Annotated in this window: 51 protein-coding genes and 1 pseudogene; 24 read left to right on the forward strand and 28 right to left on the reverse strand. The window is 69.8% G+C overall.

Annotated elements, in window-relative coordinates:
* From ACIA8L_RS48635 to ACIA8L_RS48650, 4 genes are all read left to right on the forward strand, one after another.
* A partial coding sequence (locus ACIA8L_RS48635; RefSeq protein WP_395915885.1) for a hypothetical protein occupies positions 1-302 on the forward strand: 302 nt, incomplete at its 5' end.
* A 184-nt stretch (positions 303-486) separates the two neighbouring features.
* Positions 487-1,044: a molybdenum cofactor guanylyltransferase gene (locus ACIA8L_RS48640; protein ID WP_395916098.1), complete on the forward strand. Its 558-nt coding sequence runs from the start codon at positions 487-489 to the stop codon at positions 1,042-1,044.
* On the forward strand, positions 1,041-1,277 hold the full coding sequence (locus ACIA8L_RS48645) for a DUF6457 domain-containing protein (protein WP_395915886.1): 237 nt from the start codon (positions 1,041-1,043) through the stop codon (positions 1,275-1,277). The genes ACIA8L_RS48640 and ACIA8L_RS48645 overlap by 4 nt, the downstream gene beginning before the upstream one ends.
* A gap of 52 nt (positions 1,278-1,329) precedes the next feature.
* Positions 1,330-2,427 carry a T3SS (YopN, CesT) and YbjN peptide-binding chaperone 1 gene (locus ACIA8L_RS48650; RefSeq protein ID WP_395915888.1) on the forward strand — a complete coding sequence of 366 codons (1,098 nt, stop codon included), beginning with the start codon at positions 1,330-1,332 and terminating at the stop codon, positions 2,425-2,427.
* A 19-nt stretch (positions 2,428-2,446) separates the two neighbouring features.
* Here ACIA8L_RS48650 and ACIA8L_RS48655 read toward each other — a convergent pair whose 3' ends face one another.
* Together ACIA8L_RS48655 and ACIA8L_RS48660 are read right to left on the reverse strand one after the other, a co-directional pair.
* Complete coding sequence (locus ACIA8L_RS48655; RefSeq protein WP_395915890.1) at positions 2,447-4,213, reverse strand: beta-propeller domain-containing protein; 1,767 nt, start codon at positions 4,211-4,213, stop codon at positions 2,447-2,449.
* Between the two features lie 82 nt (positions 4,214-4,295).
* The gene (locus ACIA8L_RS48660) at positions 4,296-4,784 is read right to left on the reverse strand and encodes an Lrp/AsnC family transcriptional regulator (RefSeq protein ID WP_395915892.1); all 489 of its coding nucleotides are present in this window, start codon (positions 4,782-4,784) and stop codon (positions 4,296-4,298) included.
* A 66-nt stretch (positions 4,785-4,850) separates the two neighbouring features.
* Here ACIA8L_RS48660 and ddaH point away from each other — a divergent pair, with 66 nt between their 5' ends.
* Positions 4,851-5,654: a dimethylargininase gene (gene ddaH, locus ACIA8L_RS48665; RefSeq protein ID WP_395915894.1), complete on the forward strand. Its 804-nt coding sequence runs from the start codon at positions 4,851-4,853 to the stop codon at positions 5,652-5,654.
* On the opposite strand, the gene ACIA8L_RS48670 is transcribed toward ddaH, so the two are convergent.
* From ACIA8L_RS48670 to ACIA8L_RS48695, 6 genes are all read right to left on the reverse strand, one after another.
* Positions 5,643-6,068: a hypothetical protein gene (locus tag ACIA8L_RS48670; protein WP_395915896.1), complete on the reverse strand. Its 426-nt coding sequence runs from the start codon at positions 6,066-6,068 to the stop codon at positions 5,643-5,645. The genes ddaH and ACIA8L_RS48670 overlap by 12 nt on opposite strands.
* A 38-nt stretch (positions 6,069-6,106) precedes the next feature.
* Positions 6,107-6,736 carry a hypothetical protein gene (locus tag ACIA8L_RS48675; protein ID WP_395915898.1) on the reverse strand — a complete coding sequence of 210 codons (630 nt, stop codon included), beginning with the start codon at positions 6,734-6,736 and terminating at the stop codon, positions 6,107-6,109.
* 9 nt (positions 6,737-6,745) lie between these two features.
* On the reverse strand, positions 6,746-8,113 hold the full coding sequence (locus tag ACIA8L_RS48680) for a histidine kinase dimerization/phospho-acceptor domain-containing protein (protein ID WP_395915900.1): 1,368 nt from the start codon (positions 8,111-8,113) through the stop codon (positions 6,746-6,748).
* 2 nt (positions 8,114-8,115) lie between these two features.
* On the reverse strand, positions 8,116-8,733 hold the full coding sequence (locus ACIA8L_RS48685; RefSeq protein ID WP_395916099.1) for a response regulator transcription factor: 618 nt from the start codon (positions 8,731-8,733) through the stop codon (positions 8,116-8,118).
* Between the two features lie 543 nt (positions 8,734-9,276).
* Positions 9,277-9,819, reverse strand: a complete 543-nt coding sequence (locus ACIA8L_RS48690) for a hypothetical protein (RefSeq protein WP_395915902.1) — start codon at positions 9,817-9,819, stop codon at positions 9,277-9,279.
* Between the two features lie 295 nt (positions 9,820-10,114).
* Positions 10,115-10,702: a hypothetical protein gene (locus ACIA8L_RS48695; RefSeq protein ID WP_395915904.1), complete on the reverse strand. Its 588-nt coding sequence runs from the start codon at positions 10,700-10,702 to the stop codon at positions 10,115-10,117.
* A gap of 249 nt (positions 10,703-10,951) precedes the next feature.
* On the opposite strand from ACIA8L_RS48695, the gene ACIA8L_RS48700 reads away from it, so the two are divergent.
* From ACIA8L_RS48700 to ACIA8L_RS48755, 12 genes are all read left to right on the forward strand, one after another.
* Entirely contained in the window at positions 10,952-12,109 is a 1,158-nt protein-coding gene (locus ACIA8L_RS48700) for an efflux RND transporter periplasmic adaptor subunit (protein WP_395915906.1), read from the forward strand.
* Between the two features lie 11 nt (positions 12,110-12,120).
* Positions 12,121-12,852, forward strand: a complete 732-nt coding sequence (locus tag ACIA8L_RS48705) for a response regulator transcription factor (RefSeq protein ID WP_395915908.1) — start codon at positions 12,121-12,123, stop codon at positions 12,850-12,852.
* A complete protein-coding gene (locus ACIA8L_RS48710) occupies positions 12,849-14,393 on the forward strand; it encodes a sensor histidine kinase (protein ID WP_395915910.1) in 1,545 nt (514 codons plus the stop codon). The genes ACIA8L_RS48705 and ACIA8L_RS48710 overlap by 4 nt, the downstream gene beginning before the upstream one ends.
* Positions 14,394-14,429: 36 nt before the next feature.
* A complete protein-coding gene (locus ACIA8L_RS48715) occupies positions 14,430-15,650 on the forward strand; it encodes an efflux RND transporter periplasmic adaptor subunit (protein ID WP_395915911.1) in 1,221 nt (406 codons plus the stop codon).
* Position 15,651: 1 nt separating this feature from the next.
* Positions 15,652-16,362, forward strand: coding sequence for an ABC transporter ATP-binding protein (locus ACIA8L_RS48720; RefSeq protein WP_395915913.1), 711 nt, complete (start codon positions 15,652-15,654; stop codon positions 16,360-16,362).
* The gene (locus ACIA8L_RS48725) at positions 16,359-17,576 is read left to right on the forward strand and encodes an ABC transporter permease (protein ID WP_395915915.1); all 1,218 of its coding nucleotides are present in this window, start codon (positions 16,359-16,361) and stop codon (positions 17,574-17,576) included. The genes ACIA8L_RS48720 and ACIA8L_RS48725 overlap by 4 nt, the downstream gene beginning before the upstream one ends.
* A gap of 230 nt (positions 17,577-17,806) precedes the next feature.
* Complete coding sequence (locus ACIA8L_RS48730; protein ID WP_395915917.1) at positions 17,807-18,343, forward strand: hypothetical protein; 537 nt, start codon at positions 17,807-17,809, stop codon at positions 18,341-18,343.
* A gap of 81 nt (positions 18,344-18,424) precedes the next feature.
* Positions 18,425-19,117, forward strand: coding sequence for an oxygenase MpaB family protein (locus ACIA8L_RS48735; protein WP_395915919.1), 693 nt, complete (start codon positions 18,425-18,427; stop codon positions 19,115-19,117).
* A gap of 318 nt (positions 19,118-19,435) precedes the next feature.
* Positions 19,436-19,867 carry a DUF6232 family protein gene (locus ACIA8L_RS48740; RefSeq protein WP_395915921.1) on the forward strand — a complete coding sequence of 144 codons (432 nt, stop codon included), beginning with the start codon at positions 19,436-19,438 and terminating at the stop codon, positions 19,865-19,867.
* 129 nt (positions 19,868-19,996) lie between these two features.
* Positions 19,997-20,881: a helix-turn-helix domain-containing protein gene (locus tag ACIA8L_RS48745; RefSeq protein WP_395915923.1), complete on the forward strand. Its 885-nt coding sequence runs from the start codon at positions 19,997-19,999 to the stop codon at positions 20,879-20,881.
* A gap of 15 nt (positions 20,882-20,896) precedes the next feature.
* Positions 20,897-21,127: a DUF397 domain-containing protein gene (locus ACIA8L_RS48750; RefSeq protein WP_395915924.1), complete on the forward strand. Its 231-nt coding sequence runs from the start codon at positions 20,897-20,899 to the stop codon at positions 21,125-21,127.
* A 129-nt stretch (positions 21,128-21,256) separates the two neighbouring features.
* Positions 21,257-21,454, forward strand: coding sequence for a DUF397 domain-containing protein (locus tag ACIA8L_RS48755; protein WP_395915927.1), 198 nt, complete (start codon positions 21,257-21,259; stop codon positions 21,452-21,454).
* A 14-nt stretch (positions 21,455-21,468) separates the two neighbouring features.
* Here the strand turns inward: ACIA8L_RS48755 and ccsB are convergent, their stop codons facing one another.
* From ccsB to hemL, 6 genes are read right to left on the reverse strand one after another with little or no spacing between them, the layout of a single operon-like run.
* Complete coding sequence (ccsB, locus tag ACIA8L_RS48760) at positions 21,469-22,578, reverse strand: c-type cytochrome biogenesis protein CcsB (protein ID WP_395915929.1); 1,110 nt, start codon at positions 22,576-22,578, stop codon at positions 21,469-21,471.
* Positions 22,578-24,212: a cytochrome c biogenesis protein ResB gene (locus ACIA8L_RS48765; RefSeq protein ID WP_395916101.1), complete on the reverse strand. Its 1,635-nt coding sequence runs from the start codon at positions 24,210-24,212 to the stop codon at positions 22,578-22,580. Before ACIA8L_RS48765 ends, ccsB begins: the two co-directional genes overlap by 1 nt.
* On the reverse strand, positions 24,149-24,895 hold the full coding sequence (locus tag ACIA8L_RS48770) for a cytochrome c biogenesis CcdA family protein (protein ID WP_395915930.1): 747 nt from the start codon (positions 24,893-24,895) through the stop codon (positions 24,149-24,151). Before ACIA8L_RS48770 ends, ACIA8L_RS48765 begins: the two co-directional genes overlap by 64 nt.
* A gap of 1 nt (position 24,896) precedes the next feature.
* The gene (locus tag ACIA8L_RS48775) at positions 24,897-25,427 is read right to left on the reverse strand and encodes a TlpA family protein disulfide reductase (protein WP_395915932.1); all 531 of its coding nucleotides are present in this window, start codon (positions 25,425-25,427) and stop codon (positions 24,897-24,899) included.
* A gap of 1 nt (position 25,428) precedes the next feature.
* Positions 25,429-26,073 (reverse strand): histidine phosphatase family protein, encoded by a 645-nt coding sequence (locus ACIA8L_RS48780; RefSeq protein ID WP_395915934.1) that lies wholly within the window; start codon positions 26,071-26,073, stop codon positions 25,429-25,431.
* A complete protein-coding gene (gene hemL, locus ACIA8L_RS48785; protein WP_395915937.1) occupies positions 26,070-27,401 on the reverse strand; it encodes a glutamate-1-semialdehyde 2,1-aminomutase in 1,332 nt (443 codons plus the stop codon). The genes ACIA8L_RS48780 and hemL overlap by 4 nt, the downstream gene beginning before the upstream one ends.
* Positions 27,402-27,491: 90 nt before the next feature.
* Here hemL and ACIA8L_RS48790 point away from each other — a divergent pair, with 90 nt between their 5' ends.
* Positions 27,492-27,815: an STAS domain-containing protein gene (locus tag ACIA8L_RS48790; RefSeq protein ID WP_395915940.1), complete on the forward strand. Its 324-nt coding sequence runs from the start codon at positions 27,492-27,494 to the stop codon at positions 27,813-27,815.
* Here the strand turns inward: ACIA8L_RS48790 and ACIA8L_RS48795 are convergent.
* Positions 27,812-28,390: a two-component system response regulator gene (locus tag ACIA8L_RS48795; RefSeq protein ID WP_395915942.1), complete on the reverse strand. Its 579-nt coding sequence runs from the start codon at positions 28,388-28,390 to the stop codon at positions 27,812-27,814. The genes ACIA8L_RS48790 and ACIA8L_RS48795 overlap by 4 nt on opposite strands.
* Positions 28,391-28,421: 31 nt before the next feature.
* Positions 28,422-32,816 carry a HAMP domain-containing protein gene (locus ACIA8L_RS48800; RefSeq protein WP_395915944.1) on the reverse strand — a complete coding sequence of 1,465 codons (4,395 nt, stop codon included), beginning with the start codon at positions 32,814-32,816 and terminating at the stop codon, positions 28,422-28,424.
* 92 nt (positions 32,817-32,908) lie between these two features.
* Between ACIA8L_RS48800 and ACIA8L_RS48805 the strand changes: the two genes are divergently transcribed.
* Positions 32,909-34,906, forward strand: a complete 1,998-nt coding sequence (locus ACIA8L_RS48805) for a SpoIIE family protein phosphatase (protein WP_395915946.1) — start codon at positions 32,909-32,911, stop codon at positions 34,904-34,906.
* A gap of 3 nt (positions 34,907-34,909) precedes the next feature.
* Here ACIA8L_RS48805 and ACIA8L_RS48810 read toward each other — a convergent pair whose 3' ends face one another.
* From ACIA8L_RS48810 to ACIA8L_RS48830, 5 genes are all read right to left on the reverse strand, one after another.
* Positions 34,910-36,121, reverse strand: coding sequence for a mannosyltransferase family protein (locus ACIA8L_RS48810; RefSeq protein WP_395915948.1), 1,212 nt, complete (start codon positions 36,119-36,121; stop codon positions 34,910-34,912).
* A 223-nt stretch (positions 36,122-36,344) separates the two neighbouring features.
* Positions 36,345-36,845 (reverse strand): PH domain-containing protein, encoded by a 501-nt coding sequence (locus ACIA8L_RS48815; RefSeq protein WP_395915950.1) that lies wholly within the window; start codon positions 36,843-36,845, stop codon positions 36,345-36,347.
* 16 nt (positions 36,846-36,861) lie between these two features.
* Complete coding sequence (locus ACIA8L_RS48820) at positions 36,862-37,947, reverse strand: mannosyltransferase family protein (RefSeq protein WP_395915952.1); 1,086 nt, start codon at positions 37,945-37,947, stop codon at positions 36,862-36,864.
* 607 nt (positions 37,948-38,554) lie between these two features.
* Positions 38,555-39,475: a menaquinone biosynthesis prenyltransferase MqnP gene (gene mqnP, locus ACIA8L_RS48825; RefSeq protein ID WP_395915954.1), complete on the reverse strand. Its 921-nt coding sequence runs from the start codon at positions 39,473-39,475 to the stop codon at positions 38,555-38,557.
* Complete coding sequence (locus ACIA8L_RS48830; protein ID WP_395915956.1) at positions 39,472-40,974, reverse strand: menaquinone biosynthesis decarboxylase; 1,503 nt, start codon at positions 40,972-40,974, stop codon at positions 39,472-39,474. The genes mqnP and ACIA8L_RS48830 overlap by 4 nt, the downstream gene beginning before the upstream one ends.
* 233 nt (positions 40,975-41,207) lie before the next feature.
* Between ACIA8L_RS48830 and ACIA8L_RS48835 the strand changes: the two genes are divergently transcribed.
* A complete protein-coding gene (locus tag ACIA8L_RS48835) occupies positions 41,208-41,840 on the forward strand; it encodes a UbiX family flavin prenyltransferase (RefSeq protein WP_395915958.1) in 633 nt (210 codons plus the stop codon).
* Here ACIA8L_RS48835 and ACIA8L_RS48840 read toward each other — a convergent pair.
* Positions 41,803-42,030, reverse strand: a complete 228-nt coding sequence (locus ACIA8L_RS48840) for a BldC family transcriptional regulator (RefSeq protein WP_223100449.1) — start codon at positions 42,028-42,030, stop codon at positions 41,803-41,805. The two genes, ACIA8L_RS48835 and ACIA8L_RS48840, sit on opposite strands and share 38 nt — an antisense overlap.
* A gap of 185 nt (positions 42,031-42,215) precedes the next feature.
* Here ACIA8L_RS48840 and ACIA8L_RS48845 point away from each other — a divergent pair, with 185 nt between their 5' ends.
* Positions 42,216-42,662 (forward strand): Lrp/AsnC family transcriptional regulator, encoded by a 447-nt coding sequence (locus ACIA8L_RS48845; protein ID WP_395915960.1) that lies wholly within the window; start codon positions 42,216-42,218, stop codon positions 42,660-42,662.
* 38 nt (positions 42,663-42,700) lie between these two features.
* On the opposite strand, the gene ACIA8L_RS48850 is transcribed toward ACIA8L_RS48845, so the two are convergent.
* The 4 genes and pseudogenes from ACIA8L_RS48850 to ACIA8L_RS48865 form a co-directional block, all read right to left on the reverse strand.
* On the reverse strand, positions 42,701-43,306 hold the full coding sequence (locus ACIA8L_RS48850) for a putative glycolipid-binding domain-containing protein (RefSeq protein WP_395915962.1): 606 nt from the start codon (positions 43,304-43,306) through the stop codon (positions 42,701-42,703).
* Positions 43,307-43,360: 54 nt separating this feature from the next.
* Positions 43,361-44,587 (reverse strand): annotated as a pseudogene (locus ACIA8L_RS48855) (DEAD/DEAH box helicase); the annotation flags it as partial.
* A gap of 149 nt (positions 44,588-44,736) precedes the next feature.
* Positions 44,737-49,515 (reverse strand): hypothetical protein, encoded by a 4,779-nt coding sequence (locus tag ACIA8L_RS48860; protein WP_395915964.1) that lies wholly within the window; start codon positions 49,513-49,515, stop codon positions 44,737-44,739.
* Positions 49,516-49,684: 169 nt separating this feature from the next.
* Positions 49,685-51,118 carry an NlpC/P60 family protein gene (locus tag ACIA8L_RS48865; protein ID WP_395915966.1) on the reverse strand — a complete coding sequence of 478 codons (1,434 nt, stop codon included), beginning with the start codon at positions 51,116-51,118 and terminating at the stop codon, positions 49,685-49,687.
* A gap of 338 nt (positions 51,119-51,456) precedes the next feature.
* Here ACIA8L_RS48865 and mqnE point away from each other — a divergent pair, with 338 nt between their 5' ends.
* A complete protein-coding gene (gene mqnE / locus ACIA8L_RS48870) occupies positions 51,457-52,626 on the forward strand; it encodes an aminofutalosine synthase MqnE (protein WP_395915968.1) in 1,170 nt (389 codons plus the stop codon).
* Positions 52,627-52,629: 3 nt separating this feature from the next.
* Here mqnE and ACIA8L_RS48875 read toward each other — a convergent pair whose 3' ends face one another.
* The gene (locus tag ACIA8L_RS48875; RefSeq protein ID WP_395915970.1) at positions 52,630-53,586 is read right to left on the reverse strand and encodes an FAD-dependent oxidoreductase; all 957 of its coding nucleotides are present in this window, start codon (positions 53,584-53,586) and stop codon (positions 52,630-52,632) included.
* A 30-nt stretch (positions 53,587-53,616) separates the two neighbouring features.
* On the opposite strand from ACIA8L_RS48875, the gene ACIA8L_RS48880 reads away from it, so the two are divergent.
* The gene (locus ACIA8L_RS48880; protein ID WP_395915972.1) at positions 53,617-54,675 is read left to right on the forward strand and encodes an SCO2521 family protein; all 1,059 of its coding nucleotides are present in this window, start codon (positions 53,617-53,619) and stop codon (positions 54,673-54,675) included.
* The gene (locus ACIA8L_RS48885; RefSeq protein WP_395915974.1) at positions 54,672-55,700 is read left to right on the forward strand and encodes a phosphatidylserine/phosphatidylglycerophosphate/cardiolipin synthase family protein; all 1,029 of its coding nucleotides are present in this window, start codon (positions 54,672-54,674) and stop codon (positions 55,698-55,700) included. Before ACIA8L_RS48880 ends, ACIA8L_RS48885 begins: the two co-directional genes overlap by 4 nt.
* Positions 55,701-55,737: 37 nt before the next feature.
* Here ACIA8L_RS48885 and ACIA8L_RS48890 read toward each other — a convergent pair whose 3' ends face one another.
* Positions 55,738-56,073, reverse strand: a complete 336-nt coding sequence (locus ACIA8L_RS48890; protein WP_395915976.1) for a hypothetical protein — start codon at positions 56,071-56,073, stop codon at positions 55,738-55,740.
* Positions 56,074-56,454: the final 381 nt, after the last annotated feature.

Genomic DNA, 56,454 nt, shown 5'->3' on the forward strand with positions numbered 1-56,454 from the left:
GCCTGCGCTTCGGCGTGTCCCGCTTGCGCCTCGACCTGCCCGGCCTGCGCCTCGACCCGTCCGGCCTGCGCTTCGGCGTGTCCCGCTTGCGCCTCGACCTGCCCGGCCTGCGCCTCGATCCGTCCGGCCTGCGCTTCGGCGTGTCCCGCTTGCGCCTCGATCCGTCCGGCCTGCGCTTCGGCGTGTCCCGCTTGCGCCTCGACCTGCCGGACCTGCGCCCCGACCCGTCCGGCCTGGGCTTCGGCGGGTGCGGTGGGAGTTGGTGGTGGGGGTGGAATGGGCGTTGTTGGGCCTGGGGGTGAGGGGTGGGGGGCTAGGTTTACTCGGATTATCGTGCGGCGTTGGGTTACGCGGCCCATTTGCGCGGCCCTTCTCGCGTGGGGCTGGGTGGCGGGATTTTGGCGGTTCGGAGTCTTTCGTTGACGGTAGGTTCTTCTTGTGGGGGATGGCCACTTCGCAGGCTCAGAGGTGCGGGCTGTTGGTGCGGTGATCTTGGCTGGGGGGCGGGCGGCTCGGCTTGGTGGGGTGGACAAGCCCATGGTGGCTGTTGGTGGGACTCCCATGCTGCTTCGAGTCTTGGCGGCCGTTGACGAAGTGTCCGCGTCGCCTGTCGTTGTTGTTGGGCCTCATCGGGATGCTCTGCCCGCTGGGGTTGTGGTGGTGCGGGAAGAGCCTGCTGGTGGGGGGCCTGTTGCTGCGGCCGCCGCCGGGGTGGGGGGACTTGGAGATCAGCAAGGGCTCGTCTTGCTGCTTGCTTCGGATTTGCCCCATTTGTCGGGGGCGGCGCTGCGGATGCTGATTGATCGGGTTGCTGGGTACGACGGGGCTCTGTTCGTTGATGCAGGGGGGCGGCGGCAGTTGCTCTGCGGGGTTTGGGAAGTTCAGGCGTTGAGGCAGGCGATTCGGGACTTTGGGGAGACTGAGGGCGGGGCGCTTCGGCGGTTGGTTGGGGGGTTGCGGGTTGCCGAGGTTGCTTGGCAGGGGGAGCGGGCGCCCTACTTTGACTGCGATACCCAAGAGGATCTGCGAAAGGTGGGGCCGTGAGCGAGAACGTGCTCGGGGACTGGCTGGTTGAGGCGGCCGCGGCGTTGGGGGTGGAGGCGCCGGGGCGGGAGGTGCAGGTGGCTGTGCTCGATCTGGCTCGGGATGTTGCTCACAACGTTGCCCGGCCCGGGGCGCCGCTCACCGCGTTCCTGCTCGGGATGGCTGTTGGGCGGGGGGCGGATGTGCAGGCCAGCAGTGCTGAGTTGAGTCGTCTGGCCACCCGTGCCGAGTGAGCGATCCCCTCTGGATAGGGTGAGGACGCGGGCATAGGGAGGCGAGGCGATCATGGCTGGTGAGCCTGGCGACGGCGGCGGGGTGTTCGAGTCGGCGCTGTTCGACGACGAGGACCCGGTGGGCGGCAACCTCAAAGAGAAGGTGGCCGAGGCCTGGCGGGACTTCGCGCGGCAACTCGTGGACGGGCTGCGCGACCTCGCGCCCGGGACGACGCTTGATCTGACGCTTGACCCTACGGCGTCCGGGACCGGTGACGCGGTCTACTCGGTGCAAGTCACCGGGGAGGAGGACGACCAGCTCGCGGCCACCGCGGTGAGCAACGCCGACCTGCCGCCCGCCTACCGGCTCGACCGGGCCGTCATCGCGGGGATCGTGGCGCTCGGCTGGTCACCGCCCGGGGTTGTCGCCGGGTCGGGGGAGTCGTTCGGGCTGCGCGTCGGCAAAACGGAGGCGCCGCAGCTGGCCCGGCTCATCACGCGGACCCTGCGGGACATCTACGGCGCGCCGCACCCGGCGTTCGTGACCTACCTGGCGCACGACGCCGAGGGGCGGGTCGCCCCCGTGCCGACGCTCGGGGTGGCGCGGTCGCTGGCCTCGATCCTCGACGCCGACGGCGACGGGATCGTCGACGTGGTGCGGGCCGGGGCGGGTAGCCTCGCCGAGCTCAACCAGCAGACCGATGACCTGCCGCTGTACGACAAGGTGACGACCGTCGTCGCGAAGCTCATGAAGACCACGCCCGAGGAGCTGCCGATCGACCCCGACGGGGACATCGGCATCCGGTCCGGGTCGGCGATGGTGTTCGTGCGGGTGCGGGACAACCCGCCGCTGGTCGACGTGTTCTCGCCGATCCTGACCGAGATCGAGCCGACCGAGCGGCTTTACGTGAAGCTGTCGGAGCTCACCAACCGGATGCCGATCGGGCGGCTGTACTGCACGAACGACACCGTCTGGGCCAGCGTCCCGGTGTTCGGCCGCGACTTCCAGGCCACCCACCTCATGCTCGCCGTCCAGGTGATGACCGGGCTCGCGGACGAGCTCGACGACCGCCTGCACGGCGAGTTCGGCGGGAAGCGCTTCTTCGGCGAGGGCGACAAGCCGAAGCCGGCGATTACCGGCGAGGGCGAGCGAACCGGGATGTACCTGTAGCCAAAGACGATCAAAAAACCTAACCCAACGGAACCCAGGCCTGCTGGCCGAGCGTCGACAAGTCGTTCGCCTGCAGGCCCTGGGCCGACAGCGTCCACAGGGTCCCGCCGATCACCAGGGACCGGGTGATGTACGCGTACTGCCCGGGATGCGTGATCGAGCCGGACTTCGTGACCTGCCCGTCGTGGACCGACAGCACCAGCGCGGCGGAGTCCTCGCGGCTCGTCACCGGCAGCACCAACGCGCCGGTTGAAGGCCAGAACAGGAAGGCGTGCGGGTCGAACTCCGCGGCCGACCCGGTCTTGGGCAACTGGTACTGCGCCAGGCGGGTCGGCGCGGCCAGGTTGTGCACGTCGAACAGCGACACCTGCAGACCCTGCACGCGGCCCTGCTCACTGGCCTCCTGGCCGACGCCGATCAGGCGCCCGTCGCCGGCCGGGTGCAGATACGCGGAGTACCCCGTGATCTTGAGCTCGCCGACGGTGCGCGGGGCGGCCGGGTTCGACAGGTCCAGGGTGTACAGCGGGTCCGTCTGCTTGAACGTGACGACGTAGCCGACCGTGCCGATGAACCGCACCGAGTAGATCCGCTCGCCCTTGCCCAGGCCGCCGACGTGCCCGGCCTCGGTCAGGGCGCCGCCGCGCTGCTCGAGCACGTAGACCGTGGATGCGTCCTCGGCGGTCGTCGCCACCCGGAGCCGCCCGTCCCATTCCGACAGCGAGTACTGGTTGAGCAGCCACCCGGGCACCTCGCCGGCCGCCTGGTAGGAGGGTTTCGCCGCGCCCGCGATCGCGAATTTGAAGAGCTGCGTCCGCGGTGGCGCAACCGTAGATCGTTTCACCATGGGGCCGGTGGACCGCCAGCGCTGGTCGTTGGCGACATACAGGCTCGGGCCGTTGGAGTAGACGACCCCGCCGTCGGCCGCGACCGCGACGGGCTCGCCGGAGCCGAGGCCGGCCGCGTTGAGGTCGAACGTGAGGACGGTGAGCAGCGACGTCCCCGAATACGTTTCCGGCAGTTGTACCGCCCCACAGCCGACATGCCCGGAAGTCTTCGTCCCGGCGCCGTCCACCGCCGTCCACCGGGGCAGCCAGTCCTCGACCGGTGCGGCGTTGACGGCCGCGCGGTTGGCGGCGATCCGCTCGTCGTCGCTCTTGGTGCTGTTGATGCGCGGGAACTCGATGCGGGGCGCGGAGCGGATCACGACCCGGGCGACGCTGCCGACCTGGCGGGCGTCGAGCAGGGCGCCGTCGATGCGGAACGTGCTCACGACCTTCGGCGGGCCGGCCAGGTCGACCAGGGTCAGCAGCGGGCCGCCCCACTGCGGGTCGGAGTAGTCGAAGCCGAGGACCAGCGCGCGGTCGCCGACGAGGAGCAGCCGGTCGGCGCCGATCGCCTGCTTGCCCGCGTCGCCGGCACCGCTGAGCGCCAATGTGCCGCTGATCTGGCGGGAGGCGGCGTCGACGACCACGAGCTTGCCCCGCGCGAGCGTGACGATCCGCTTGCCGTCGGTCTTGACCTCGTCCGGCTCGTCGACGTTCGTCTCGTGATTGTTGGTACCAGAGAAGGCTTCGCTCGCAATAGCGGCGCTGTCGTTGGCCGCTTTGGCCTCGGGGACCGCGCCGCCGCCGTTGTTCAGTGTCCGGATGCCGCCCGGGCCGTTGAAGAAGCCCCAGGGTCCGACCGCCTCGGCGGTGGCCGTGCGCAGGCCGCGGGCCAGGTCGTCGCAGGAGTCGTAGGCGACCAGTTTCAGGGCCGGGGCCGCCGCTCCGGGCGAGGGACTCATTGAGCCCAGCGAAGACGTTGCAGTACACCCGGCCAAGGAAAGGCCGACGGCGCTCAGCATTGCGGCGGCGCGTTTCATGGCTTTAGGACGGTGGCGAGCCCTTCGCGGTTCCCAAGTCTTCGGCGATTCGTGGCGCGAGGGTCTCGACCAGCCGGGACAGCACGATCATGCTGCGGGTCGAGGTGACGAACGGCTCGGCCCGCAGCTTCTCGAGGGCTTCCTCCAGGCCGGACATGTCCATGGCCCGCAGGTGCACGAGAGCGTCGGCCTCGCCGGAGATCGTGTAGGCGCCGACGACCGCCGGATGCCGCAGCGCCGCCGCCTTCAGCTGGGCCGGCGAGGTGCGCCCGGTGCAGAACAGTTCGACGAACGCCTCGGTGGTCCAGCCGACCGCGCCCGGGTCGATCAACGCGGTATAGCCGCGGATCACTCCGCTGGATCGGAGCCGGTCGACGCGTCGCTTCACGGCCGGGGCGGACAGCGCCACCCGCTCGCCGATCTCCGCATACGATGAGCGGGCGTCTTCCTGCAGTAGCGCAATGATTCGCTGATCGATTGGGTCGAGACGCAACGAATCCCTCCTTGAAAGCAACTTTTCCCGCTACTTTGTGAAACATCGCGAATCTACCTTGATCTCGTGACGCGGTCCTACTTGATGTCGCCACCCGAACACTTTGTGGTGGAGTACGCGATCAACCCGTGGATGGACACCAACGCCCCGGTGGACACCGAGCTGGCCGTGAAGCAGTGGGAGGGCCTGCGCGAGACGCTGGTCCGCCTCGGCCACGAGGTCCACGTGCTGCCCCCGGAGATCGGCCTGCCGGACATGGTCTACGCGGCCAACGGCGCCTTCTCCGTCGACGGCGTCGTCTACGGCGCCAAGTTCAAGTACCCGCAACGCACGGCGGAGGCGGCCGCGCACCGGCGGTTCTACGAGACGCTGGGCTGGCGGTACCACCTGGCGTCGGAAACGAACGAGGGCGAGGGCGACTTCACCTATCTGCCCGCCGCGCACGGTGGCCTGGTGCTGGCCGGCCACGGCTTCCGCACCGAGGTGACGGCGCACGCGGAGGCGCAGGAGGTGCTCGGCCGGCCGGTCGTCTCGCTGCGGCTGGTCGACCCGCGCATCTACCACCTGGACGTGGCGCTGCAGCCGCTGGACGACGCCAACATCGCGTACTTCCCGGGCGCGTTCTCCGAGTCGTCGCAGAAGGTCCTGGCCCAGCTCTTCCCGCAGGCCGTGGTCGCGACCGCGGAGGACGCGCTGACGTTCGGCCTCAACCTGGTCTCGGACGGCCGCAACGTCGTGCTCAACAGCGAGGCGACCGGGCTGGCCGCCTCGCTGCGCTCGGCCGGCTACGTCCCGGTGCCGGTCGAGCTGAGTGAGCTCAAGAAGGGCGGCGGCAGCGTCAAGTGCTGCGTCGCCGAGCTACGGGCCTGAAGAGCCGGGAGCGCTTTCGCCGGACCGGACCACGACGTGCTTGGCGGTCCAGGAACTCTCGCCGCTGGCCGTGCCGAAGACGCTGACCTCGGCGCCCGCCCGCAGCGCGCCCTGCTGGCCGTGCACCTTCAGGTCCTGGGGCAGCTTCCAGGTGCGGGTGAAGTCGTCGGTCGAACGCACGGTCAGCGCGGTGTCGGTCACCTTCGTGGCCTCGCCGTTCTGGATGGCCACGCGCACGGGCCCGGTCTTCGTCTTGACGATCCCCTCGCCGTGCAGGACGTCACCCATCCAGTTCTGGTGTGACGACGCCGACGGCGGTGGGGCGGTCGGCTCGGGGGTCGGCTGAGCGGCCGCGGCCGCCGGGGGGAGCGTGCCGACAAGCGTCAGCAACGCCGTGGCAACGAGCAGTTTCATGGGGTACCCCTCCTCGTCCTTCGAGGCGAAGAGGTGAGCTACCTCGGATTCTGAGCGGCAAACCTGAGGTGGGGGGTGCCGAATGAGCGGTACCCGTCGCCGGGGCGCTCGTGGCCGTCCGTGGAGTGCCCGAGCGCGTCGGCCGGGTCTTGGCACATGAGCACGTGCGAGGCCTGCCCACCGAGCGCGGCCAGCGGCCAGAACAGCAGGTGGACGAGGAGCCCGAGGATCTTGATGGCGATCACGTCGCCGACCGCGCGGCCGGTGTACTCCTGGCGGTACCAGCACAGCACCAGCCGCCAGTAGGACTGCCGCTCGACCTCGACGCCGTCACGGTCGCGGACGGGACCGCGCTCGTATCGGACCCCGCGCAGGATCGTGGCGATCGCCTTGAGGTTGAGCAGCCGGCGCACCGGCATCGACAGGACCGTGGCCACGCCGCCGATCCACCAGCCGGGCTGGTCCAGCCGGGTCAGCAGCAGAAACAGGGCCACGTGCAGCACGGCCAGCGGAACGCCGACCCAGCGCAGCGCGACACCCTGCGTGAAGATCCCGACCGGATCGGTGCCGACCCGGCGCAGCCGCAGCCAGAACAGCACCTGGACAAGCAGGATCCCCAGCGCCGCGCCGGCGCCGGCGAGCCCGAGGACCACCCACCAGGTGTGCATAGACGGCCATCATGCCACGGAGCGCAACGGTAAGGTGACCGTGAATTTCGCGCCGCCTTCCGGGGCGTGCCCGGCCTCGATCCGCGCACCGAGCCGCCGAGACAACCGCGCGGCCAGCGCCAGCCCCAGCCCGCTGCCGACTTTGCGCACGCCCTGATACCGCCGCGACAGCGCACCCCGCTCGAACGCGACGGCCAGATCCTCGTCGGTGAAGCCCGGCCCGCCGTCCCGGACCTCGATCGACGCCGACGCCGACGCCGCATTCGGGAAAAGCGCCAAAACCAGAGGGGCCTGCGTTGGTACTACCCTGAGGGCGTTCTCCAGCAAGCCGTCGATGATCTGACGAATCCGCCCCGGGTCCGTCAGCACCGGCACCGCGACCGGCGGCAGCTCGGTGCGCAGGATCAGCCCGGCCTGCGCGACCCGCCCGCCCCACGCCTCGGCCGTCGTCGCCAGCAGCTGCGTGAGATCGACCTCGACCACCTCGATCGGCAGGTCGGCCGCCTCCAGCCGGGCCAGCACGAGCAGGTCGGCGATGAGCCGGTCGAGCCGCTCGGCCTCGTCGAGCACCGTCTGCCCGGCCCGCTGCGCACCCTCCGCGCCGACCACCCCGTCGGCGAGCGCCTCGGCGTAGCCGCGGATCGTCGTCAGCGGCGTGCGCAGCTCGTGCGAGACCGACAGCAGGAAGTCCCGCTCCCGCCCCTCGCTGGTGGCCAGCGCGGCCGCGAGCCCGTTGACGGCCTGCGCCAGCTCGGCGACCTCGGTCGGCCCGTCCGGGGACAGCCGTACCGCCCGGTCGCCCTCGCTCAGCCGCCTGGCCGCCGACGCCACGTTGCGAATCGGCCGCGAGATCCGCCGCGCCAGCAGCGGCCCGGCGATCAGCCCCGCGGCCAGCCCGGCCAGCAGCGCGATCCAGAGCTGACCGGCGAACCGGGCGAGCGCCCCACCGGGCGGCACCTCAGCCAGCACGACCCCGTTGCCGTCCTTGCCGATCGCGCGCCCGGCCACCAGCCGCAGCTCCCCGCCGACCCGGGCCAGGCGCACGTCGACGTTCTGGCCGGCGGCGATCAGCTTCACAACACCTGCGGGGAGTCCGGCTCGATCGGGCTGACCGGCGCGGATGAGGTACACCTCGATGCCCTGGTCGGCCAGACGCTTGGCCACGTTGGCCTCGTCGGCCGGGTTGCGCGGCGTGTTGTTGAACCGCGGGCGCATCAACTCGGCGGTGAGCTTGGTGTCGTCGGCGAGCCGCTGCCGGGCCGCCTTGTTGGCTTGCGTGGCCGTCAGCGGGATACCGACCGCGGCCGTCACGATCACCGAGAGCACCGCGACGATGCAGGTGACCAGCGCCGTTCTCGCGGCCAGGCTCTTAAGCATTGCTACGCATCCGCGGTGTACCCGACCCCGCGGACGGTCCGGATGACGTTCGCGGCCGCGCCGAGCTTGCCGCGGACCTGGGCCACGTGGACGTCGACGGTGCGCGTTCCGCTGTGCGCGGCGTACCCCCAGACCGATCCCAGCAGCTCCTCCCGCGTGAAGACTCGCCCGGGCCGCCCCATGAGATGCGCCAGGAGGGAGAACTCGGTGGAGGTGAGGCTGACGGGGGAACCGTCGACCAGGCACTCCCGCCGCCCGGCGTCGATGCTGATCGGCCCGACCGTCCGGATCGGCTGCGTGTCCGGTGCCCCCTGCGTCCGCCGCAGCACCGCCTTGACCCGCGACACGAGCTCGCGCGGGCTGAACGGCTTCGTGATGTAGTCGTCCCCGCCCAGCTCCAACCCGAGAATCCGATCAACTTCGTCATCCCGGGCGGTCAGGAACAGTACGGGCGTCCAGTCCCCACTTTCCCGCAGCCGCCGGCAGATCTCGGTCCCGTCGAGCCCGGGCAGCGCGATATCGAGCACGCAGGCCACCGGCCGCAACTTCCGGGCCGCCGCCAGCCCAGCCGCCCCGTCATGCTCGACGTGCACGCCGAACCCGTCGCGCGTGAGGTACATCCGCAGCAGGTCCGCGATCGGCCGCTCGTCCTCGACGACAACCACGAGCCCCTTGCCCTGATCCACCGCCTCATTCTGCCGCCCGCACCCCGGTTCGCACGCCGGCCGAATGTTCGGGAGATGTTTGGGAGAGCGCGATCACGGCAATCAGCAAGACGAGATCGGCCCACCCGAAACGGCAGCCAGCGCCCGCAACGGATGGGCCGATCACTGTGTCTGTGCATATTGAAGGCGGGGGAGACTTCGCCTCCACCCACGCCCCCGCACAGCCTGCGCCACCGGTTCAGGCCGTGCGGGGTTGCTCCGCGCTGGACTCCGAGCCGCCTCGATAAGTCGGGCGCTCCGCGCTGGACTCCGAGCCGCCTCGATAAGTCGGGCGCTCCGCGCTGGACTCCGAGCCGCCTCGATAAGTCGGGCGCTCCGCGCCGCGACTTATCGGATTTTTCGCCTGACGGGGTATCCGCACCTTTTGTTCGGAGCTGCCGGGCGATACGAGCTTTCTCGGAGATAGCTCTATCGCGGGGAGAGTCTTCGGGCTGCCGCTTACGCGAGGCGGAGCTCGGGGCGGGCCTTGACGGCGGCGGTGGCGCGGGCCGTGGCCGGGGCCGCGATCGTGGTGCGGGCGCCGGCCGGCTTGGGGGTGCGGGCCGGCTCGATGACGCCGAGCGGGGTGCGGAAGGCCTGCTTGAGGGCCTCGTCCAGGCGCCACATCTCGGCCTTGGAGCCGAGGCGGATCCAGAAGTTCTCGCGTACGCCGTCGATGGCCGTGACGCCGAGCTGGATGCCGACCCGGTCCGGCTCCGGGGTCCAGGTGACGTCGGCGAGCTGGTGGAGGTCGGCGTTGAGGTGGAGGGCGACACGGCGCAGTACCGCTGATTCGCTTGTCACGACGAGGCGGTTGCGGGTCAGCATCAGCACGTTGCGGCGGCCCCGGCTGGTGGTGCACCGCGCGACCACGGCGACCGCATCCCGGTCTCCGGCGCAGCGGCGCAGCACCTGGACGTGGCGGGCGACGGTGCCGTCCGGCAGCTTGGCCAGGGCCGTGGCCGGCAGGAACGTCCGTGAGAAGGTGTCCAGCGCTTCCATACCGTGCGCAACGACCCGCCACCCGCACCGACACGCGTTGTGGGCGCCGATCTCGCGGCCTCGACGTCCGTACACTCCCACGATGTCCGGAATTGTCGAATTGTGGCCGCGAGACCGGCGCACAGCGGGTGCGACGCCGACGCACCCTGGAGGGAAGCTGCTGCGGTTCAGGGCCGACTACCCGGCAATTCGCCCGGAAAACCAGGCTTTGAGGTGACCCGCTCGGTTGGGCGCTGGGCGCAGTGACTCGACCGGCGCGGGGCCGCCGAGTCCAGCGTCCAACCGAGCGGGTGGCTCAGGACGCCCGCGGGCTCGGCTTGAGCGGCGCGCAGGCCGTGATGGCGGCGGCGACCTTCGCGTCGCTGGTGTCGAGCTGGTCGGTCGAGCCGGTGACGGTCACGCCGTGCTCGGTGAGGCAGTTGCGGTAGGCCGCGTCGCGCCCGTTGCCACCCCCGCCGCCGTTGCCATTGCCGTTGAAGCCGCCACCGGGGAACGCGCTCGGACGCAGGGACGCGCACGCCTTCTGCGCCTTCTCCCAGACGTCCTGGGGTACGCCGCTCGGGGCCGCGGTGCCGAAGAAGCCACCACCACCCGGGCCGCCGCCACCGCCGCGGAAGCCGCCGCTGCCCGAGGGGCGCGGTTCGCCGGAGGGCCGGACCTGGCCGGAGGGGCGGCTGTCCGGCATGCCCGAGGGCCGCGCGGTCGGTCGGCCGGACGCGTTGAACTGCGGGAGGTCGACGCCGTTGTTACGCAGGCAGGACGCGTAGTCCGTGCCGCCCGAGGCGCCGGCCGCCGGTGCGTTGTCGTCGGAGGAGCCGCAGGCGGCAGCGAAGAACGCCACCGCGGCGAGCGCCAAGGCGGCGCCGCCGATCCGCTTGTTCATCACCCGAGTGATGGAACGACGTGAAGCTCGATGGGAAGTCGGTCGAACCTCAAAGTTTCCTCACAACCCGAAGCCGCGCAAAACCCGTCGCGGATCATCGAATCGGGCGAATGCCCTGCCGGGCGATAAATACGATAAGTCGGGGTGCGGAGCGCCCGACTTATCGTGCGCGGTGGGCGCCATCGCTCTCAGGGAACTTTGAGGTACGGCCGAGGTAGTCGGGAGGAGGAGCGGCTGAACTTCCATTCCATGAAGGTCTGGTGGCTGGCCGGAGGCGTCGCCGTGCTCGCGGCGGCGGCTGTGACGGCGGTTGTGGTCACGCATAGCGATAAGCCGGCGCCCGTGGCGGTCAGTACCTCCAAGGTGGGGCGTGGGCAGGTCAGTAGCACTGTTTCCGCTTCGGGGACCATCCAGGCGCAGGCCACGCGGACGCTTGGGTTCTCCACGAATGGGACGCTGACGGAGCTCAACGTCAAGGCTGGAGACGTTGTGGCGCAAGGAGCGGTGCTGGCGAAGATCGACGATGCCGATGCCCAGGCGTCCGTTGACCAGGCCTCGGAGAATGTTTCCAGTGCTCAGGACGCGCTCAGCAAGGCTGAGGACGCGCACGACGCCGCGCTGGCTACGCCCACCACCAATCCCACCACGGCTGCGGCCAATCCCTCGAAGTCCGCCGGTGGACAGAATCCGCAAACCGGTCAAACCGGTCAAACCGGCGGACAAGGACAGGGGCAAGGGCAGGGACAAGGGCAAGGTCAGACCACTACCCAGAACACGGCGCAGAACCGGGCCAATCAGATTCAGCAGACCAGTGACAATCTCATGAGCGCCCAGCAGCGGCTCAACAACGCCAAGCTCACCCTCACGCAGGCCAACACCAAGCTGGCCGGGACCGTCATCACGGCGCCGGTCGGCGGGAAGATTCTGGCGGTCAGCGGGTCGGTCGGGAGTCAGGCCGGGTCCAGTGTCGTCACGCTGGCCGGGAACGGGGATGCCGTGGTCAAGGCCCAGTTCACCGAGGCTGAGGTGGCGGCGCTGAAAGTGGGGCAGACGGCGAACATCACGCTGCCGGACAACGCCACTGAGAAGTACGCCGGCAAGGTGCTGCAGATCGATCCGGCCGGGACGCTGACGAACCGGCTGGTGCGATACGCGGCGTTGATCTCCTTCGACAAGGTGCCCGACACGCTGCTGTACGGGCAGAGCGCTACTGTCGCTGTAGTCACCGCGTCCGCGGACGACGTCCTCTTCGTTCCCGGGACGGCCGTGCACGACGGGTACGTCACCGTCCGGGTCAACGGCAAGGACGAGCGGAAACAGGTCGAGACCGGGCTGCGCGGCGACGTCAACACCGAGATCAAGAGCGGACTTGCCCAAGGCGACGAGATCCTGACGGCGGGTCAGTGACGATGGAGCCGATGCCGATCAGTCCGATCCAGGCGCCCGAGCGCCAGCCGAAGGTCCTCGTCGTCGACGACGAGGCGAGCATCCGCGCGCTGCTGTCGGCCACGCTGCGGCTCACCGGGTTCGAGGTCCGGGTCGCCACCGGGGGCAACGAGGCCCTGGCCGCGGCCGCCGAGTATGCCCCGGACCTGGTTGTGCTCGACGTGATGATGCCGGACCTGGACGGGTTCGAGGTCGCGCAGCGGCTGCGCAACTCCGGGCGGCCGGTGCCGGTGCTGTTCCTGACCGCGCGGGATTCCGTCGAGGACCGGATCTCGGGGCTGACCGTTGGCGCCGACGACTACGTGGCCAAGCCGTTCAGCCTGGAGGAGGTCGTGCTGCGGATCCGCGCGATCCTCCGCCGCAGCCTGGGCGAGCAGCAGCAGCTCGTCGACGGCGGGGTGCTGCGCTACGCCGACCTGGAGATGGACGAGGACGCCCACGAGGTGCGCCGCGGCGGCCACCGAGTCGACCTGTCGCCGACCGAGTTCAACCTGCTGCGGTACCTCCTCACGAACGCCGGCCGCGTGGTCAGCAAGGCCCAGATCCTCGACCGGGTCTGGAACTACGACTTCGGCGGCGACGGGCGGATCGTGGAGAGCTACGTCTACTACCTCCGCCGCAAGATCGACAAGTGGGACCCGCCGCTGATCCACACGGTCCGCGGGGTCGGCTACGCGCTGAGACTGCCGAGAACCGAGGGGTGAAACACCTGCGGCCCTGGCGACACTGGACGGTCCGGACCCGGATCGTCGTCTCGGTCGTGTCGATCGCCGCGGTGGCCCTGATCGCGGCCAACTTCATCGCGGTGCTGCTCCTCAAGTGGTACCTCATGCAGCGCATCGACCAGCAGCTCATGAGCTCGCCTCGGGGCGGGCGGCCACCGACGAACGCGCGGAAGCCCGAGGGCTTCTCCCCGGGGCCGGACTTCCAGGTGTTCCACTTCACCAGCGGTGGGCAGCTCGATACGACGAGCGCCGCGGCGGAGACGCCGCCGCTCGTCGACCCGAGGCTGTTCGGGGACATCAAGCAGCGCGCGGCCGAAGGCCAGCCGTTCACGGTGGAGGGGCCCACCGCACAGTGGCGGGTCCGGGTCACGCAGTCGTGGAACGGTGACTACGGTGCCTTCGCGGTCTCACTCAAGGACGTCGCGGCGACTCGCGACCAGATGGTGCAGTACACCTCGGGAGTCAGCCTTTTGCTCCTGATCCTGGTCGGTGTCGCCACCGCCGCGCTCGTGCGGGTGGGCCTGGCCCCCCTGACCCGGATGGAGGAGGCGGCCGCCGAGATCGCCGCGGGCAACCTGTCGCGCCGCATCGACGACGCCGACCCGCACACCGAGTCGGGCCGGCTCGGCGGCGCGCTCAACACCATGATGACCCGCATCGAGGGCGCGGTCGACGAGAGCGCCGCGTCCGAGCGGCGGCTCCGGCAGTTCCTGGCCGACGCCGCGCACGAACTGCGCACACCGCTGACAAGCGTGCAAGGCTTTGCTGAGTTGTACCGTCGCGGCGGCGCTCCGCCCGGCCCCGCGCTGGACGAGGCCATGGAGTGCATCGAGCTCGAGGTCGGCCGGATGCGTCTGCTCGTCAACGACCTGCTCACGCTGGCCCGCCTCGACGAGGAGCGCCCGCTGCAGCAGTCCCCCGTCGACCTGCTCGCGGTCGCGGCCGACACGGTCCGCGACGCGCACGTGCGGGTGCCGACCCGGTTCGTGCAGCTGGCCGCGCTCGACGAGCGCTCGGTGACGTTCGAGCCGGTGACCGTCGAGGGCGACGAGGCGCGGCTGCGGCAGGTGGTGGCCAACCTGGTCAGCAACGCGCTGCAGCACACGCCCGAGGACACCCGGATCGTGGTCAAGGTCGGCCGGGCCGAGCCGCCGAAGATGCTCCCGATCGCCACGATCGGCGGCGCGCTGCCCGAGGGCGTCGCGCTGGGCTGCATCGAGGTCAGCGACACGGGCCCGGGGATGAAGCCGGAGGACGCGAGCAGAGTCTTCGAGCGGCTGTATCGCGCCGAGGGCTCCCGATCCCGCCGGTATGGCGGTGCCGGCCTCGGCCTGTCCATCGTCGCCGCGATCGTGCAGGCCCACGGCGGCCGCGTCGAGCTGTGGACGGCTCCCGGGCAGGGCGCGACATTCAGAGTACTGCTGCCAGCTCTGGACCTTGGTTTTTTTGAAGACGCCGAGCTGGGTGAACCGGTCGAAATACGGTCAGACGGATTCCGAGGCAACTCCGAGGTTCGCTGAGGTTTGCTCCGAGGGGCGGCCACCACGATTCCCCTCATGCGTTTGTCGCTGCCTTCGCTGGGCAAGCCACGGCTCAACTCCGTGACTCTCGTGAACACCGTGCTCGTGCTGGCCGCTGTGGGCGGGGCGTTCTGGGCGTATCAGATCGTCCACGGGCCCGCCGCGGCCGCCAACACCGGCGCCAGCACGTCCCGCACCCGCCTGGTGGCGGTCACGCAGGGCACGGTGTCGCAGACGGTCACCGCGACCGGCTCGGTGGCCAGCGCGGCGACGGCGAACGCGAACTTCACCACCTCCGGGACGGTCACCGAGGTCGACGTGAAGGTCGGCGACGTGGTCACCAAGGGTCAGACCCTGGCCAAGGTCGACGCGACCGCCGCCCAGGCCGCGCTGACCACCGCTAAGGCCAACCTGACCGCGGCCCAGGCGGCGCTGACCCGGGACCGCAACAACTCCGCCGACGACGCCACGATCGCCTCGGCCGAGGCGCAGGTCGCCACCGCCCAGGCCAACGTGACCTCGGCCCAGACGACGGTGAACGGGACGGTGCTGACGGCCCCGATCGCCGGCACGGTCACCGCGGTAAGCGGGGCCGTCGGGTCGTCGTCCGGCTCTTCGTCGCAGGGGTCGTCGTCGCAGGGGTCGTCTTCCTCAACCTCCTCGTCCGCGTCCACCTCGAGCGGCTTCGTCCAGCTGGCGGACCTCACGAAGCTGCAGGTGAACGCCAGCTTCGCGGAGTCCGACGCGACCAAGCTCAAAGCCGGTCAGACCGCCAACATCACCTGGAGTGCCCTGTCCGGCACGCGGGCCACGGGCAAGGTGGCCACTATCTCGCCGACCGCCACGACCAGCAACAACGTCAACTCCTACGCGGTGACGATCGCTCTGGACACGCTTCCTGAGGGGGTACGGCTCGGTCAGAGCACGACCGCGGTGGTGACAATCGCCGAGGCCGCCAACGTGCTGCGGATCCCGAGCACGGCCCTGCGCACCGCCGGCGGGCAGCGCACGGTGCAGGTGTCGGTCAACGGGGCCACCGAGGAGCGGCAGGTCGAGGTCGGCATCACCGGCGGCGGCTTCGTCGAGGTCAAGTCCGGCCTGCAGGCCGGCGAGCAGGTCGTGATCACCACGACGACGACCAACTCCACGACCGGAACCAACAACCAGTTCCCGGGCTTCCAGGGTGGCGGCGGCGGCTTCCAAGGCGGGGGCGGCGGCTTCACCGGCGGCGGCGGTACCGGCCGTGGGGGGAACTGACATGAGCGTCGCCGAACTGGTGGTCACCAAGCCCGTCCTCGACATCCAGAACGTCGCCAAGATCTACGGGCACGGCGAGACCGAGGTGCACGCGCTGCGGGGCGTGACGCTGACGGTCGAGCGCGGCGACTACGTCGCGATCATGGGCTCGTCGGGCTCGGGCAAGTCGACGCTCATGAACATCCTGGGCTGTCTCGACATTCCGACGACCGGGCAGTACCTGCTCGACGGGGTCGACGTCAGCCGGCTCAACGACCGCCAGCTCGCGCTGGTGCGCAACCGCCGGATCGGCTTCGTGTTCCAGTCGTTCAACCTCATCGCCCGGACCTCCGCACTGGCCAACGTCGAGCTGCCGCTCGCCTACGCCGGCGTCAAGGCGGCCGAGCGGCGCCGCCGGGCCCGCGCCGCACTGGCGATGGTCGGCCTGGCCGAGCGTGAGGACCACGAGCCCAACCAGCTCTCCGGCGGCCAGCAGCAGCGCGTCGCCGTCGCCCGGGCCCTGGTCACCGCGCCGGCCCTGGTGCTCGCCGACGAGCCGACCGGCAACCTCGACACCCAGTCCACCAACGACGTGCTCGCCGTGTTCGACCGCCTCAACCGGTCCGGGCGCACCATCGTGCTGATCACTCACGAGCCGGACGTCGCCGAGCACGCGAAGCGGCTGATCCGGCTGGTCGACGGACGCATCGTCCAGGATGAGCGGCTGAAGTGAACATCTTCGAGACGATCCGCTTCGCGCTGCGCGCGATCTCCGCGAACAAACTGCGCTCCAGCCTCACCGTTCTGGGGATTTTGATCGGTGTGGCGGCCGTGATTTTGCTGGTCGCCGTGGGAAATGGGTCGGCTCAGGCCGTACAAAATCAAATTGAGGCCCTTGGAACGAACACCCTCACGGTCACGGCCGGGGCCGGTGGCGGCGCGCGCGGAGCGGCCTCGACCCAGAACACGGCGCTGACGATGGACCTGGTGCCCGCGCTTTCCGACAAGGACGCGGCGCCGCACGTGAAAAGCGTTTCGCCGGTGGTGAGCGGCTCGCAGACGGCGACCTACGAGGGCACGGACCACAGCATCACGCAATTCGTGGGTACCTATCCGGGCTATGTGGGTGCCTCGAACTTCAAGCTCGCCAAGGGTTCCCTCTTCACCGCCGACGACGTGGCGGACTCCCGCAAGGTGGTGGTGATCGGATCGACGGTGGCCGAAGAGCTATTTGGCACCGTCGATCCGCTGGCCAAGCAGATCACCGTCTCGGGCAAGCTTTTCACGGTCATCGGGGTACTGGCTGAAAAGGGCGGCAGCGGCTTCAACGACCCCAATGACGTGGCCATGGCGCCGGTCAGCGCGGTGCAGGAGTCGCTGACCGGATACGGCTCGCTCAACCAGCTCCTGGTCCAGGCGACGGCACCGGACGAGGTCAGCGCGGCCCAGTCCGAGATCACCGCGATCCTCAACGAGAAGCTCAACATCAGCGGGTCGTCGACGACGTCGGCGTACCGCATCCTGAATCAGTCTCAGCTCCTGGAGACCCGGGCCAACACCGCCGAGACCTTCACCCTGCTGCTCGGCGCGGTTGCCGGCATCAGCCTGCTCGTCGGCGGCATCGGCATCACCAACATCATGATGGTGACGGTGACCGAGCGGACGCGGGAGATCGGCATCCGCAAGGCGCTGGGCGCTCCGAAGCGCACGATCCTCACCCAGTTCCTGGTCGAGGCGACGGTGCTGTCGCTGATCGGCGGCCTGCTGGGCGTGGCGGCGGCGGTCATCGGCAGTCAGTTCACGATCGTCAGCATCAAACCGGTGATCGTGCCGAGCTCGATCGCGCTGTCCCTGGGCTTCTCGGTGGTGATCGGCCTGTTCTTCGGCAGCTACCCGGCCTCCAGGGCGGCGGGCCTCCGTCCAATTGAAGCACTTCGATACGAATGACCGATTCTCGTAGTTCGCTTTGGTAGTTCGGTTCTTCGTGCGGGCGGGTCCTGGTTGCGATGTCAAACCCCCCGCGGACATCGCAACCCGGTCCCATCCGCACGGCCCTGTTTCTCGAGGAGTCTTACGTGAGCCACGCCGCTTCGCCCTTTCGCCGTCCGGAGGCCACCCCCTATGAGCGGCCGTTGGGGGACGACCCTTCCGTAGCGGCCTCTTCCGCCGAAACGGAAGTGATTCCGGTCGTTGTCGATCTCGACGAGGAGCCGGACCTGCTCGCCGAGCCCCCGCTGGACGACGACCTCAACGAGCGCATCGCCAAGGCCGCTCCCCGCCGCCTGGCCAACCGGGCCACCTATGCCCTGGCCGGCCTGGCCCTGCTGGTCGTCGGCTTCGTAGGCGGCGCCCAGGTCCAGAAGAGCTACGGCACCGCCCCGACCGCGACCGGCCCCGGCGCCAACCCGGCCGCACTGGCCAGCGCTTTCGCGGGCCGCAACGGCGGCGGCGGACAGTTCCCGGGCGGCGGCGCACAGGGCAACACCGGCACCGGTACCCGCGGTGGCGTGACCGGCACGGTGAAGCTGGTCGACGGCACCACGGTGTACGTCGAGACCGCCGACGGCCAGACGGTCATCGTGAAGACCAGCGACAAGACCGCAGTGTCGCTGCCGGGCGCCCTGAAAGACCTCACCGCCGGCGCCACCGTCACCGTCCAGGGCCAGCAAGCCGACGGGTCCGTGACAGCAACCTCGATCACGAAGACGAAGTAGTTTTAGCTGGGCGGCGTGCCCGCTGATTACGCTTCGGTCGTCCGCCGCCTGATGTTCCACGAGCACCCCTGGGACGTCCGCATGGCCGGCCGCCTCATGATCTGGCACCTCTACGCCTGGCCGCCGACCGCACACGTGGTGGGCTCGACGGACGCCCTCTTCACCCGCGCCGAGATCACGTCGCTGACCTTCGGCGACCTGATAGAACACGGCCTCGACTCCCCGCGCGGCCGCGAAATCCTGCGCTTCGTGAACCGCAGCCACCGCAGCACCCCGGTGACGGTTGAGCACAACCGCTTCGCGCTGGTCGCCTTGGCCGTGACCCTGATCCGCTGGCTGGACCGCTACGGCAAACGCCCGCTCACCCCGCCCGAGCGCGCCGCACTATTACGTTTCTACGCCGAACTGGGCCGCCGCATGGGCGTACGCGACTTCCCCGCCGACCCCTCCGCTTACCTGGCCGACTGCGAGGCTTCGTTCGCCTTCACCGAGGCCGGCCGGCTGTGCAGCGAACGAACCCTGGCGATGACCCGCGCCCGCGTCCACCCGTGGCTCCGCTCCCTGGTCGGCCCGGTGATCTCGGCTCTGCTCCAGCCATCCGTCAGGGACGCGGTAGGCCTGCCGCATCCCTCGGGAGCGATCCAGTACTCAGTTCTTGCGGTGTTGCGAATCCGCCGCCACGTGGTGCGCTGGCTACCAGCCCGAACAACGCCGACCACACCCAGGACGCGCCGCACGAAGTCGCTGTCGGCCGGGCCGCAATCTGCGATATAGCAGATTCAATAAGCGGGCTATGTCCGGATTCACGTGCGGATTCAGCAGAAAGCTTTTCGCTGATCGCCGCTTCCCGTCGGCTTTGACGCCCGCCATGGGGAATCCGAGAGTGCTACACCGCAAAATGAAGTATGGCGATCTCGAAAACCGTGCTCAATACTTGCTGTAGCGACAATAGTCACTACAACGAGAGCAGCGCCCGGCGGCCACCGAGCGCTGCCTTCGGTCATCCCGCTGCGAGGAGGGGAGGACCTGTCGCGTGTCCAATAGTGCTCCCGCCACCCTCCTCCAAGCAATGGCTCGCCGGGAGGGGTTGCGATGCCGATCTTCTTCACGGACCCCCGGGTCCGAATTGATCACCTGCGGTTTCGGGTGCTGGGGGCCGAACCGCACGACTACCTGTTGACCGACCTGACCTCGGTCTGGGTCGTCGAGCCGGCCGGAGTCGGCCCAACGACCATCCTGGCCGTCTCATGCTCGGGCACCGCCGCGGCCGCCGCGGTGGTCGTATTCGCCTGGGCCGACTCGAATCCCGCTTTGGGATGGGTTTGCGTTGCGCTGTCGGCGGTCATAGCGCTGTTGCGGGTCCGGAGCTTGCGGAGGGCCCCGGCCCGGCAACACGAACTCTGGGCTGACTGTCGCCGAGGTCACGCAGTGCTCCTCTACGCAACGACAGATCTCCGCGAGTTCGGCCGCGTCCGCCGAGCCACGGCCAGAGCCCTGGAGTGGCGAGACGTCGTCTCAGGTTGACGAAATTTGGCAACGCACGCGGTCATTTCGGTATTGACAGGCGGTGAGAAAGTACCGATACGGCAACCTGCGGTACAGCAGAGTGCCGACTCGCAATCTGGGGAGAGACCCGGGGAGGAATTAGCGATCATGACGGCGACGGGCTCACCTGCTGGCGCCAGGTTGCGGCTTCGTTTCGCGCTCCGCAAAGCGCGCGACGCCGCCGGCCTGACCCAGCAGCAAGTGGGCGAATCGCTCCACTGGTCTCTCTCCAAGGTTCAACGCATCGAAGCCGGCGAGTCGACGATCTCGCTCACTGACTTGGCCGCTGTGATCCGACTTTTCGATCTACGTGATCCGGCACAGATTGACCAGATGACCGCCGATGCACGCCTGGCCCGTCGGCGGGGGGTGTGGAACCAGTCGGAGTATCGATCGCAGCTGACGTCGGCCCTCCTCCAGATCGGGCAGTTCGAGCATGAAGCGACCGCAGTGCGCGTGTTTCAGCCGGCAGTGTTCCCGGGACTGCTGCAAGAGCGCGGGTACGCCAACGCGGTCATCGGTGCGGTTGTCGATCACATGCCGGCCGACATGCAGAATGCTCGTCTCGACTTTCGGATGCAACGACAGCGAGACTTCTTCTCGCGCCCTGATGGAATGCCGTTGTACTTCGTGATTTTGGACGAAGCCCTGCCGGAGCGTATTCAGGGTGACAAGGCGACGATGGCGCGTCAGCTTGGTCACGTGCTCGATGTCGCGCAGCGGCCGGAGATCCGGATTCGCTTCCTGCCCAAGCATGAGGCCATCTACCTGCTGCTCGGTGCCTTCACGGTCTACGCCCTCGCCGGGGACGAGGATGCGGCCGTTTACAAGGAATACAGCGTCACCGACGACCTGATCCAGGACCCCGATCTGGTAAAGATATATCGCCATCGATTTGAGCAGATGTGGAATCTCTGCCTCAGTGAGCAGGCATCGATGGACTTAATTTCAGCGCGTTACGCAACCATGATTTCCGAGCTGAGTCGTGGATAAGGCCCGCGGCTCGCAATGGTGCGAGCCGCGGTGAAATTATATGGAGGTAGAGTGGCGAAGGAACAGTCGCTGGACTGGCGGAAGAGCAGTCTTTGCGAGGCTGGGAACTGTATTGAGGTGGCTTGGGCCGACACCGAGATTCTGATCCGAGACTCCCAGCGTCCAGAGCAGGTTTTGCAGGTGTCCCGCTCTGATTGGGATGCCTTCGCTTCCGGTGTGGCGAGGGGTGACTTCGCATTTGCTTAGGCTCGGGGCGGCGGATCTGATCTTGAGATCCGCCGCCCCGTCCAGTTGTGCCAGCCTTCTGCCGCTCACTATGGGTGCGGCGGCCGTTCTCGTACGCTTGAACCTTGGTGTCGAGAGTGGAGGCCCTCGATGGCTCACGGTTCAGGCGAAGGTGTATGGAGGTCAGCGCCGAAGTGCGGGGATGGCAACTGCATTGAGGTGTTGGTCAGCGCCGGCCATGTCTTTGTCCGGGACAGTGTCGACCCGGACGGCAATGCGCTCCGATTTGAGGCGGGCGCATGGGCTGGGTTCGTGGATTTGCTGAAAAGGCGGTCGCTCGGCGAATAAACATTCTGCTGAAATCAGACGCCGGCGTAGGAGTGGAGGCCGTTGGCTACCAGGTTGACTCCGAACAGGTTTACCAGCATCGTGGCCCAGCCGATTATGGCGATCCAGCTTGTCACGCGGCGGCTTACGCTCGGGGTTGAGCGGGCGTGCAAGTAGCTGGCGTAGACGACCCAGGCGATGAACGACCAGATTTCCTTCGGGTCCCAGTTCCAGTAGCGGCCCCAGGCGGCTTCGGCCCAGATGGCGCCCGAGATCACGCCGAAGGTCCAGATCGGGAACGCGAACGCGTGGACGCGGAAGGTGACGCGCTCCAGGACGGCGGGGTTTGGGAGGCGTTCGCCCAGGGAGTAGGGGAAGCGGGTCTTGCCGGCGTCGTAGCCCAGGCGGATCACGTGCATCGCGGCGGCGACGAAGCCGACCAGGAAGATGCCCGACGCTGTTGACGCGGCGCCCACGTGGATGACCAGCCAGTATGAGTGCAGGGCGGGGACCAGCGGGCCGACCGGGACATACAGGCTCATGCCGGCGACCGACAGCAGGATCGCGGCGACCAGCGTGACGAACAGGCCGAGGTGGCGCAGGTTGCGCCAGCGGGCGGCGGTGACCAGCCAGGCGGTCATGCCGACCGCGGTGGCCATCATGACGAACTCGTACATGTTGCCCCATGGGGCGCGGTCGGCGGCGATGCCGCGGGTGACCAGCGCTCCCACGTGGGCCAGGTAGCCGAGGACCATCAAGGCGATCGCGGTGATGCCGGCCCGGCGGGCGCCAGCAGACGACCCGGGCGACATTTCGGAAACGTCGGAAATGTCCAGATCACCCGAGGCGCGCGAAACAGCCGAGGCGTCCCAGACGGCCGAGCCGTCCGAGACAGCCGAGCCGTCCGAGCCGCCCGAAACAACCGAGCCCCCCGAGACAGCCAAGACGTCAGAAGAGGCGCCGCTACCGACAGAAGAGGCGCCGCCCCCGACACCGACCAGCGCGGCCTCAGAAGCCGGCGAACGCACCGCCAAACGGGCAACCGCCCCGCGGCCACCGAAGGCGTATTCAATCGCGTACGCCATCATCGACAGCACGTACGAAAAAATCGTGACGACCAGCAGCTGGTTGGACAGCCCGCCCATTACACAACCTCCTCGACGTTCTCAGTCTGCGCCACCTGCTCCGGCACCGAAGCAGCGGGGCCCGCGGCCCGCACCAGCGAAGCGAACTCGTCGGCGAAGCCGGGGTAGTCGCTGCGCGGCAGGCCGCCGGCCGTGATGCCGGTCGGGGCGATGCGGAAGAAGATCCGGCGGCGCTTGCCCCACAGCGAGCCCAGCAGGCCGACCAGCAGGGCGATGGCCCCGCCGAGGACGATCGGCTGGCCCGGGTCGTGGCGGACCGAGATGCTGATCCACTGCTGGGTGCCGACGAACTGGACCTTGGTGCCGTCCGGGAGGGTGGCGGTCTCGCCGGGCTTGAGCATGAGTGGGTCGCCGAACTTGGCCAGGCGGCCGGCGTCGATCTGGCGGGTGTCCAGCGTGTAGACCGACAGGGGGGCGCCGGCGTCGAAGCCGAGGATGCCGCGGTAGGGCTGCAGCATGAGCCGCGGGTCGCGTTCGGCCGGGAACGCCGACGAGTTGAACGACGGATCGGACGGGACTGTCGGCAGGTAGATGCCGGAGAAGCCGATCTGCGACTTGTCGTCGCGGGTGCCGGTCTGCGGGTTGATGTTGACGTCCGGGAACGTGGCCACGCCGGTGCTGGTCAGCAGGCCGTCGCTGGGCAGGAACGGCGAGACGTTGTCCGAAGTCTTCCCGTACTTGTCGGTGTAGCGCAGGATCGGCGCGTACCCGTGGCCGAGTAGTGAAACGTTGGCGCCGTCGAGCCGCAGCGGGTTGTTGACCTGGAGCAGATCCTCGGACGAGCGCCCATTCTGCTGAACATTGACGTTGGCCTTGTAGGTAACCGGCTGGCCGTTGTCCAGATAGGTCGCGTTGAACTTGTCCAGGCGCAGGCAGAAGCGGGGCAGGTCGTTCTCGCCGACCTGGGCGCCGAGCGCGTGCTCGTCGTAGTTGAGCAGCGTGTTGCAGAATGCGAAGTCGTCGCCCTCGACCAGAATGCGGTTGCCGTGCCAGCCGAACCACGAGCCGAACGCGACCCCGAACAGCAGTGACAGCAAGGCGAAGTGGAAGACCAGGTTGCCGGTCTCCTTCAGATAGCCCTTCTCGGCCGAGATCTCCACGACGTCGCCGTCTTCGCGAACGGCGGCCCGGAACCGATGCTTGCGCAGCATTACCCGAATTCGGGCGGCGTCCTCGGCGGTCCCGGATTTGGCCACGGTGGCGTGCTCGGGCAGTCGTTCAAAACGCGAAGGCGCTTTCGGGGGTACTTTCACCAGCGCCACGAAGTGCATCCGGAATCGGGGCACCAGGCAGCCGACGAGCGAGATGAACAGCAGCAGATAGATGGCCGAGAACCAGGGCGAGCCGTAGACGTCGAAGAACGACAGCCGGTCGAGCGTCGGCCCCCATTGCCGGTGGGTGTCGAGATACGTGTCGACCTTCTCGGGTGACACGTTGCGCTGCGGCAGCACCGAGCCCGGGATCGCGGCCACAGCGAGCAGGAACAGCAGCACCAGGGCGGTGCGCATGCTGGTCAGCTGGCGCCAGGCGCGGCGGCTCACGGAGACGGTGGTGTGGAAGAGCCAGCGCATCAGATCGGCACCGTTCCGGCCGGGCCGATGTTGGCCTGCAGGGCGGTCATGAGGGAGCTCCAGACGCCGGTGACCAGGGCCAGTCCGATCAGCACGAGCAGGGCGCCGCCGATGCGGGTGACCCACTGACTGTTGCGGCGGATGAACTTCACGACCCCGATGAGCCGCTGGAAGCCCAGCCCCATGGCGATGAACGGGATGCCGATGCCCAGCGAGTAGGCGACCGCGAGCGTCACCGCGCGGGCCTGCGAGCCGCTGGTCGAGCCGAGCGCGATCATGGCGCCGAGCGTCGGGCCGGTGCATGGGGCCCAGGACAGCGCGAACACGACCCCGAGCACGGGCGCGCCGATGAGGCCCGCGGACGGCAGGCGCTGGATCCGCCACTGCCGCTCCAGGCCCGGGACCAGGCCGATGAAGGCCAGGCCGAGCACGATGACGGCGACGCCGACGATCACCTCGATCAGCCGCCGGTGCACCAGCAGCGTCATCGCGGCCCGGGTGGCCAGGATGATCAGGCCGATGAACACCGCGGAGAACCCGGCGATGAACAGCCCGACCCCCGCGAGGACCCGCCCCCGGCGCTTGCCGGAGTCGAGGTCGGCCCCGGCCAGCCCGGTCACGTAGGACAGGTAGCCCGGCACGAGCGGGAGGATGCACGGCGACAGGAAGCTGACCAGCCCCGCGAGCGCCGCCACGCCGATCGCCAGCAGGAGGGGCCCGCTCGCGGCGACCGTCCCGACGTCCATGTCAGGCCTGCTCGGCCAGCAGGTCGCGGACGATCGGTTCGAGGAGCTTCTGATCGACCGCGGAGCGCAGCACGGCGGCGATCCGGCCGGCCTTGTCGATCACGAGCGTGGCCGGGATCGAGTTGGGCGGCACGTCGAAGTTGAGCGCGAGCGACCCCGACGGGTCGAAAATGCTGCCGTAGGTCGGCTTGATATCGGCCAGGTAGTTCTCGGCCGGGCTCTTCTGATCCCGAATATTGACGCCGATAAACGTGACGCCGTCGGCCTTGGTCGCCGCGAGCACCTTCTCCAGCTCCGGCGCCTCGGTCCGGCAGGGCGGGCAATACGAGGCCCAGAAGTTCACGACAACGACCTGACCCTTGTGCTGCGCGAGCTCGAACCGCCCGCCGCCATTCATCAGGTCACCGCCCATTGCCGGCGCCGCCACCCGCTCGGTCACGGCAATTTTTCGACTGCCCAAAGCGTTTTTGGGGGTACTGCTCGAGCACGCGGCCAGTGCCAGCACGAGCAGCAACACCAGGGCCCGCCGCATCTCAGGCGCCTTTCGCATTGCGGGCCGAGGCGGACAAAGCGATCAGGTGCGCGGCGGGCTCGGAGTATGCGATCCCCACGATCTTCGCATCCTCGAAATGGAAGCTCGTGAGGCTGGCCAGCTGGCATTCCCGTTTGCGCGGGTCGTGCCACAGCCGCTTCTTCTCGACGTGCCGGCGCAGGGTCCAGATCGGCAGCTGATGGGAGACGCACACGGCCTCATGGCCCTCGGCGGCCTCGCGGGCGGCCAGCAGCGCCTGGTACATCCGGGCCGCGATCACGTTGTACGGCTCGCCCCAGGACGGGGTCACCGGGTCCCGCAGCACCCACCAGTTGCGGGGGTCCTTGAGGGAGCCGTCACCGACGCCGACCTGCTTGCCCTCGAAGAAGTTAGCGCTCTCGATCAGCCGGTCGTCGACCGCGATCGGCAGCCCCAGCTGGGCCGCGAACGGCTCCGCGGTCTGCTGGGCGCGCTCGAGCGGGCTGGCCACCAGGTGCGTGATGTCGCGGCCGGCCAGCGACTCGGCGGCCGCCTTGGCCATCTGCACACCGAGCTCGGACAGGCGGTATCCGGGAAGGCGGCCGTAGAGGACCTTCTCCGGGTTGTAGACCTCGCCGTGGCGCAGCACGTGGACGATCGTCTTCATGCCGCTGCCTCCGCTGCGGCGCGGGCCGCGTGGGGCAGGGCCGCCTCGAGGTGTGTCAGGGCTTCGTCGTCGATGGCCGTCGAGACGAACCAGGCCTCATACGCGCTCGGCGGGAGGTAGACGCCCCGGTCGAGCAAGGCGTGGAAGAAGGCCTTGAACGCGCCCACGTCCTGAGTCTGCGCGTCGGCGAACGAGTGCACCGGCGTCTCGGTGAAGAAGATCGAGAACATGTTGCCGGCGGTTGACAGCACATGCCGTACCCCCGCAGCGGTTAGAGCGTCTGAAGCCAGCTTCGAGACCGTCGCCGCGGTGGCGTCCAGGCGGGCGTAGACCTCGGGCGTCGCCAGGCGCAGCGAGGTCAGGCCGGCGGCGCAGGCCAGCGGGTTGCCGGAGAGCGTGCCGGCCTGGTATACCGGGCCGGCCGGAGCCAGCCGGGCCATGATCTCGGCTCGGCCGCCGAACGCCGCGGCCGGCAGACCGCCGCCCATGACCTTGCCGAACGTGTAGAGGTCGGCATCCACCGGCTCGAGGCCGGCCCAGCCGCCGCGGCTGACCCGGAAGCCGGTCATGACCTCGTCGAGGATCAGCAGGGCGCCGTGGTGGTGCGCGAGCTCGGCGAGCTTGGCGTTGAACCCGTCGCGGGGCGCGACCACGCCCATGTTGCCGGCCGCGGCCTCGGTGATGATCGCCGCGATCTGGTCGCCGTGGGCCGCGAAGGCCGCCTCCAGGGCGGGCACGTCGTTGTAGGGCAGCACGAGCGTGTCGACGGCGGAGGCGCCGGTGACGCCGGGGGAGTCGGGCAGGGCCAGCGTGGCCACCCCGGAACCGGCCGCGACCAGCAGCGCGTCGACGTGGCCGTGGTAGCAGCCGGAAAACTTGATCACCTTGGGCCGCCCGGTGAAGCCGCGGGCCAGGCGCAGGGCGCTCATCGTCGCCTCGGTGCCGGAGTTGACCAGCCGGACCTGGTCGACGGCGGTCCGGGCGACGATCTCCGCGGCCAGGTCGACCTCACCCGGGGTCGGGGTGCCGAAGCTGGTGCCGCGGGCGGCGGCCGCGGTGATCGCGGCGATGACCTCGGGGTGGGCGTGGCCGTGGATCAACGGCCCCCACGAGCAGACGAGGTCCAGGTAGCGCCGGCCGTCGGCGTCGGTGAGCCAGCAGCCGGAGCCGCTGACCATGAAGCGCGGGGTGCCCCCGACCGCCCGGAACGCCCGGACAGGTGAATTCACCCCACCCGGCACGATGGCCCGGGCACGGTCGAACAAGGCCTGGGAGGCCGGCGCGGCGCCCGAATACGGGACGGGACCGGCGGTGTCAATATCGGTCACAGCCTGCCCATTCTGACAGCTGTTCCCGAACCGCGGCGCGCGGCCCTCGGCGCCGTGTGCCCGACACCACTACCGGTTAGGCTGTTTCCCGTGGATCGACCTGATCTCTCCGTATCCGTCCGCCGTGCACCCACGGAGACGGTCGTCGCGCTGACCGGAGAGATCGACATGTCGACCGTGCCGCGCCTGGCCGCCGCCGTCGACGAGGTCCTCAACGAGCCGCCGGCCCGCGTCGTGCTCGACATGGCCGGCGTGACGTTCTGCGACTCGCAGGGTCTGGGCACTTTGGTGGTACTGAGCCGCAAGGCGGCGCTCGCCCAGAGTTATCTGGTCCTGGTGAACGTCGGCGCCTTCCTGATCCGCGTGCTGGACATCACCGGGCTCCGCAACGCCCTGATGATCCAGGAAGCCTAGATCTTGGCGCGGGCCTTCGTCAGCGCGGCGATGGCCTTCTCGACCTGCTCGCGGCCCAGCTCGCCGTCGGCGGCCAGGGCGCCCTTGAGCAGGGCGGTCGCCTCGTCGACGGCGACGCCCGCGTGGCGCAGGTCGGCGTCGCGGGACCGGATCAGCTCTGTGGACGCCGCGAGCTGCTGCGTCATCGTCCACAGCTCGACGAAGACCGAAACCTTTGCGCGCAGTACCCATGGATCGAACGGCTTCGTGAGGTAGTCCACGGCCCCGGCCGCGTAGCCGCGCAGCGCGAGGTGCGAGTCCCGGTCGGCGGCCGTCAGGAAGATGATCGGCATGTGCCGGGTCTTCTCCCGGCGCTTGATGTGCCGCGCGGTCTCGAAGCCGTCCATCGTCGGCATCTGGGCGTCGAGCAGGATCAGGGCGAAGTCGTCGACGAGCAGCCGCTTGAGGGCGTCTTCGCCGCTGTCGGCGCTGACCGTCTGCACGGGCAGGCCCTGCAGGCTCGCCTCCAGGGCCAGCAGGTTGTCCCGCCGGTCGTCGACGAGCAGCACCTTCGCGGGCCGATCCGGACCAGTCAACGGTGCCGCCCCTTTCCAAGACTCGAACAACCTACACCGCGCGACCCTCCCCGTTTACCCAGGCCGCCATGACGTCAAGCAGCTCGTCCAGGTCCACCGGCTTGGTGATGTAGTCGCTCGCCCCGGCCTCCAGTGACGACTCCCGGTCGCCGGGCATCGCCTTGGCGGTCAGGAACACCACCGGCAGCTCGGCGAAGCGGCGGTTGCGGCGGATCGCGCGGGTCGTCTCGTTGCCGTCCTGGTCGGGCATCATCGCGTCCATCAGGACGATGTCCACGTCCGGGTGCTCGGAGAGGATCCGCACGCCGTCGGCGCCGTTGTCGGCGTACAGGACCGTCATCCCGTGCAGCTCCAGCGCGCTGGTCAGGGCGAAGACGTTGCGCACGTCGTCGTCGACGATCAGCACGGTCGCGCCGTCGAGCTGGTTGGCGGCGGCGGTCGCCTTGCGGTCGGCGGCCGGCAGCGAGCGCAGCATCGGCGGGGCGGCGGGCAGCGGGCGGGCGGCCACCGGCGGCAGCGAATGCGGCTGAGCCGGCAGCATCTGGTGCAGCTGCTGGTGCAGCGACGGGGTGACCTCGGTGGCGATGACGTCCGGGAGGTACAGCGTGAAGGTCGCACCGTGCCCGACCTCCGACGTCACCCCGATCCCGCCGCCGAGCAGCCGGGCGAGCTCCCGGCTGATCGACAGGCCGAGTCCGGTGCCGCCGTACTTCCGGCTGGTCGTCCCGTCCGCCTGCTGGAATGCCTCGAAGATGAGGGCCACCTTGTCGTCGGAGATCCCGATCCCGGTGTCGGAGACGGCGAACTGGATCACCCGCCGCGCCCCGGCCAGTGTCGGCGCCGAGAACTCCAGGTCGGCCGCGGCCACCCCGATCGCCAGGGTCACCTGGCCGTGGTCGGTGAACTTGACGGCGTTGGAGACCAGGTTGCGCAGGATCTGCTGGAGCCGCTGCGGGTCGGTGACGATGGCCGGCGGCAGCGCGGCGTCGGTCGTCACGACGAACTCCAGGCCCTTGTCCTCGGCCTGGGGTGCGAAGGCCTGCTCGACGTAGGCCCGGATCTCGTCGAACGAGACCTCGCCCGGCTCGACGTCCATCCGGCCCGCCTCGATCTTGGACAGGTCGAGGATGTCGTCGATGAGGGCGAGCAGGTCGGAGCCGGCGTTGTGGATCGTCGCGGCGAACTCGATCTGCCGCGCGGTCAGGTTGGTGTCCGGGTTGTCGGCCAGCAGCCGCGACAGCAGCAGCATCGAGTTGAGCGGGGTCCGCAGCTCGTGGCTCATGTTGGCCAGGAACTCCGACTTGTACTGCGAGGCCTGCGCCAGCTGCTGCGCCTTCTCCTCCAGGCCGAGCCGGGCCATCTCGATCTCGCGGTTCTGCTTCTCGATGTTGCCCTTCTGCTCGGACAGCAGCGTCGCCTTCTCCTCCAGTTCGGCGTTGGTCCGCTGCAGCTCGGCCGACTGGTCCTGCAGCTCCTCGGTGAGCCGCTGGGACTGCGAGAGCAGCTCCTCGGTCCGCCGGTTGGCCAGGATCGTCTTGAGCGCCACACCGATGGTGACGACGAGCCGGTCGAGGAAGGACAGGTGTAGCTCGCTGAACGGCGAGACGCTACCGAACTCGATCACGCCGAGCGGCTCGCCCTCGAAGAGCACCGGCAGCACGACCAGGTCGGCGGGCGCGGTCTCGGTGACGCCGGAGCGCACCCGCAGCCGCGCCTCGGGGTCGGCCTGCACGCGGATCGCCCGGCGGGAGAGCGACGCCTGGCCGATCAGGCCCTCACCGGGGGCGAAGCTGAGGTCGGCGCCAGGGGCCACGTAGCCGTATGACGCCTCGAGCCGCAGCCGCAGCCCGGTCTCGGCGTCCGCGCCGGACAGGAAGAACGCGCCGATCTGGGCGTCGACCAGGGGCGTCACCTCGGCCATGATCATGCGGCAGACCTCGACGAGGTCGCGCTGGCCCTGCAGCAGGCCGCCCACGCGGGCCAGGTTGGAGTCCAGCCAGCCCTGCTCGGCGTTCTTCTTCGTCGTCTCGCGCAGCGTGACGATCATCTGGTTGATGTTGTCCTTGAGCTCGGCCACCTCGCCGAGGGCCTCGACCGCGATCCGCTGGGTCAGGTCGCCGCGGGTCACGGCCGTGGACACCTGCGAAATCGCCCGCAGCTGGGTGGTCAGCGTCGAGGCCAGCTGGTTGACGTTCTCGGTGAGGTCGCGCCAGGTGCCGGAGACGCCCTTCACCTGGGCCTGGCCGCCGAGCTTGCCCTCCGAGCCGACCTCGCGGGCCACGCGGGTGACCTCGTCGGCGAACGAGGAGAGCTGATCGACCATCGTGTTGACGGTCGACTTCAGCTCCAGGATCTCGCCGTGCGCGTCGACGGTGATCTTCTGTGACAGGTCGCCCTTCGCCACGGCCGTGGTGACCTGGGCGATGTTGCGGACCTGGCTGGTCAGGTTGGACGCCATCGAGTTGACGTTGTCGGTGAGGTCGCGCCAGGTGCCCGAGACGCCCTTCACCTGGGCCTGGCCGCCGAGCTTGCCTTCGGTGCCGACCTCGCGGGCGACGCGGGTGACCTCGTCGGCGAACGACGACAGCTGCTCCACCATCGTGTTGACCGTGGACTTCAGAGCCAGGATCTCGCCCTGGGCGTCGACGGTGATCTTCTGCGACAGGTCACCGCGGGCCACGGCCGTCGCGACCTGGGAGATGTTGCGGACCTGGGCCGTGAGGTTGGAGGCCATGAAGTTGACGTTGTCGGTGAGGTCGCGCCAGGTGCCCGCGACCCCGCGGACCTGGGCCTGGCCGCCGAGCTTGCCCTCGGTGCCGACCTCGCGGGCCACGCGGGTGACCTCGTCGGCGAACGACGACAGCTGGTCGACCATCGTGTTGACCGTCGACTTCAGTTCGAGGATCTCGCCGCGGGCGTCGACCGTGATCTTCTGCGACAGGTCACCCCGGGCCACCGCGGTCGCCACCGAGGCGATGTTGCGGACCTGGCTCGTCAGGTTGGAGGCCATGAAGTTGACGTTGTCGGTCAGGTCGCGCCAGGTGCCGGCGACGCCGGTGACCTGGGCCTGCCCGCCGAGCTTGCCTTCGGTGCCGACCTCGCGGGCCACGCGGGTGACCTCGTCGGCGAACGACGAGAGCTGGTCGACCATCGTGTTCACGGTCGACTTCAGCTCGAGGATCTCGCCCCGGGCATCGACGGTGATCTTCTGCGACAGGTCGCCCTTCGCCACCGCCGTCGACACCTGGGCGATGTTGCGGACCTGGCTCGTCAGGTTGGAGGCCATGAAGTTGACGTTGTCGGTGAGGTCGCGCCAGGTGCCGGCGACGCCGGTGACCTGGGCCTGCCCGCCGAGCTTGCCCTCGGTGCCGACCTCGCGGGCCACGCGGGTGACCTCGTCGGCGAACGAGGAGAGCTGGTCGACCATCGTGTTGACGGTGTCCTTGAGCTCGAGGATCTCGCCCTGCGCGGCCACCGTGATCTTCTGCGACAGGTCGCCCCGGGCCACCGCGGTCGCCACCTGGGCGATGTTGCGGACCTGGCTGGTCAGGTTGAACGCCATCGAGTTGACGTTGTCGGTGAGGTCCTTCCAGGTGCCGGCCACGCCCGGCACGTCGGCCTGGCCGCCGAGCTTGCCCTCGGTGCCGACCTCGCGGGCCACCCGGGTCACCTGCTCGGCGAAGATCCGCAGCGTGTCGACCAGCGAGTTGATCGTCTCCGACAGCTCGGCGATCTCGCCCTTCGCGCTCACCGTGATCTTCTGCGACAGGTCGCCGCGGGCCACCGCCGTCGCCGCCGCCGAGATCGACCGGACCTGCCCGGTCAGGTTGGCGGCCATCGAGTTCACCGAGTCGGTGAGGTCGCGCCAGGTGCCGGCGACGCCGGTGACCTGGGCCTGGCCGCCGAGCTTGCCTTCGGTGCCGACCTCGCGGGCCACGCGGGTGACCTCGTCGGCGAACGACGAGAGCTGGTCGACCATCGTGTTCACGGTGCGGCCGATGGTCAGGAACTCGCCCCGCAGCGGCCGCCCGTCGATCTCCAGGGCCAGCTTCTGCGACAGGTCGCCCTCGGCCACGGCCACGATCACGCGGGCGATCTCCGTGGTCGGGCGGCCCAGGTCGTCGATGAGCGAGTTGACCGAGTGGACGCGGTCGAGCCAGGTCCCCTCGAAGCCCTCCTCGTCGAGCCGCTCCGTCATCCGCCCCTCACGGCCGACGACGCGGCTGATCCGCAGCAGCTCCCGGGTGTGGTGCAGGTTGATCTCGGCGAGCCGGTTGAACCGCTCGACCACTTCGCCCGGCAGCCCGTCGCGGCGGCTCAACCTGATCTTCAGGTCGCCGGCGAGCAGGCTGTCCAGCGCCCCGGAGAGCTCCTCCAGCAGCACCGTTTCGGGACTCTTCTGGGTGACTTCTTCGACTGTGGTCATGGCGTCTCCACCGGTCTCGGGGGCAGGCGGTGTCCACCCATCGTCGTCCTTCAGGTTGGATTGTTACCACCGTTCAGTGGAGACTGCGATATGTGACAACCCAGACCGTCCGGAGGATCAGGCTCCCGGCCGACCATAGCTCTCCCGGTCTGGCCCGTGATGCGATCCGGACGATCGCGCACGAACGGGGCCTCGGCTCGGTCCTGGACGAAGCACTGCTCCTCGTCACCGAGCTCACCACCAACAGTGTCGTGCACGCCGGCACCGAGGTCGACCTCGAGATCACGGCGAGCGACGCATCGCTCACCGTCGCCGTGCTCGACTTCCGCCCAGGCGCCATCGCGCCCGTCTTCCCCGAGCCCTCCGGCGAACTGCCCGAGCGCGGCCGCGGCCTGCTCCTCGTCGAGCAGCTTGCCACGGCCTGGGGAACTCTGCACTTCAGCGGCGGGAAGGGGGTGTGGTTCCGGCTCGACGCCGCGCCGGCCTCGGCGTTCGGCAAATCCGACATTCCCGCCTTCGATCTCCCGGCCGCGGTGGACTCGCTGGTCTGGTCCGGCCAGGGCACCTCGCTCGAGGAGCTGGCCGAAGAGCTGCTGCAACAGCTGTGCCGGGCCATCGGCGCGCAGGGCGTGGCGCTCACCGTCGACGAGGGCGAGGGCCCGCACACCGTCACCGCCTTCGGCCGCCTCGGTGGAAGCCTCGACTATCAGGCGACACAGGCCTCGTCGGCGGAGGCCCAGTCGGCCGGCGGCGGCTTCAGCCGCCGGGTCATGCTGCGGGTCGCCCGTCCGTGGCGCGCGGAACTGCTCATCGCCGGCGGTGACGGCCGCCCCGACGCCCGCTCGCTGACCGCCCTGGCCGCCGACCGGCTCACGCTGCTGGTCGAGAACCACCGCCTGCGCCGGGCCGACGCCGAGCGGCGGACCTGGCTGACGTTCCTCGCCGACGTCTCCGAGCTGCTGGCCCAGTCCCTCGACGTCGAGCTCACGCTGGCCCTCATCCCGCGCCTGGTCGTGCCGCGGCTCGGCCAGTGGTGCGCGATCCACGCCGCCGACGCCGGGGGCGAGCTGCGCCTCGCCGCCACCGCGCACGCCGACGAGTCGAAGGTCGGCGACCTCCTCGACGCGCTCGCCCAGGCCACACCCCAGCTGAAAGAGGCGATGCGAACCGATGCGGTGGTGCCGCTCGGACCTCCGCTGGAGGGGTACATCGTCGCGCTCATCGCCCGCAACCAGCACCTCGGCACCCTGACCGTCGGCGGCAACCGCGACACGTGGCAGCGCTCCGAGGAGGTCGCGGTTGTCGAGGACGTGGCCCGCCGGGCCGCCCTCGCCATCGACAACGCCAACATCCACGCCGAGCGCCGCCGCGTCGCCCAGACCCTCCAGCGCTCCCTCCTGCCGCCCCAGCTGCCGCGGGCCGACGGGGTCGAGTTCGGCGCCGAATACGTCCCCACCGGCGAGGGCGTCGAGGTCGGCGGCGACTTCTACGACGTCGTGCCGCTCTCCGGCCGGCGCTGGCTGGTCGTCGTCGGCGACGTCTCCGGCAAGGGCGTCCAGGCCGCCACCGTCACCGGCCTCGTCCGCGACGTCACCCGGGTGCTGGTCCGCGACGGTCGGCCGCTGCCCGAAGTGCTCCTGCGCCTCAACGAGACACTGCTGGAGCGGGGCGGCGGCCGGTTCTGCACGCTGTGCCTGGCCCAGGTCCTCCGCCGCCAGGACGGCCGGCTCGACGTCACCCTCCACCTGGCCGGCCACGACCAGCCGGTGCTGCTCCGGGCCGACGGTTCAACAGAACTGGTTGGCGCCTGTGGTACTGCCCTGGGCCTGCTCGACACCATCAACACCCCGCGCACCCAGGTATCTCTCGACCCCGGCGACACGCTGATCTTCTTCACCGACGGGGTCACGGAGCGGCGCCGCGGCATCGACCTGTTTGGCGTGGACCGCCTCCGCGACGAGGCCGCCAACCTCGCCGGCTTCACGGCCGACGTGGTCGTGGCGCGGCTGCGGGCCCGGACGCTGGCCTTCTCGCCGGAGGCGCCGCGCGACGATATCGCCATTTTCGCCGTACGAAACGACTCGTTTTAGCGTTTATGCCACCCATCCCCGATGGAGGAAATGGGCGGCCAGAATGCCCTGCGTGGTCAGGAAAATCGTGGTGACCGCCCGGTCGACCCAGCGCCGTTCGCCGAGCGCGCCGAGGGCCATGAACGCGGGGAATGCCTCCAGCCCGATGCGTGACGCGGAGTACAGCGGATTCGGGATATCGCTGGTGTACCGGCTGGGAAAGCTCACCGCGAACATCAGCAGGGCCAGTCCGAGCAGCGGATAGAGGGCGGTTCCCGGCTTTCGGAGCCACGGGTTTCCGAGCGACGGTCTTCGGAGCCACGGTGTCAGGAGTGCGGCCAGCCCGATGACGGTGCCCAACTCCAGGACGTTGTGGGTCCAGATCTCGGTGAAGGGCGGTCCGGCTTTGGTCATGGCGTCGACGGGCGCCTGCCAGGGCCACGCGAGGTGACGGCCCCAGTGCTGCGCTTGCGTGTGCGAGAACGCGAGCGGGTCACCGTACGCGATCCAGTCCGTCAGCATTACGCCCCCGAGCCCCGCTGGGATGACCATTAATGCCGATATTTCAGACAATTTCATTTTTCTTTGGGTGTACTCGATCACGAATGCGAAGGCCAGCAGGATGCCCGCGGACCGGGTGGCCGCCGCGAGCCCGCCGAGCAGCCCGGCCGACCACCACAGCTGCCGGCGCAGGCAGTACACGGTGCCGACGGCGAGCGCGATGAACAGGCTCTCGTTGTACGCGGCCCCGAGAAAGAACCCGGTCGGAAACGCCACGAGATAGAAGACGGCCCGCCCAGCCGCGCGCTGCCCGAGCTCAAGATCCGTCAGCCGGTACAACAGGATCAGCGCGGCCGCCAGCGCGAGGTTGGCGACCAGCAGTGCCGCGACCCACGATTTGCCCAGGCAGAGCGGGGTCGCGACGCGAATCAGCAGCGGATACAACGGGAAGAAAGCAGCCGGCGAGTCGTCCGCAGTTCGCTGATACCCGTGCTCGGCGATCGCGATGAACCACGGCGAATCCCACTGGCTCGCCCACAGCCAGGCAACGTGCGTGGGCGACTTGCGCGGTCCCGGGTCGCCGACCCAGGCGAACACCGAGATGGCCACCATCCCGGCCCGACTGACCGCGAACACCCCCAGCCCGACGATGACCGCCCGCCGCCAGGGCCGATCGCCCCCCGCATGCCTCTCGCCCGGCGTGGCGGCCATTTCGCCTGGCGCGGCGACCGCCAACGTGTCCGCCGCATTCGTTGATGCCTCCGCAGTGTGCGTTCCCGAATTGGGCGGCGCCTCACGTGGGCATTCGGTCTCCGCGGGTGTGAGGGCGAGTGCGACGGCGGCTGCGCGGACGGCTGTGGCGGCGGCGTCAGCGGGTGTGGTGGCGGGCGCGGTGGGCGGCGCGGCGGCGTGCGCGCGGGCGGGCGCGGCGGCGGGCGTGGTAGGCGGCGCGGCGGGGTCAGGCGGAGCGGCCACTGAGCGACTGGATTCGGGCCAGGTCGTCGGCGACGTCGGCCGGGCGGGCGTTGAGGTCGTAGGTGCTCAGCAGGTGCAGGGTGTCGCCGGTGTCGATCTCGAGGAGTTCGCTGCGCAGGCCGGCCCGGGTGCGGGACTCGAGCCGGATCCGTTCGATCTCGTCCCAGGCCAGCCGTCGATGCCCGGCGTATCCGGTGACCACCGTCAAGCCCTCCGGGTCGGCGGCGAGGCGGACCGGGGCGAGCACGTCGCGGAGGGCGTAGGCACCGGCGACCACCGCGGCGACCACGATCGCGGTCAGCGCCCGGTGGTCGTCGGCCAGGAACACGGCGGCGAGGATGAGCACCACCGTGACCGCACACTTCATGGCGGCGAACCCGGGCGACACCCGCCACCGGAGCTCGGTCGGCTCCGGCCCGGCGACGTCGCCCTCATGCTGGTCGGCGGCCGGTGAGGGCTCGTCGGAGAAGGCACCGCTGCGCATCTGCACACTCCTACGATTACGCGACCCAGCCGCCCCGGACGAAGAAAGCGGCCAATATCGCCTGCAGCATGAAGAAGAGGGCGACCACGATCCGATCGACCCACGGCCGCGCCCCGATCCGCGCGAGAATCATGAACGCCGGAAAGATCTCGAGCCCGAACCGCGACGCGGAGTACAACGGATACGGCTGGTGCGACGACGGGAAGCTGATCATGAGCAGCGTCAGCCCGATCCCGACCAGCGGCATGACCCACTGATCCCGCCGGACCTTCCACGGCCCGACGAAGTTGAGCACGAGCAGCCCGATGCACAGCAAGGCCGTGGCCAGCTCGAGCAGGTTGTGGACCCAGACGTCACTGAACCCGTAGCGCAGCCCGAACCCGCTGTGCAGCGACTGCACCCCGCGCCAGACCGGCATCCAGGGCCAGTCGAGGTGCCGCCCCCAGTAGCGCTGCGCCTTGAGGAACGCGAACGGCTCCCCGTAGGCGTTCAGTGAGAACACCGCCACGCCGGCCACCCCGACCGGCACGAGCAGCACCGCGAGGGCACTGCTGCGGAGCTTGAACCGGTGCACCCGCACGTACTCCCAGACGAACGCCCCCGCCAGCAACACCCCCGCCGACCGCGTGAACACCGCCAGCCCGCTGAACAGGCCGGCCCACCACCACAGCCGCTGGCGCAGGCAGTAGACGGCCGCGAGCATGAGCCCGATGAACAGGCCTTCGTTGTATCCGGCGGTCAGGAAGAACGCGGTCGGAAACGCCACGAAGTAGAAGACGGTCCGCCCGGCCACGACCCGGTCGAACTCGCGCTCGGCGAGCCGGTAGAGCACCACGAGCGCCGCGAACGAGGCCACGTTGGCGACGAGCAACGCCGCCACCCAAGGCTTCCCAAGACAGAGCGGCGTGAGCACCCGGATGAGCATCGGATACATGGGGAAGAAGGCCGCCGGCGCCTTGTCCGGCTCCGGGTAGTACCCCCGCTGGGCAATGTCGATGAACCACTTGGAGTCCCACTGCGAAGCCCACTGCGCCGCGATGTAGCTCGCCGTGACGTTGGGCCGCTTCTCCCCGATCCACGAGAACGCCGTGACAACAGCCAACGCAATCTTGCTGGCCGCAAAGATCCAGAACCCCGCGACAATCGCCCGCCGCCAGGGCCGATCCCCACCCACCGACACGTCATCGCCGCCCGCCACGACCGGCCCCCTGCCGTCCGCCGCTTGGTCCCCGCCAGTCCCGGCGCTCGCTCCGTCTCCTCCCACCGAGGCGATCCGCACGGAGCCGTCCAGCGCAGTGTCCGCCGGGACCGCCGAAGCGTCCGCCAGGTCAGCCGTCCGCCCATCCACGGTCGCGCCGGCCACAGCCGCTCTGGTCGCCTGGCCGTCCGCCGTCACGCCACGGTGCTCAGCGCCTCCCGCCACGTCGCTCGCAGTCATCGACCCCACCGCCCGTCAAGGCTCGTCGCACCACGAGCCACACCACGACGGAACACAGGACCGGCCGCCCCTGGGGCCCCTGCGGCCGCCGGCGCGGGGACTGGCTGCGGTGCTGCAGCGGATGTGAGGGCCAGAGTGCACGCCGTCGGTGGAGCGAGACTGGGCGCGGCGGCGAGTGGGCCGGCCGCGGCGAGAGCGCTGGGCTGGGTGGGGCCGGTGGGTGCCGGGGGAGGGGCGGGGGCCATGGGCGGCATCGTAGAGGGGGGCATCGCTACGGGCGTAGTCCGCTGCGGATCACCAGGTCGAGCAGGGCGAATACGAACAGGGCTATGCCCACGAAGCCGTTGGCGGTGAAGAAGGCGCGGTTTACGCGAGACAGGTCGGTCGGGCGGACGATCGCGTGCTCGTAGGTGAACGCCACGGCGGTGACGGCCAGGCCGATCCACCACAGCCAGCCCAGGTGGACCAGGTAGCCGAACCAGACGAACAGAGCGAACGTGACGACGTGCGCGATGGTCGAGGCGCGCAGGGCGAAGGGGACGCCGTAGCGGGCCGGGACCGAGTGGACGCCGATCTGACGGTCGACCTCAGTGTCCTGGCAGGCGTAGATCAGGTCGAAGCCGCCGATCCACAGGCCGACCGCGGCGCCGAGGACCCAGGCCGGGCCGGAGCCGCGCAGGTCGCCGGTCACGGCCAGCCAAGCGCCGACCGGGCCGACCAGCTGGGCGATGCCGAGGATGGCGTGGGGCCAGTTGGTGAAGCGCTTGCCGTAGGGGTAGACGACCAGCGGCACGACGGCCAGCGGGGCCAGGGCCAGGCAGAGCGGGTTGAGCAGGGCGGCGGCGCCGAGGAACACGACGATCGCGACCAGCGCGCCGGTCCAGGCGGTGCGGACGCTCACGGCGCCGGTCACCAGCTCGCGCTTCGACGTGCGCGGATTGCGGGCGTCGATCTGGCGGTCGATGATCCGGTTGGCGGCCATGGCGAAGGTGCGGGCGCCGACCATGGCGATCGTCACCAGGAGCAGGTCGAGCCAGCCGACGTGCGGGTGCTCGCCGCCGGTGGTGGTCATCACGGTCAGGGCGGCCAGGTAGGCGAACGGCAGCGCGAACACCGAGTGCTCGATCGCGACCAGCCGCAGGAAGGCCTTGACCCGGCTCGGGGGTGCCGCAGGTGCCTCAGCGAGTGTCATCGTGAAGTCTTCCGTGTCCAACGGTCGCCCAGGGCGTTGTCCTGGAACCCGTACTCTCTCCAGCGCTTGTCCACCCGGGCCACGACCTCGGGCGACATGACCATCTCTTCCGGCCAGCCGCGATGGTAGCCCTCGGCCGGCGTCTTGCGCGTGGCGTCCAGCCCCGCCTTGCCGCCCCAGAACTGCTGATAGGACGAGTGGTCGAGGTGGTCGACGGGGCCCTCGGTCAGCAGCAGGTCGTGCTTGTAGTCCACGTTGCCGAAGGCGCGGAAGGCGACCTCGGCGTAGTCGTGGACGTCACAGTCCTCGTCGACGATGACGATGAGCTTGGCCAGCGACAGCAGGTGGGCGCCCCAGACGGCGCTCATCACCTTCTGCGCGTGCTTGGGGTAGCGCTTGCGGATCGACACGATCACGCAGTTGTGGAACACGCCGGCGGCCGGCAGGTCGTAGTCCACGATGTCCGGGATCAGCAGCTTGAGCAGCGGCAGGAAGATCCGCTCGGTGGCCTTGCCGAGGCCGTGGTCCTCCTGCGGCGGCTTCGACGTGATGATCGAGTGGTAGATCGGCTGCTTCCGGGTCGTCATGCACTGCACGTGCAGCACCGGAAAGTCCTCGACCGGTGTGTAGAAGCCCGTGTGGTCGCCGAACGGGCCCTCGGGCAGCCGCTCGCCGGGCTCGAGGTAGCCCTCCAGCACGATCTGGGCGTTGGCCGGCACCTGCAGCGGCACCGTGAGGCAGTCGACCATCTCGACGCGCTCGCCGCGGAGGAAGCCCGCGAACAGGTATTCGTCGATGTCGCCCGGCAGCGGCGCGCTCGCGGAGTAGCAGACCACGGGGTCGGCGCCGATCGCCACCGCCACCGGCAGCCGCTGGCCGAGCCGCTCCGCGACCGCGTGGTGGGCGGTGGAGTCCTTGTGGATCTGCCAGTGCATGCCGATCGTGTTGTGGCTGTGCTGCTGCAGGCGATAAAGCCCTAGGTTGCGCTTGCCGGTCTCCGGGTGCCTGGTGTGGGTCAGGCCGAAGTTGTGGTAGATCCCGCCGTCGTCGGGCCACACCTGCAGGCCGGGCAGCTTGTTGAGGTCGACCTGGTCGCCCTTGTAGACGACCTCCTGGCAGGGCGCGGTCTTGACGTGCTTCGGCGGGACCGACTTGAGCTGCATGAGCTTGCCGATGCCGTCGCGGATGCCGGCCCAGCCGACCGGAAGCTCGGGCTTGACCAGCTCGCCGATCCGGGCCCCGACCTCGTCGAGGTGCTCGACGCCGAGGGCCATGGCGGTGCGCCGCTCGGTGCCGAACAGGTTGATGGCGACCGGCATGTCGCCGCGGGTCGGCCGGTCGAAGAGCAGCGCGGGACCGCCGGCCCGCACGGTGCGGGTGACGATCTCGCTGATCTCCAGGTGCGGGTCGACCGGGGCGGTGACCCGATGCAGCTCCCCCGCCTTCTGCAGGGCGGCCAGGAACTCGTTGAGGTCTGCATAGGGAAATCCGCGAGCCATACCTGCATCCTGCCAACCGGGTACGACATTTTCTGCAGCACCCTCGCCCGGTGTGACCGCGGCCGTCGCGCCGGCGCAGGGCGTGCTCGCGCATCGCGGCGAGGCCGGCGTCGCGCCGCCGCTCGCCGCGCCGCCGCTCGCCGCGCCGGCCTGGCGCCGCGCCGGCCTGGCGACGCGCCGGCCCGGCGCAACGGTGGCGTGGTGGCGCGCTGTGACCGTGGCAGAGTTGTGGCGTGGATCAGCGCAAGCCGTGGGTCGTCGGAGTGTCCGGTGCGTCAGGCACGCCATATGCGGCGGCCGTCATCCGGGCGTTGTTCGACGCCGGCGAGGCCGTCGACCTCGTCGTCTCCCGCGCGGCCCGGCTGACCATCCTTGACGAGACCGGCGTGTCCTTCCGTGATGCACATTGGAAGGACGATCTCGCCAACTGGATCGGCCGGTCGCTCGACGGTGCCGACATCGCCTACTGGCCGGCCGGCGATCTCGCGGCCGGGCCGAGCAGCGGTTCATACCCCGTGAAGGGCATGCTGGTGGTGCCGGCGAGCACGGCGGCATGCGCCGGCATCGCCATTGGTCTGTCCAAGGACCTCCTTCAGCGCACCGCCGAGGTGAACCTCAAGGAACGCCGCCCGGTCGTGGTCGTGCCACGAGAGACTCCGGTGACACGCAGTCACCTGGAGCACCTCATCGCACTACACGACGCGGGTGCGGTGATCCTGCCCGCGAGCCCCGGCTTCTATGCCGCCGGTGCCGCGGCCACGGCCGCCCAGCTGGTCGATTTCGTCGCCGGCAAAGTTCTCGACGCCGCCGCCGTATCGCACAGCCTGTTCACTCGTTGGTCGGGTGAGCTCGGCCATTCCCACTAGAGGTGTCATCAAGAGCGTCATCCCCTTCGAGCAACGCCCTTACCTCGGATTCCCGGAACCGCCGGTGTCCACCCGGGGTTCGGATGCTGCTGATCCGGCCGGCCGCGGCCCAGCGTGTCACCGTCTTCGGATCGACGCGAAACAAGGCAGCGACTTCACCGGGCGTCAGCAGACGATCTCCCGTCTCCACGGCCCCTCCTTTACCCTGGGTGGCTCGCCGGGCTCGCGCACCCCCATGCTGCGAAGCTGAAAGCGCGAGTCATCCTGGGATGTACGCCCATTACAGCACCGCTCAAGTGCCGTGTCCGGGAAACGAGGAAAACGCACTTCTGGGTAATTAGTTGTGTTAAAACCCGGACCGCTACGCTTGTCACGATGGACGCGATCGACCGCCAGCTCATCGACCTCCTCCGTGACAACGCCCGGCTTCCATATGCGGAGCTCGCCAGGAAGGTCGGCCTGTCCGCCCCGGCCGTGCACGAACGCGTCGGCAAACTTGAATCCTCCGGGGTCATCCGCGGCTATCGGGCCGAGGTCGAGCCCGAGACGCTGGGCCTTCCGCTGACCGCCGTCATCGGCATCGTGCAGGACAGCAGCGGCGACACCGACGCCGTCCTGGCGGCTCTCAAGGAGCGGCCGGAGATCGAGTCGTGCTACTTCATGGCCGGCGAGGAATCGTTTCTGTGCAAGGCCCGGGTGGGCACCATCAGCGACCTGGAACGGCTCATTGTCGACCTGAATCGGGTGCGGGGGGTGGCCCGGACCCGCACCACCATTGCGCTTTCCACGAAATGGGAGGGGCGGATTCAGCCGGCCGGTTAGGCGAATCCGGCGAGGTAGGTTTTGGTCGCGGACGCGATTCACGCGAGGGTCGCCAAGCCGGAGTATTCGGTCACGTAGCCGTCGTCGGTGATGTCGAGCTCGGCGGAGAAGTTCTCAGAGCGGTACCGAATCCGCCGCTTTGCAAGCACTTCATAACTCTGCGCATAGGGCAGCACGGCGAGGCTCGGGAACAGCACCCAGGCGGCCTCGATGTCGACCTTCGTGCCCGGCTCCGCCCGGTGCAGCCCGAGGCGTCGAATGGGCAGCGTGTTGGTGAGGGGCGAGTTGTAGAGGTCGATGTCGAGCACCGCGTGCAGCCGGTCCGGCTCCTCGATGCCCGGCATCGGCGCCGTCGGCAGCATCCGCTCCAGGTCGCCCTGCTCGCTGGTGGTCACCCGCCAGCGCCCGGCGGCCCGTTCCATGCGCAGATTGCGCAGCCAGCCGGCGCCCTCGACGGTCACTTCCAGCCTGGTGCTCGCCCACGACTCATCGGTCTGCAATGCATAGCGGCAGGTGTACAGCGCATTGTCGGACGCGAACGCGACGCCCTTGGCGAGCAGGCCCCGCCGGTCGTCGAGCGTGACGAACTCGCCGCCGACGGTGTCGGTCCGCTGCCAGGCGAACGCCCGGGGTAGCACGGTCATCCCCGGACCGTACTCGAACCCGGGCGCTTGTGTGGGGTACGTTACCCAGCGTTATCGATGCCGGGGCGGCCGCCGGTCGTTGGTGCGCTTCGCATACTGGTCGTTGGGCCGCTTCGCGTTCGGGGCGAACCGGACCGGCACGCCGCTGGGCTGGCGGGCGCCGGTGACCTCGGCCAGCGCCGGGTCGCCCGCGCGGACGCGCAGCTCGTTGGGCGTGACACCGGCCTTGGCCAGCAGCGCCGCCGCCATCCGCCGCTGCCGTGGCAGCACCAGCGAGACGACCGTGCCCGCGGCCCCGGCGCGCGCGGTGCGGCCGGCCCGGTGCAGGTAGTCCTTCTGGTCGCGGGGGAGATCAACGTGGACCACCAGCGAGACATCGTCGATGTGAATCCCGCGGGCCGCCACGTCGGTCGCGACCAGCACGTCGACCGTGCCCTCGCGGAACTCGGCCAGCGTGCGGGTCCGCACCCGCTGCGTCTTGCCGCCGTGCAGCGCGCCGGCCCGCACCCCGACCCGCGCGAACTGCTCGACCAGCTCGTCGACGGCCATCTGCGTCTTCACGAACAGGATCGTGCGGCCCTTGCGCGCGGCGATCGACGCGGCGATGGCGAACTTGTCGTGCGGCGGAACCAGCAGCACGTGGTGATCCATCTCCGCGACCGACGCCGTCGCCGGCTCGATCGAGTGCGTGACCGGATCGACCAGGAACTGCTTGACCAGCGCGTCGACGTCCTTGTCCAGGGTCGCGGAGAACAGCAGCCGCTGCCCCGCCGCGGGCGTCTGGGCCAGCACCTCGGTCACCTCGGGCAGGAAGCCCATGTCGGCCATCTGGTCGGCCTCGTCCAGCACCGTGATCTCGACCGCATCGAGCCGGCAAGCGCCCCGCTTGATCAGGTCACCGAGCCGGCCCGGAGTGGCCACCAGCACATCGACACCACGTTCCAAGGACCAGATCTGGCGGTCGTACGGCACACCGCCGACGGCCGTCTTGGAGTAGAGCCCGAGCGACTTCGCCAGCGGCGTCAACGCGTCGTTGACCTGCATGGCGAGCTCCCGGGTCGGCACCAGGATCAGCGCCTTCGGAGCGTGCGGCTTGGACCGGCCGGAGGCGGCCAGTCGGGCGAGCATCGGCAGGCCGAAGGCCAGCGTCTTCCCTGATCCGGTGCGACCACGACCAAGCACGTCGCGGCCGGCGAGCACGTCGGGGACGGTCGCCGTCTGGATCGGGAACGGTTCGGTGATGCCCTCGGTCGCCAGCGCCCGGACGAGCTTGCCGGGCAGGCCGAGCCCGGCGAAACCAGGCTCTACTTCCGTGGGCGATTCGAAGACTGAGGGATACGTGCTCGGGTCAGCGAGGAGCAAGGGAGCTGGGACCTTCCGATTGGAGAACGGTTAAGAGTATCCGATCCCAATGGGAAGGTCCCAATCCGTTATTTCGAACCGGGGATGTTACCGAAAACACTTTGGATGAAGTTGTGTGCGAGTGTCACGGCGAAGTACCCGCCGACCAGCAGTACCACCACCATCACAGCGATGATGATCATCACCCGTCGGGTGCCGTTCTGGCGGGGCGCCGCGTCGTCGTCTTCGTCATCCGACTCCACCGCGCCCTGACTCAGGATGTGCCCGGTGAGTGACCCGGAGTTCTCGAGCGGACTACCCCCGTCGGTGGCCGGAAGGGGCGTCGGTTGCACGCCGTCCTTCCCGCCGTACACGGTGCCGACGGAGGCCCGCTCGTTCCGGGCCCACTTCCCGTAGCTGCTCTCGGCTTCGGCCTCGTCCCTGTCCACCGGAGTCTCGGCCGGAGACTCCTCGACGGACTCGGGCGGTGCCGCGGCCTCGTCTTCCTCCGCTAATTCGCCCTCCTCAGGCGGCGGGTTGGCCGGGGGCTGCTGGTGCTCCGGCCCGTGGTGCGGAGGGTTTCCGCCGGACGGATAGACGTTGCCCGGCCCTCGATTGGCCGGCGGCGGATACCCGGGTGGCGTTGGCCAATGCTGCGGGGGTACCTCATGTTCGTCGCTCTCCGTTCCAGGAGCGCCCGGCTGCCCCGGCGGCGGCGCCCACGCGGGCGGCTGCCCCCAGCCTTGCTGCGGCTGTTGTTGCTGCGGCGGGGCGGGCGGTGCGGATTGAGGCGGGTTCCAGCCGGGCTGCTGCTGATACCCGGGCTGCTGGGGCGACCCGTACTGCGGCGGCTGCCACGCCGGCGGCTGCGGCGCGGGCGGCCCCGACTGCGGCGGGTTCCACCCGGACTGCTGCGCGGGCGGTGCGGACTGGGGCGCGTTCCACCCGGGCTGCTGCGCGGGCGGTGCGGACTGGGGTGCGTTCCACCCGGGCTGCTGCGCCGGGGGTGCGGACTGGGGCGCGTTCCACCCGGGCTGCTGGGCCGGCGGTGCTGATTGCGGTGCGTTCCAGCCCGGCTGCTGCCAGCCCTGGGGCGGCGGCTGCGGAGGACGCCAGCCCGGCTGGCCCGGCTGCGGGGGCTGGCCCTGGTAGCCCGGCTGCCCGGGCGGCGGCTGCCAGCCCTGGACGGGCGGCGGCGGCTGGGCCTGCGAGTTCCAGCCCGGCTGCGGCGGGTGCTGCGGCGGCTGCCAACCCGGCTGGCCCGGCTGCTGGCCGGGGTGTCCCGGCTGGGCGCCCTGCTGCCACTGCGGAGGCGGCGGCTGGTGCGGCGGCTGCTGCCCGGGGGGCGGGCCCCAGCCCTGCTGACCGGGCGGCGGAGCGACGTAGCCGGGGCGGTTCCAACCCTGCTGCACGTGCGGTGGGGCGGACTGGTCGCCGGACCCGCCGTCGTTGTGGCCCCACGGGTGCTCCGCGGACGGGGTCGTGTATGCGGGGGCCTGGTCGTTGCCGGGCTTGTCCTCGGTGGGGAGCGGCGGGGGCTCCTCGGCGGCCAGGAACGGGGAGCTGGAGGCCGGGGGTGGGGTGCGGCTCTGGTCGTTGCCGCCGAAGGGGGCGGCCGGGTTGTAGTCCGGGACGCCGTACGCGGGCTGGGTGCCCGGGCCCGGGCCGAACGACGAGGCCGGGCTCGAATCGGGGACGCCGTAGGCCGGTGCGCCGCCCGAGGCCGGTGCGCTGGTGCCGCCGAACGACGGGCCCGGCTGAGCGTCGGGCACGCCGTATGACGGAGCGCCTGAGGCCGGGGCGTTGGTGCCGCCGAACGACGGGCCTGGCTGAGCGTCGGGCACGCCGTATGACGGGACGCCCGAGGAGGGCACGCCGGAGGACGGTGCGTTGGTGGCGCCGAAGGGGGCGGCGGGCTGGGAGTCCGGGATGCCGTACGCCGGGGGCTCCGGGAGCGGCGGCGGCGTGTAGACCGGCGGGGCCGGCGGTTCTGGAGGGGTCGGGAGGCCGAGGGCGCTCGGGCTGCCCAAGTCTCCCGGGTAGCCCTGCGCGCCTGGATAGCCCTGAGCGCCTGGATAGCCCTGCGCACCTGGGTAGCCCTGTGCGCCTGGGTAGCCCTGTGCGCCTGGGTAGCCCTGTGCGCCTGGGTAGCCCGGGGCCCCGGGGTAGGCGGGAGGTTCTTGGGCCTGGAACGGGCCGGGCTGGAACGGGGCCGGGCCCGGGAACGGTGGCTGGGGGAAGGGGCCCGGCTGCGGGGTTGGCTCCGGCTGGGGGAAGGGGGCCGGTTCGGGCGCGGGCGGGTATGGCGTCGGGATGGGCTCCGGGGTCGGGGCCGGCGGGAACGGGGTGGGTTCGGGCTGGGGTACCGGCTCCGGGCTCGGGAACGGCGACGGGGTCGGGCCTGGGAGCGGCTCGGCCGGGTCGCCCTCGCCGGGGGCGTCGTTCTGGGGAGTGTCCTCGGTGGCGGCGCCGCCCCGGTAGACGGTTGGGGCGGCGGCTCGGGCGGCCTGCGCGGCCTCTTCGGCGCTCACCGTGTGCAGGCCCGGTACCGATGCGCTGGCCCGGGCGCCTGCGGCTGTGGCACCTGCGGCACCGGCCACTGCGGCACCGCCTGCTGCTGCTCCGGCTGCGGCCGCGCCGGCGAATCCGGCACCGGCGAATGGCGGGTCGGCAAACGGGGCGTCGGCATTGGGCTCGTTGCCGGCGATGCCGTCGCGTTGCGGCTGGTCACCAAACGCGGGCTGGTCACCAAACGCGGGCTGCTTACTGGACGCGGGCTGCGCGCTGAACGCGGGTTGCGCGCCGAAGGCGGGCTGGTCACCAAACGCGGGCTGTTCACTGGACGCGGGTTGCGCGCCGAAGGCGGGCTGGTCACCAAACGCGGGCTGTTCACTGGACGCGGGCTGCGCGCTGAACGCGGGTTGCGCGCCGAAGGCGGGCGGCTCGCCAAACGCGGGCTGCTCACTGGACGCGGGCTGCGCGCCGAAGACGGGGGGTTCGCCGAAGGAAGGGCGATCGCCGAAGCCCGGACGATCATCTAGGCCGGGGCGGTCGTCGAGGCGGGGGCGGTCACCCAAGCCGGGGCGGTCGCCGGTGGGGCTGTCGGTGCTGCTGGCGAAGACGGATCCGCCGCTGACCGGGGCGTCGCTCGTGCCTGGTGCGTCGGCGGATGCGGCGGCCGGCTCCGGCACCGCGGGGGGCTGCGGGGGGCGCTGGGCCGCGAACGGGTGGACGGCGGGGGCGGGCTCGGCGGCCTGGCCGTATGCCGGTGCTTGCGCGGCCGGCTGGGACCACGCGGGTCCGGGCTCGCCGGGCGGCGTGTAGGCGGGCGGGTCGTAGGCCGGGGCTGAGTCGCCGGATTGGCCGTATGCGGGTGCGGGACTCGCGGGCTGGCCGTATGCGGGGGCCGGGTCGGCGGGCTGGTCCGCGGCGGCCGGGGACTGGGGCTCGGGGGCCTTCCACGGCTTGGCGAACGCGTCCCACGACGACTCCATCGGGGCCCGTGGGGTCCGGAGGCGGCTCGGGAGCGGTGGGGGCTCCTCCGCTGGGGGCGATGAGGTCGGGGCGGCGGGTTCGGCGGAGGCGCTCGACGGCTGGTATGCGGGGGGCTCCTCCGACACATCCGGCGTCCGCGGCGCGCCGAAGGTCGGCGGCGTGTATGGCGCGGGGGCGTCCAGCGGCGACGGTGTGTATGGCGCGGGCTCGTCGGAGGCGGCGGGCTGGCCGTACGACGGGGGCGTGTATGGGGCCGGGGCGTCAAGCGGCGACGGCGTATAGGGCGCATACGGCGCGGGCTCGTCGGAGGCGGCGGGCTGGCTGTACGACGGGGGCGTGTATGGAGCTGGGGCGTCCAGTTCGGACGGCTGGTAGGCGGCCGGGGGGAGGTCCAGCGGGGCTGAGTCCGGGTCGGCGGCGGTTGAGGAGTAGGTGCCGGCTCGGTATACGCCCGCCTGGTAGGTGCCGGGCTCGTGGCGAGGCTCACCGCGACCTTGACCGGCGTCCGCTTCCGGAGCGGCTGTGCCGGCTACTGTTGCGCGGCCCATGACCGGGATGATCGGGGACTGTTCGTCCGATACCGGGTCAGATGCCGACGCTTCCGGCGCTTCGGCGATGTCGGCCGAGTCGAACTCGTGGGCGGCGCGGCCGAAGCCCTCCAGCGGTGCCGGGCCGAACGGGGCGGCGAGGCCGTCTGACGGCTCGTCGGCGGCGCTGGGTTCGAGGGCGGCCGGCGGTGGTGGAGTCGGGTCGGTCGGGGGTGGGCCGTAGACGCCGGGGGACGGGTTGAGGTTTGGGAGCTGGAACGCCGGGGAGTCGTGCACCGCGGCCGCGATCACGTCGGAGTCCGGCTCGCGGGACAGCGTCGGCGGGAGCGGGGGTGCGGACGTCGGCGCCGGCGGTGGTGGGGGAGTCGCGGCCGGCGGCGGGGGTGTGGGCGTTTGGGGCGTGTCGGCGGCTCCAGGCTGTACCCCCGCGAAAGGCTCTGCGGTTGGCACAGAGAAAGGCGAAGGAGCGGGCGCGTCCGAGGTATCGGCGAAGGCGGCCATCATCGCGGCCAGCTCCGGGTCGTCGTCTTCGGGCGCGGAGCCGGATTCGAAGGGGTTGCCGCCCGGCCAGAGGGCGCCGTCCACCGGGGTCGGCGGGGGCTCGAAGGCCTGGTCCGGCAGCTCCTCGTCGGACGGCTCCGGCGGGAGCTCCGCGCCGACCGGTGGCGGGGGCGGCAGCGGTGGCAGGTCGGCGCTGTCCTCGGGCGCCGACGTGGGTGCGGCCGGTGCCGGGGCTCCGGTCGGCGAGGGTGGCGGATAGCCGTACGACGGGCCGCCGCCTGGCGCCTCGCCGCGTGTGCCGTCCCGCGTGTCCCGATCGTCCATCGCTGCCTCCATGAACCGGTGCCCTCGACAGGCGTCATTGCGTGCCCGACGGGCTCCCCCGTCCGTCAGTCAACGGGTCCACGGTGCCACATCGAGTCACGCAGTGCTGGATCGGAGTCCGTCGGGTTTTGGATCACATTCCGCGCTCAGCTGATCACAGAAATTGTGCTCAGCCTCCGGCGGCGCTCGATGACGTGGTGGCCTGCGTGCTCGCGCCCGCCTGCACCGACTTGGTCGCGGCCGGCTTGGACGCCAGCTTCGACGGGGTCGGCGCCGGCGACGACGGCGGCTGTGACGACGGCGGCGGCGAGGTGGTCTTCGACGGCGTCGGCGAGGTGCTGGTGGGCGGCGGCGACGTGGTGTTGGACGGGGTCGGCGAGGTGGTCTTCGACGGCGTCGGCGACGTGGTCGTCGGCGGCTTGGTCGTGGTGCCGCCACCGCCGGGGTTGACGACGATCGGCGGGAGCGTCGTCGCGCCGCCTGGGCCCGGGATCGCGTCGAAGATCCGGGTCGCGCCGTAGAGCCGCGACCAGCGGACCTCGGCGATCTTGACCTTCTGGCCGCTCGTCGGGGCGTTGACCATCTTGCCGCCGCCGACGTAGATGCCCATGTGGTAGATCGTGCGCCAGTCGCTCATGTCGGTGGCGAAGTAGACGAGGTCGCCGGGCAGGAGCTGGTCGCCGGGGCTGTTGACGCTCGGGCGGATGGCGTGGGTGCCGTGGTACATGTCGGCGGCGACGCGCGGGACGTGGACGCCGACCTTGCCGTAGGCCCAGTAGGCCAGGCCCGAGCAGTCGAAGGTGTCGGGGCCCTCGTCGCCCCAGACGTACCAGGAGACGTTGACCTTGCTCAGTGCGTAGTTGAGCGCCTGGATGGCCCGGGGGTCGGCCTTCATCCCGTTGATCGTCGGGTTGTCGGCCAGGTTGGGGCTCAGGGACTGCTCGGCCGCGTCCTGCTCGGCCTCGAGCTGCAGGACCAGCGTCTCGTTCTCGGCGCGCAGCTTGACGTAGGCCGCGTTCTGGGTCTGGAACTCGGTGTCGACCGGCGTGTAGACGTCCTGGGCGGACTGCATCGCCTGCTGGGCGGCCTGCAGCTCCTGGCGGGCGGCCGACTCGGCCTGCTGGGCCTTGAGCAGGTCGCGGGCCGCTTCCTCACCGTTGGGCTGGCCACCGGAGCCCGGCGCGATCAGCCCGAGGCCGTGCAGGTCGTTGGCGTATCCGTCCAGCGGCCCCAGGCCGGTCGCGCGCTTGTAAGCCTCGGCCGCGGCGTCGTCGGCCTTCTGCTGCTGCTCCTGGACCCGCTGGGTCGCTTCGGAGAGCTTGAGCTCGGCGTCGGCGAGGGCGTTGCGGGCGGTGTCGACCTCCGTGGAGGCCTTGTTGCGTTTCTCACCGAGCTGGGCGACGGTCAGGCCGAGCGCGGTGAGCTCGGCCGCCTTGGGGCCGCGCTCGGTGGTGGTCGTGGCCGGCGGGGCGGTCGTCGCGCCGGAGCCCGGCAGCGTGAGCTCACCCGAGGCGACCGGGCGGGAGCCGGTGTCGGGGATGTCACTGCCCGGGTCGGCGTAGGCCGGCCGCGTGATGAGCGAGCACAGCAGGGTGCAGACCACGACGGCGGTGCCGAGAGGTCCGCGTCCAGCTCGCCGGTTGATTCGCGGTCGTCGATGGACCGGGGCCGGAGCCGGCTCCGCCTCAGCCACAAACGCCGAGCTCTCGCCCGGGTACGCCGCCCTCAACACCAGGCCGCTCATCGCCACCGTCCCCAGTCGGTTAGCCATGCCAATGGTCGATCGCTGCCGATCGATCAGTCGGTCTGCCGCCCGACCGTGTTTCCTGACACTTTTTCTTACCCCACGAAGGCAACGTGCGTCGAGGGCTGATCAATGTCACGTTCCTCGTCCGCAGGTGAATGCGAAGGGAACGGCCGGGCCGACGTAGGCTGGCGGGCGTGGATGCTGGGTTGAAGCGGGAACTCGAAGCCAAGGTCGCCGCCGGTGAGCGGCTGAGCCGGGAGGACGGGGTCGCCCTCTACGAGTGCGATGACCTCGTGTGGCTCGGTGGCCTGGCGCACCAGGTGCGCACCGAGAAGAACGGCGACCGGGTGATGTTCAACGTCAACCGGCATCTCAACCTGACGAACGTCTGCTCGGCCAGCTGCGCTTACTGTTCATTCCAGCGCAAACCGGGCGAGAAGGACGCATACACCATGCGCATCCACGAAGCCGTCGCGAAGGCCAAGGAGATGGAGGACGAGCAGCTCACAGAGCTGCACATCGTCAACGGCCTGCACCCGACGCTGCCGTGGAAGTACTACCCGAAGGTCCTGCGCGAGCTGAAGAGCGCGCTGCCCAACGTCAAGCTCAAGGCGTTCACGGCGACCGAGATCCAGTGGTTCGAGAAGATCTCCGGCCTGCCCGCCGACGCGATCTTCGACGAGCTGATCGACGCCGGTCTGGAGTCACTGACCGGCGGCGGCGCGGAGATCTTCGACTGGGAGGTCCGCCAGCACATCGTCGACCACGCCACCCACTGGGAGGACTGGTCCCGCATCCACCGCCTGGCGCACAGCAAGGGCCTGCGGACGCCTTCGACGATGCTGTACGGCCACATCGAAGAGCCCCGCCACCGCGTCGACCACGTCATGCGCCTGCGTGAGCTGCAGGACGAGACCGGCGGCTTCACGGTCTTCATCCCGCTGCGCTACCAGCACGACTTCGTCGACTCCGCCGATGGCAAGATCCGCAATCGCCTCCAAGCCCGCACGAAGATGGCCTCGCCGGCCGAGAGCCTCAAGGTCTTCGCCGTGTCCCGGCTAATGTTCGACAACGTGCCCCACGTGAAGTGCTTCTGGGTCATGCACGGCCTGTCGGTCGCCCAGCTCTCCCTCAACTTCGGCGTCGACGACCTGGACGGCTCGGTGGTCGAATACAAGATCACGCACGACGCCGACAGCTACGGCACGCCCAACACCATGCACCGCGAGGACCTGCTGCACCTGATCTGGGACGCGGGCTTCCAGCCGGTAGAGCGCAACACGAAGTACGAGGTCGTGCGCGAGTACGACAAGCCGACCCCGCTCGCCGAGCGCCGCTCGCAGCCCCAGCAGGTCTGGGCCTGACCCTCAGCCGATCTCCCGCACCAACTCCACGACGTCGTCGGCGCACCCCCAGGAAACGGTGACGCCAGCGCCGCCGTGCCCGTAGTTGTGCACTATGTGCACACCGTCGGCGGTCAGTTCCCGCTCGAGCCGAATCCGCGGCCGCGCGGGCCGCAGTCCAACCCGGTGCTCGAGTACCGGCAGCCCGCGCACGCGGCCATCGATCTGGGCACATCGGTCAATGATTCTTTCCGCGGCGACCGGATCCGGCGTGGTGTCGGCTACCCGGGGCCGGATGGTTCCACCGAGGACCAGCAGATCTCCGTGTGGCAGCAGATACGTCGGCTCCGGTGTTTCATCGTGATCCGCAAAAAACTGATCAAGGCCCGGATTTGGTACTACCACAAGCTGGCCGCGCACAGGAAAGAGCGCCGTATCGCCGGTGAGTGGCCCGGCTCCCAATCCGGTGCAGTTGACAACGGGCCGACCCGCCGCAAGATCGGCGTCGAGCGCGGCAACCTCGCGTATCTTGATCGCGATTCCAAGATCGGCCATCTGGGCCTGCAGGAACTTGAGATAGGCCGGCATGTCGACCAGCGGTGCCTGGTACCACCACCCGTTGCTGAATTCTCCGAGTTCTTCTCGCTTCGCGATCCGAAAACCCGGCAGTGGCGGCGCCCATGTTGGCACGGGTGCGGGTTCGCGGGCCGCCTCGAGGCCGAGGGTGAGGCGGACGCCGGTCGGCGAGTGCTCCTGGGCCAGCTCGTCGAGCTTGTGGAAGGTGCGCAGGCTCCAGTGCAGGATGCGCTGGTCATCAGCGAGATAGGGGCCCCAGAGGGCCCCAGCGGCGCACGAGGTGGTCTGATCCGGGTCGTCCCGGGTGACGACCTCGACCGTGAATCCAGACTCCGCTAGACGAATGGCCGAGGTCATTCCGGATACGCCCGCGCCTACGACCAGCACGGATCGATGCGGAGACATGTAAAGACAGTAAGCCAAACGAGTCATCAAGTGAATACGGGCAGTTGCATAGATCGGGATGATGCGATGGAATCAAAATTCGCGCAGCCGCACGCCGCGCGCAGGGGGAGGAAGGATATGTCCGAAGCGCCTCTTCTTGCGATGGGCGAAGTCCATACCGCGCTGCTGCAGAGTTCTCAGGCCGTTCCCCTGAATCTTGCGGCCGGTCTGGTCGGCCAGCCCGGTGGTGAACAAGTTCGCGTTTACCACCGCCCGATCGCGCACGCGGGCTCACCCGACGTATTGACCGGCATCGACTGCCGGTTGCCGACCCGGACCGGAACCAAAAGCCGAGGTGTCGGTACCGTCGCCGCGCGCGTCTCGATCACCGGCGGTCACCTGCTGCAGAGCACGGCCCGGATCCGGATCTCGACCGGTCCCCAGAACCGGCGGCTGGGCTGGTCGCACTACCTCACCCGGCCCGGCCACGTGGAGCTGGTCGGCAAGGGCGACGCCCAGGACCTGGCCGACGGGTTTACCGCCGAGGAGCGCGATCCGCAGACGCTCGACCTGGGGTCGGTCGCGGCGCGACTGCTCAACGCGGTGCAGCGCTCCGATCGGCTCGACCGCCGGGCACCCCTGAAGGCGGCCCGGACAACCCTGCGCTGGGTCGCGCTGCCCGCCGCCGATCCGTCCGAGGTCGGCGGACAGTTCGCCATCGAGCGGGGCGGCCAGCGAACGCTGGTCGTCCGCTGCGACCCCGCCGACCTCGGCGTGGTCGGCGACTTCTGCGACGACGTCGCACTGCACGACTGGCTGCTGGCGACCCTGCTGCACCTGGTCGAGGACGGCCGCAACGCCGCCTCGGACGACTTGGCGCGCATCGCCCGGGTCCGGCCCGCCGTCGAGCATCTGCTGCACCTGTGGATGCCGCGGGCCCGGCTGACCGATGCGGTCTCACAACTGTGGCGCGGCCTGGACGACCGTCCGGGAATGACACGGCAATGGCGCTCTTGTGTCGACCGCATCAGGGATCAGCTCACGCTCGGCACCCTGGCGCAACTCGCCGGACGGGCCGGGCCGGAGCCACAGGGGGAGGGCAGCACATGACCCAGGGGGAGTCGCGGCGCGATTACGAGCCCGCGCAATCGCCGCGGGTGGTCAGAAAACTCGCCGCATCGGTCGCGATCGGCGTCTTCGTCTACCTCGTGACCAACGTCTGGATCACGCATATCGACGAGACCCAGATCTGGGTGATCACACTGTCGCTGCTGATCGGCGCCGTGGTGTTCCTCACTCAGTTCCTTCACGACATGGACAGCCGCATGGGCTCGGTGGAGCGGGCCGAGGCCAAGCACGCCCAAGTCATCGAGAGCCTGGTCGACGACCGGCTGACCCGCATCAGCGACGAGGTCACCCGTGGCTTCACCAAAATCAACGAGGCGACGGAGCTGTTCGGGCTGGTCGAGGCGTCCGCACTGCGCACCGACGCGATGACCCAGCTGGTGCGGCACGCCACCCAGATCCCGTCCGACGCTCCGGCGCTTGTCCACAGCTTCGCGCAGGCCGAGATCGGCCGCACCTCCGAGTTCCTCAAGGAGCTCAGCGAGGGCAGCAACGTGATCTACGAGGGCGAGGACCGCGACTGGATGCTCGCCCTCGCCCGCAACACCCGCCACAGCATCGACGCGACGAGCCTCACGACGGTCGACGCCCGCGGGACCGGCTTCGTCGACGGCGGGCTCTGGAGCAGCGATCTCGGCCAGCGCTATCTCGAGGTGCAGCGCGACGCGATCCAGCGCAAGGTGCGGGTCCGCCGCGTCTTCATCATGGACCGGGCCACTCTGGCCGGCGATCCGATGTTCCTCGAGGTCTGCAAGCTACAGACGGACCTCGGCATCGAGGTCCGGGTCCTGGACACGTCCGCCATTCCCGGCACCCGGCGAAGCTCGCTGTTCGACTTCATCCTGTTCGACGACACCGTCAGCTACGAGACGACCCCGGCCTCGAGCATCGACGGCTCGGTGCGCCCAGCGATCGTCAACACCCGCCTGGAGCTGCGGGCGTCACGGGTCCGCGACCGCATCGACCGGTTCCAGGACCTGTGGACACACGCCCGCAACGTCGACGGATGATGTCGAACTTCTCGATAGGTGGCCCGCCGAGACGCGATTAAGGCTGGTTGCGCCGGTTGTACCTGTCAAGTGCATAAACCAGGCCGGTGGTAGCGAGGATGATCCCGGTGACGTAGGCCGTGGGCTCGCCGAGTGCGGCCAGGACGATTGTGGTGGCGAGCGTGGCCAGCACGGCGATCAGCGCATAGCTGTTCCCGCTCCGACCGGCGTTGCCGATTTCCGTGGGAGGTCTCTGCGGCTGGGCCGGTGACACCTCGTCGGACGGGACGACTTCAGCGGCATCGCTGTGATCGGAACCGGTAGCTGCGGCGCTCTTCGTTCGCTGGCCAGGCAGCCGCCAAGCTCGTCTACGGCTCTGTACGCTCTCAGGCACGCGGTCACACTCCGGCTCAAGTCAAGGATGTCCGTGTAGCGGCGGGCTGTCGGTTGCCGCCGACGCCCGCCGCGTTGCCAAGGTTCGTGGTCGTAGAGCCCGGCTATCAGGCCAACTACGTGGAGCGGCGGCGATCTAACCACGCTGGTCGCCACTGCCGCTCTGTAACCGATCTACGTTGCGCTTGCTTCCGATAGCTCAATCAACGATTGCGGCCTCGGAGCGATGCAGATCGTAAGACCAAGAGGTTATGGGTGTGTCGGGCGCCGACTCTCGATCAATCGATCAAGATTGCCTTATGCCTGGTTATGTGCCCTGCGGGGCGATAGCGCCCAAGAAAAATTCACCCTTTCGGACAGGCTCGGGTGTTCACGATTTGTA

It is taken from the genome of Dactylosporangium sp. NPDC051541, from assembly GCF_044454505.1.
In the GTDB taxonomy this organism is placed as follows: Bacteria; Actinomycetota; Actinomycetes; order Mycobacteriales; family Micromonosporaceae; genus Dactylosporangium.

Bases quoted from the DNA above. Each gene is read 5' to 3' on its own strand.
- ACIA8L_RS48650 (WP_395915888.1), top strand. From the start codon at position 1,330: ATGGCTGGTGAGCCTGGCGACGGCGGCGGGGTGTTCGAGTCGGCGCTG.
- ACIA8L_RS48655 (WP_395915890.1), bottom strand. From the start codon at position 4,213: ATGAGTCCCTCGCCCGGAGCGGCGGCCCCGGCCCTGAAACTGGTCGCC.
- ACIA8L_RS48670 (WP_395915896.1), bottom strand. From the start codon at position 6,068: ATGAAACTGCTCGTTGCCACGGCGTTGCTGACGCTTGTCGGCACGCTC.
- ACIA8L_RS48675 (WP_395915898.1), bottom strand. From the start codon at position 6,736: ATGCACACCTGGTGGGTGGTCCTCGGGCTCGCCGGCGCCGGCGCGGCG.
- ACIA8L_RS48680 (WP_395915900.1), bottom strand. From the start codon at position 8,113: ATGCTTAAGAGCCTGGCCGCGAGAACGGCGCTGGTCACCTGCATCGTC.
- ACIA8L_RS48685 (WP_395916099.1), bottom strand. From the start codon at position 8,733: ATGTACCTCACGCGCGACGGGTTCGGCGTGCACGTCGAGCATGACGGG.
- ACIA8L_RS48690 (WP_395915902.1), bottom strand. From the start codon at position 9,819: ATGGAAGCGCTGGACACCTTCTCACGGACGTTCCTGCCGGCCACGGCC.
- ACIA8L_RS48695 (WP_395915904.1), bottom strand. From the start codon at position 10,702: ATGAACAAGCGGATCGGCGGCGCCGCCTTGGCGCTCGCCGCGGTGGCG.
- ACIA8L_RS48700 (WP_395915906.1), top strand. From the start codon at position 10,952: ATGAAGGTCTGGTGGCTGGCCGGAGGCGTCGCCGTGCTCGCGGCGGCG.
- ACIA8L_RS48705 (WP_395915908.1), top strand. From the start codon at position 12,121: ATGCCGATCAGTCCGATCCAGGCGCCCGAGCGCCAGCCGAAGGTCCTC.
- ACIA8L_RS48715 (WP_395915911.1), top strand. From the start codon at position 14,430: ATGCGTTTGTCGCTGCCTTCGCTGGGCAAGCCACGGCTCAACTCCGTG.
- ACIA8L_RS48720 (WP_395915913.1), top strand. From the start codon at position 15,652: ATGAGCGTCGCCGAACTGGTGGTCACCAAGCCCGTCCTCGACATCCAG.
- ACIA8L_RS48735 (WP_395915919.1), top strand. From the start codon at position 18,425: ATGGCCGGCCGCCTCATGATCTGGCACCTCTACGCCTGGCCGCCGACC.
- ACIA8L_RS48740 (WP_395915921.1), top strand. From the start codon at position 19,436: ATGCCGATCTTCTTCACGGACCCCCGGGTCCGAATTGATCACCTGCGG.
- ACIA8L_RS48745 (WP_395915923.1), top strand. From the start codon at position 19,997: ATGACGGCGACGGGCTCACCTGCTGGCGCCAGGTTGCGGCTTCGTTTC.
- ACIA8L_RS48750 (WP_395915924.1), top strand. From the start codon at position 20,897: ATGGTGCGAGCCGCGGTGAAATTATATGGAGGTAGAGTGGCGAAGGAA.
- ACIA8L_RS48755 (WP_395915927.1), top strand. From the start codon at position 21,257: ATGGCTCACGGTTCAGGCGAAGGTGTATGGAGGTCAGCGCCGAAGTGC.
- ccsB (WP_395915929.1), bottom strand. From the start codon at position 22,578: ATGGGCGGGCTGTCCAACCAGCTGCTGGTCGTCACGATTTTTTCGTAC.
- ACIA8L_RS48770 (WP_395915930.1), bottom strand. From the start codon at position 24,895: ATGGACGTCGGGACGGTCGCCGCGAGCGGGCCCCTCCTGCTGGCGATC.
- ACIA8L_RS48775 (WP_395915932.1), bottom strand. From the start codon at position 25,427: ATGCGGCGGGCCCTGGTGTTGCTGCTCGTGCTGGCACTGGCCGCGTGC.
- ACIA8L_RS48780 (WP_395915934.1), bottom strand. From the start codon at position 26,073: ATGAAGACGATCGTCCACGTGCTGCGCCACGGCGAGGTCTACAACCCG.
- ACIA8L_RS48800 (WP_395915944.1), bottom strand. From the start codon at position 32,816: ATGACCACAGTCGAAGAAGTCACCCAGAAGAGTCCCGAAACGGTGCTG.
- ACIA8L_RS48815 (WP_395915950.1), bottom strand. From the start codon at position 36,845: ATGCGCAGCGGTGCCTTCTCCGACGAGCCCTCACCGGCCGCCGACCAG.
- mqnP (WP_395915954.1), bottom strand. From the start codon at position 39,475: ATGACACTCGCTGAGGCACCTGCGGCACCCCCGAGCCGGGTCAAGGCC.
- ACIA8L_RS48830 (WP_395915956.1), bottom strand. From the start codon at position 40,974: ATGGCTCGCGGATTTCCCTATGCAGACCTCAACGAGTTCCTGGCCGCC.
- ACIA8L_RS48845 (WP_395915960.1), top strand. From the start codon at position 42,216: ATGGACGCGATCGACCGCCAGCTCATCGACCTCCTCCGTGACAACGCC.
- ACIA8L_RS48850 (WP_395915962.1), bottom strand. From the start codon at position 43,306: ATGACCGTGCTACCCCGGGCGTTCGCCTGGCAGCGGACCGACACCGTC.
- ACIA8L_RS48860 (WP_395915964.1), bottom strand. From the start codon at position 49,515: ATGGACGATCGGGACACGCGGGACGGCACACGCGGCGAGGCGCCAGGC.
- ACIA8L_RS48875 (WP_395915970.1), bottom strand. From the start codon at position 53,586: ATGTCTCCGCATCGATCCGTGCTGGTCGTAGGCGCGGGCGTATCCGGA.
- ACIA8L_RS48885 (WP_395915974.1), top strand. From the start codon at position 54,672: ATGACCCAGGGGGAGTCGCGGCGCGATTACGAGCCCGCGCAATCGCCG.